50 protein-coding genes, 1 tRNA gene and 1 pseudogene (1 of these 52 running past the window's edge) are annotated in these 57,671 nt (G+C 63.0%); 24 read left to right on the top strand and 28 right to left on the bottom strand.

What is annotated here, in order from left to right; translation table 11 throughout:
- Window positions 1–751, top strand: partial view of a PVC-type heme-binding CxxCH protein gene (locus tag GE027_RS12990; RefSeq protein ID WP_162006715.1) — the end only. Its footprint begins 2,438 nt before the window's first position; the window shows 751 of its 3,189 coding nt (coding positions 2,439–3,189); its start codon lies off the left edge, out of view; it ends in the stop codon at window positions 749–751.
- 257 nt (window positions 752–1,008) lie between these two features.
- Here the strand turns inward: GE027_RS12990 and GE027_RS12985 are convergent, their stop codons facing one another.
- From GE027_RS12985 to GE027_RS12965, 5 genes are all read right to left on the bottom strand, one after another.
- Window positions 1,009–2,241 (bottom strand): M16 family metallopeptidase, encoded by a 1,233-nt coding sequence (locus GE027_RS12985; protein ID WP_153557628.1) that lies wholly within the window; start codon window positions 2,239–2,241, stop codon window positions 1,009–1,011.
- Window positions 2,242–2,389: 148 nt separating this feature from the next.
- Complete coding sequence (locus tag GE027_RS12980; RefSeq protein WP_153557627.1) at window positions 2,390–3,355, bottom strand: SMP-30/gluconolactonase/LRE family protein; 966 nt, start codon at window positions 3,353–3,355, stop codon at window positions 2,390–2,392.
- 200 nt (window positions 3,356–3,555) lie between these two features.
- Window positions 3,556–3,816: a hypothetical protein gene (locus GE027_RS12975; protein WP_153557626.1), complete on the bottom strand. Its 261-nt coding sequence runs from the start codon at window positions 3,814–3,816 to the stop codon at window positions 3,556–3,558.
- Window positions 3,817–3,894: 78 nt separating this feature from the next.
- Window positions 3,895–5,760 (bottom strand): GntP family permease, encoded by a 1,866-nt coding sequence (locus tag GE027_RS12970; protein ID WP_153557625.1) that lies wholly within the window; start codon window positions 5,758–5,760, stop codon window positions 3,895–3,897.
- 178 nt (window positions 5,761–5,938) lie between these two features.
- A complete protein-coding gene (locus GE027_RS12965) occupies window positions 5,939–6,769 on the bottom strand; it encodes a TerC family protein (protein ID WP_153557624.1) in 831 nt (276 codons plus the stop codon).
- Between the two features lie 281 nt (window positions 6,770–7,050).
- Here GE027_RS12965 and GE027_RS12960 point away from each other — a divergent pair, with 281 nt between their 5' ends.
- Window positions 7,051–8,355, top strand: coding sequence for a homoserine dehydrogenase (locus GE027_RS12960; protein WP_153557623.1), 1,305 nt, complete (start codon window positions 7,051–7,053; stop codon window positions 8,353–8,355).
- 6 nt (window positions 8,356–8,361) lie between these two features.
- Here the strand turns inward: GE027_RS12960 and GE027_RS12955 are convergent, their stop codons facing one another.
- From GE027_RS12955 to GE027_RS12940, 4 genes are all read right to left on the bottom strand, one after another.
- A complete protein-coding gene (locus GE027_RS12955; RefSeq protein ID WP_162006714.1) occupies window positions 8,362–8,835 on the bottom strand; it encodes a response regulator in 474 nt (157 codons plus the stop codon).
- Between the two features lie 110 nt (window positions 8,836–8,945).
- Window positions 8,946–9,995 (bottom strand): DUF3500 domain-containing protein, encoded by a 1,050-nt coding sequence (locus GE027_RS12950; protein ID WP_237607507.1) that lies wholly within the window; start codon window positions 9,993–9,995, stop codon window positions 8,946–8,948.
- A gap of 218 nt (window positions 9,996–10,213) precedes the next feature.
- Complete coding sequence (locus tag GE027_RS12945) at window positions 10,214–10,993, bottom strand: PIG-L deacetylase family protein (protein WP_153557621.1); 780 nt, start codon at window positions 10,991–10,993, stop codon at window positions 10,214–10,216.
- 71 nt (window positions 10,994–11,064) lie between these two features.
- Entirely contained in the window at window positions 11,065–11,997 is a 933-nt protein-coding gene (locus tag GE027_RS12940) for a GNAT family N-acetyltransferase (RefSeq protein WP_153557620.1), read from the bottom strand.
- Between the two features lie 109 nt (window positions 11,998–12,106).
- On the opposite strand from GE027_RS12940, the gene GE027_RS12935 reads away from it, so the two are divergent.
- Window positions 12,107–12,700 (top strand): cytochrome c oxidase subunit 3, encoded by a 594-nt coding sequence (locus GE027_RS12935; protein ID WP_153557619.1) that lies wholly within the window; start codon window positions 12,107–12,109, stop codon window positions 12,698–12,700.
- On the opposite strand, the gene GE027_RS12930 is transcribed toward GE027_RS12935, so the two are convergent.
- Window positions 12,675–13,859, bottom strand: a complete 1,185-nt coding sequence (locus GE027_RS12930) for a glycosyltransferase family 4 protein (RefSeq protein WP_153557618.1) — start codon at window positions 13,857–13,859, stop codon at window positions 12,675–12,677. The genes GE027_RS12935 and GE027_RS12930 overlap by 26 nt on opposite strands.
- A 126-nt stretch (window positions 13,860–13,985) precedes the next feature.
- Here GE027_RS12930 and GE027_RS23100 point away from each other — a divergent pair, with 126 nt between their 5' ends.
- From GE027_RS23100 to GE027_RS12915, 3 genes are all read left to right on the top strand, one after another.
- A complete protein-coding gene (locus GE027_RS23100) occupies window positions 13,986–14,429 on the top strand; it encodes a hypothetical protein (protein ID WP_153557617.1) in 444 nt (147 codons plus the stop codon).
- A gap of 263 nt (window positions 14,430–14,692) precedes the next feature.
- Window positions 14,693–14,777 (top strand) — tRNA-Leu (locus GE027_RS12920).
- Between the two features lie 137 nt (window positions 14,778–14,914).
- Complete coding sequence (locus tag GE027_RS12915; RefSeq protein ID WP_153557616.1) at window positions 14,915–15,217, top strand: MTH1187 family thiamine-binding protein; 303 nt, start codon at window positions 14,915–14,917, stop codon at window positions 15,215–15,217.
- Window positions 15,218–15,224: 7 nt separating this feature from the next.
- On the opposite strand, the gene GE027_RS12910 is transcribed toward GE027_RS12915, so the two are convergent.
- Window positions 15,225–15,566 carry a DUF3140 domain-containing protein gene (locus tag GE027_RS12910; RefSeq protein ID WP_153557615.1) on the bottom strand — a complete coding sequence of 114 codons (342 nt, stop codon included), beginning with the start codon at window positions 15,564–15,566 and terminating at the stop codon, window positions 15,225–15,227.
- A gap of 538 nt (window positions 15,567–16,104) precedes the next feature.
- On the opposite strand from GE027_RS12910, the gene GE027_RS12905 reads away from it, so the two are divergent.
- Window positions 16,105–17,256, top strand: coding sequence for a sialidase family protein (locus GE027_RS12905; protein WP_153557614.1), 1,152 nt, complete (start codon window positions 16,105–16,107; stop codon window positions 17,254–17,256).
- Between the two features lie 4 nt (window positions 17,257–17,260).
- On the opposite strand, the gene mutY is transcribed toward GE027_RS12905, so the two are convergent.
- Together mutY and GE027_RS12895 are read right to left on the bottom strand one after the other, a co-directional pair.
- A complete protein-coding gene (gene mutY / locus GE027_RS12900) occupies window positions 17,261–18,400 on the bottom strand; it encodes an A/G-specific adenine glycosylase (protein WP_237607505.1) in 1,140 nt (379 codons plus the stop codon).
- Window positions 18,387–19,646 carry a PDZ domain-containing protein gene (locus GE027_RS12895; protein ID WP_153557613.1) on the bottom strand — a complete coding sequence of 420 codons (1,260 nt, stop codon included), beginning with the start codon at window positions 19,644–19,646 and terminating at the stop codon, window positions 18,387–18,389. Before GE027_RS12895 ends, mutY begins: the two co-directional genes overlap by 14 nt.
- 194 nt (window positions 19,647–19,840) lie before the next feature.
- Between GE027_RS12895 and GE027_RS12890 the strand changes: the two genes are divergently transcribed.
- On the top strand, window positions 19,841–20,638 hold the full coding sequence (locus tag GE027_RS12890) for a SprT family zinc-dependent metalloprotease (RefSeq protein ID WP_153557612.1): 798 nt from the start codon (window positions 19,841–19,843) through the stop codon (window positions 20,636–20,638).
- A 648-nt stretch (window positions 20,639–21,286) separates the two neighbouring features.
- Here GE027_RS12890 and GE027_RS12885 read toward each other — a convergent pair.
- Window positions 21,287–23,329 carry a prolyl oligopeptidase family serine peptidase gene (locus GE027_RS12885; RefSeq protein ID WP_153557611.1) on the bottom strand — a complete coding sequence of 681 codons (2,043 nt, stop codon included), beginning with the start codon at window positions 23,327–23,329 and terminating at the stop codon, window positions 21,287–21,289.
- Between the two features lie 315 nt (window positions 23,330–23,644).
- Between GE027_RS12885 and GE027_RS12880 the strand changes: the two genes are divergently transcribed.
- The 5 genes and pseudogenes from GE027_RS12880 (at window position 23,645) to GE027_RS12865 (ending at window position 29,716) form a co-directional block, all read left to right on the top strand.
- Window positions 23,645–24,373: an NUDIX hydrolase gene (locus GE027_RS12880; RefSeq protein ID WP_162006713.1), complete on the top strand. Its 729-nt coding sequence runs from the start codon at window positions 23,645–23,647 to the stop codon at window positions 24,371–24,373.
- A 111-nt stretch (window positions 24,374–24,484) separates the two neighbouring features.
- A complete protein-coding gene (locus GE027_RS23415; protein WP_153557609.1) occupies window positions 24,485–26,107 on the top strand; it encodes a DUF1080 domain-containing protein in 1,623 nt (540 codons plus the stop codon).
- 8 nt (window positions 26,108–26,115) lie between these two features.
- Window positions 26,116–26,256: pseudogene (locus tag GE027_RS23655) on the top strand (hypothetical protein); the annotation flags it as partial.
- 60 nt (window positions 26,257–26,316) lie between these two features.
- Window positions 26,317–28,506, top strand: coding sequence for a PVC-type heme-binding CxxCH protein (locus tag GE027_RS12870; RefSeq protein WP_162006712.1), 2,190 nt, complete (start codon window positions 26,317–26,319; stop codon window positions 28,504–28,506).
- Window positions 28,507–28,570: 64 nt separating this feature from the next.
- The gene (locus tag GE027_RS12865; RefSeq protein ID WP_153557607.1) at window positions 28,571–29,716 is read left to right on the top strand and encodes a c-type cytochrome; all 1,146 of its coding nucleotides are present in this window, start codon (window positions 28,571–28,573) and stop codon (window positions 29,714–29,716) included.
- 401 nt (window positions 29,717–30,117) lie between these two features.
- Here GE027_RS12865 and GE027_RS12860 read toward each other — a convergent pair whose 3' ends face one another.
- Window positions 30,118–30,888, bottom strand: a complete 771-nt coding sequence (locus GE027_RS12860; protein ID WP_153557606.1) for a phytanoyl-CoA dioxygenase family protein — start codon at window positions 30,886–30,888, stop codon at window positions 30,118–30,120.
- 137 nt (window positions 30,889–31,025) lie between these two features.
- Between GE027_RS12860 and GE027_RS12855 the strand changes: the two genes are divergently transcribed.
- Complete coding sequence (locus tag GE027_RS12855; RefSeq protein ID WP_153557605.1) at window positions 31,026–31,922, top strand: putative RNA methyltransferase; 897 nt, start codon at window positions 31,026–31,028, stop codon at window positions 31,920–31,922.
- Here the strand turns inward: GE027_RS12855 and GE027_RS12850 are convergent.
- From GE027_RS12850 to GE027_RS12840, 3 genes are all read right to left on the bottom strand, one after another.
- Window positions 31,897–32,775: a universal stress protein gene (locus tag GE027_RS12850; protein ID WP_153557604.1), complete on the bottom strand. Its 879-nt coding sequence runs from the start codon at window positions 32,773–32,775 to the stop codon at window positions 31,897–31,899. The genes GE027_RS12855 and GE027_RS12850 overlap by 26 nt on opposite strands.
- A 128-nt stretch (window positions 32,776–32,903) precedes the next feature.
- On the bottom strand, window positions 32,904–33,470 hold the full coding sequence (locus tag GE027_RS12845; protein ID WP_153557603.1) for a hypothetical protein: 567 nt from the start codon (window positions 33,468–33,470) through the stop codon (window positions 32,904–32,906).
- Window positions 33,471–33,784: 314 nt separating this feature from the next.
- Window positions 33,785–35,248, bottom strand: a complete 1,464-nt coding sequence (locus tag GE027_RS12840; protein WP_237607503.1) for a YeiH family protein — start codon at window positions 35,246–35,248, stop codon at window positions 33,785–33,787.
- Window positions 35,249–35,647: 399 nt separating this feature from the next.
- Between GE027_RS12840 and GE027_RS12835 the strand changes: the two genes are divergently transcribed.
- The 7 genes from GE027_RS12835 (at window position 35,648) to GE027_RS12805 (ending at window position 46,175) form a co-directional block, all read left to right on the top strand.
- Window positions 35,648–36,658: an AAA family ATPase gene (locus tag GE027_RS12835; protein ID WP_153557602.1), complete on the top strand. Its 1,011-nt coding sequence runs from the start codon at window positions 35,648–35,650 to the stop codon at window positions 36,656–36,658.
- A gap of 20 nt (window positions 36,659–36,678) precedes the next feature.
- Window positions 36,679–37,554, top strand: coding sequence for a DUF58 domain-containing protein (locus GE027_RS12830; RefSeq protein ID WP_153557601.1), 876 nt, complete (start codon window positions 36,679–36,681; stop codon window positions 37,552–37,554).
- Window positions 37,551–38,588, top strand: a complete 1,038-nt coding sequence (locus GE027_RS12825) for a hypothetical protein (protein WP_153557600.1) — start codon at window positions 37,551–37,553, stop codon at window positions 38,586–38,588. The genes GE027_RS12830 and GE027_RS12825 overlap by 4 nt, the downstream gene beginning before the upstream one ends.
- On the top strand, window positions 38,588–39,691 hold the full coding sequence (locus GE027_RS12820) for a VWA domain-containing protein (protein WP_153557599.1): 1,104 nt from the start codon (window positions 38,588–38,590) through the stop codon (window positions 39,689–39,691). Before GE027_RS12825 ends, GE027_RS12820 begins: the two co-directional genes overlap by 1 nt.
- On the top strand, window positions 39,670–42,066 hold the full coding sequence (locus tag GE027_RS12815) for a VWA domain-containing protein (protein ID WP_162006711.1): 2,397 nt from the start codon (window positions 39,670–39,672) through the stop codon (window positions 42,064–42,066). The genes GE027_RS12820 and GE027_RS12815 overlap by 22 nt, the downstream gene beginning before the upstream one ends.
- A gap of 143 nt (window positions 42,067–42,209) precedes the next feature.
- Window positions 42,210–45,095, top strand: a complete 2,886-nt coding sequence (locus GE027_RS12810; RefSeq protein ID WP_162006710.1) for a BatD family protein — start codon at window positions 42,210–42,212, stop codon at window positions 45,093–45,095.
- Window positions 45,096–45,197: 102 nt separating this feature from the next.
- Window positions 45,198–46,175 (top strand): CvpA family protein, encoded by a 978-nt coding sequence (locus tag GE027_RS12805; protein WP_162006709.1) that lies wholly within the window; start codon window positions 45,198–45,200, stop codon window positions 46,173–46,175.
- Window positions 46,176–46,227: 52 nt separating this feature from the next.
- Here the strand turns inward: GE027_RS12805 and GE027_RS12800 are convergent, their stop codons facing one another.
- The 10 genes from GE027_RS12800 to GE027_RS12755 form a co-directional block, all read right to left on the bottom strand.
- Complete coding sequence (locus GE027_RS12800) at window positions 46,228–46,869, bottom strand: Maf family protein (RefSeq protein ID WP_153557595.1); 642 nt, start codon at window positions 46,867–46,869, stop codon at window positions 46,228–46,230.
- Window positions 46,866–47,708 carry a DUF3467 domain-containing protein gene (locus GE027_RS12795; RefSeq protein ID WP_153557594.1) on the bottom strand — a complete coding sequence of 281 codons (843 nt, stop codon included), beginning with the start codon at window positions 47,706–47,708 and terminating at the stop codon, window positions 46,866–46,868. The genes GE027_RS12800 and GE027_RS12795 overlap by 4 nt, the downstream gene beginning before the upstream one ends.
- Window positions 47,709–47,978: 270 nt before the next feature.
- The gene (locus GE027_RS12790; protein ID WP_153557593.1) at window positions 47,979–48,671 is read right to left on the bottom strand and encodes a bL17 family ribosomal protein; all 693 of its coding nucleotides are present in this window, start codon (window positions 48,669–48,671) and stop codon (window positions 47,979–47,981) included.
- 90 nt (window positions 48,672–48,761) lie between these two features.
- Window positions 48,762–49,757: a DNA-directed RNA polymerase subunit alpha gene (locus GE027_RS12785; protein ID WP_153557592.1), complete on the bottom strand. Its 996-nt coding sequence runs from the start codon at window positions 49,755–49,757 to the stop codon at window positions 48,762–48,764.
- Between the two features lie 80 nt (window positions 49,758–49,837).
- The gene (gene rpsK, locus GE027_RS12780; RefSeq protein WP_153557591.1) at window positions 49,838–50,221 is read right to left on the bottom strand and encodes a 30S ribosomal protein S11; all 384 of its coding nucleotides are present in this window, start codon (window positions 50,219–50,221) and stop codon (window positions 49,838–49,840) included.
- Window positions 50,222–50,267: 46 nt separating this feature from the next.
- Window positions 50,268–50,639: a 30S ribosomal protein S13 gene (gene rpsM / locus GE027_RS12775; protein WP_153557651.1), complete on the bottom strand. Its 372-nt coding sequence runs from the start codon at window positions 50,637–50,639 to the stop codon at window positions 50,268–50,270.
- Window positions 50,640–50,940: 301 nt separating this feature from the next.
- Window positions 50,941–51,426, bottom strand: coding sequence for a dihydrofolate reductase (locus GE027_RS12770; protein ID WP_153557590.1), 486 nt, complete (start codon window positions 51,424–51,426; stop codon window positions 50,941–50,943).
- Window positions 51,426–52,220 carry a thymidylate synthase gene (locus GE027_RS12765; protein WP_153557650.1) on the bottom strand — a complete coding sequence of 265 codons (795 nt, stop codon included), beginning with the start codon at window positions 52,218–52,220 and terminating at the stop codon, window positions 51,426–51,428. The genes GE027_RS12770 and GE027_RS12765 overlap by 1 nt, the downstream gene beginning before the upstream one ends.
- 239 nt (window positions 52,221–52,459) lie before the next feature.
- Window positions 52,460–53,122, bottom strand: a complete 663-nt coding sequence (locus GE027_RS12760; protein ID WP_162006708.1) for a class I SAM-dependent methyltransferase — start codon at window positions 53,120–53,122, stop codon at window positions 52,460–52,462.
- Window positions 53,123–53,261: 139 nt separating this feature from the next.
- Window positions 53,262–54,899 carry a permease gene (locus GE027_RS12755; protein WP_390621595.1) on the bottom strand — a complete coding sequence of 546 codons (1,638 nt, stop codon included), beginning with the start codon at window positions 54,897–54,899 and terminating at the stop codon, window positions 53,262–53,264.
- Between the two features lie 334 nt (window positions 54,900–55,233).
- Between GE027_RS12755 and GE027_RS12750 the strand changes: the two genes are divergently transcribed.
- From GE027_RS12750 to clpP, 3 genes are all read left to right on the top strand, one after another.
- Complete coding sequence (locus tag GE027_RS12750; RefSeq protein ID WP_153557588.1) at window positions 55,234–55,944, top strand: hypothetical protein; 711 nt, start codon at window positions 55,234–55,236, stop codon at window positions 55,942–55,944.
- A 319-nt stretch (window positions 55,945–56,263) separates the two neighbouring features.
- Window positions 56,264–56,884, top strand: coding sequence for a ClpP family protease (locus tag GE027_RS12745; protein ID WP_202617402.1), 621 nt, complete (start codon window positions 56,264–56,266; stop codon window positions 56,882–56,884).
- Between the two features lie 107 nt (window positions 56,885–56,991).
- The gene (gene clpP, locus GE027_RS12740) at window positions 56,992–57,585 is read left to right on the top strand and encodes an ATP-dependent Clp endopeptidase proteolytic subunit ClpP (protein ID WP_153557586.1); all 594 of its coding nucleotides are present in this window, start codon (window positions 56,992–56,994) and stop codon (window positions 57,583–57,585) included.
- The last annotated feature ends 86 nt before the right edge of the window (window positions 57,586–57,671 follow it).

The following is a 57,671-nucleotide window of genomic DNA, read 5'->3' as shown; positions in this document are numbered from 1 at the left end:
CCAGCTGTCGGCAACTCAGCTGCGTTTCCTCGCACGGTTGCTGCCCGAGGCGTCCCCGAGCGACCTGCGAACGTTGGCTGCCGGTTTTGCCCGGCCTGTCGACCAGCAGACCGCGCGTGCATTCTTCGAAGGGCTCCGCGCCGCCGACGCGCGGTTGCATTTGAGCGCGGCAGAGCTGGACGAGGTGACGGCGCAGTTTCCCGCGGTGGCGAAGCAAGCCGCCGCCGACCTGATCGAGCAACTCGAGGCGCACCGCGAAGCCAAAGTCCAACAACTGCAACGGCTCCGTGATCGCTTGCCCGAGGGCGACGTCCAGCGGGGCAAAGCGTTGTTTGCCAGCGAAGCGGCCAAGTGTGCGACCTGTCACCGAGTGGAGAATCGCGGGCAACGCGTCGGCCCCGACCTGACGACGATCGGTGCCAACCGGGCCGGCATCGACTTGCTGGAATCGATCGTGTTTCCGTCAGCCAGTATCGTACGGGACTACCAAGCGTTCAAAGTGCTGACCGTCGACGGGCAGGTTCTGACCGGTTTGTTGGTGTCCGAAAGCCAGGACCGACTGCGATTCCAGCAGGCCGACGGAACGATGATCGACCTATCGCGCGAAGCGATCGAAGAGGTTGTACCCAGCGAAGTCTCGTTGATGCCGAGCGGGCTGGACGAAACGTTGACGACCGAGCAGTTGGTTGACATCGTCAGTTACCTGAAGAGTCTAAAACCCGGCGGCAGCGCTGCGAAACCAGGTAGCTGAAGTCGCCAGACTTTGGAAAGGAGTTGATGGTTGATGGTTGATGGTTGATGGGAACTAACAACTAACAACTAAGCACGTCGCAACCTTTAATTCGGCATCACTCTCCCTTTGGGAGAGTCGGGCTCTTAGGCCCGGAGAGGGTTTTCGCAGGGCCCTCCCCGGGCCTAAGAGCCCGACCCTCCCGCTGCGCGGGAGGGTGTTGTCGCGGGGTTTCACCGAAAGATTCATGCCGACGTGCTTAACAACTAACAACCAATCTACTCGCCGGAGTGGACTTCGGTGATGGTTCGCAGATCGTATTTTTCGAGCAGTTTGGCGAGGGTCTGGACGTTGACCGCGCGGTAGCGGTCGAGCATTTCGTCGAGACCGACGTATTCGCTTTTGGTCAGCCAATTACTGCCGATCGAGAACAAGCGGTTGCCCGGCCGTTCGCTCTGCATGATCGCTGCGGCGGTGGTCTTGTTGATCGCCTGCTGCAGCTCCTGCTCGCCCACACCGTCCTCTCGGACGCGCTCGAACACTTGGTCGATCAGGCGCAGATTCGACTCCACGTCCTCGCGGGAACAGGACAGGTACAGGAACATTAATCCGCTGTCCAGAAATTCCTGCGTCCACGTGGCGGCCGCTTCGGCGCGTCCTGTATCGATCAATTCCCAGAACAAGCGACTGCCGCCGTCGTCGCCCAGGATCGTGGCCAACAGACGCATGGCGATCCGGTCGGCATCCAGGGCCGACGGTGCGTGGTAGTGGCGGATGACGTAGGCCAACGACGTTTCGGACTCGTCACGGTCCTCGCCGCAATCGTCCCCGGCCGGTTCGGACGGAGCGGGGTAGAGCAGCGATTGAGGCGCGTCGCTGGTAGGCCAAGCGGCCGTCAACTCCGTGGCCTGTTGGACGAGGGCTTCGAAGTCGACGTTGCCGGCGGCGGCCAGGACCATGTTGTTGGGGTGGTAGCGTTTGTCGAAGTAGGCCCGCATCGCCTCGGGCGTCATCGCTTCGATCGACTCCTTGGTCCCCAGCACGCGGCGTCCCAGGCCGCTGGGCCCATACCGCCGTTCCATCGAGCGTTCGAACGCGCCAAAGGGCGGCTGGTCTTCGTACTTGGCGATCTCTTCCAAAATCACCAGCCGTTCGGTTTCGAAGTCTTCATCGCCCAACGTCGGCCGCATCAGGTCGGTCAACAGTTCCAGCTTGCGCCGCTGGTACTTGGGCAGCACGGTGCCGTAGTAAACCGTCTGTTCCTCGCTGGTGTAGGCGTTGGACTGGCCGCCCAGTTCGTCCAGTTCCTGATTGACCTGCAGCGCCGAACGATTGGCCGTGCCCTTGAACACCATGTGCTCGAGAAAGTGACTGAGGCCGCTCTCCGGGTCCGTCTCGTCACGAGCCCCGGTGCGTACAAAATAACCGAACGCGGCGGTGTAGGCGTCGGGCATGACCTCGGCCGCGATCCGCAGTCCGTTGGCCAGCGTCGTCTGTCGGAATTGAACCATAGAAAAGAGCTCTAAAGCATCTCAGCGTGTGTATTTCGGCAAGACCCCAGGAGCCACTCTAGCGTCGTAAGGGGCGAGCTGCTAAGCCCGCGCAAAACCCTCTCCGGGCCTGAGAGCCCGACTCTCCCAGCGGGAGAGTGTCGTCTTCCTAGCCGTCGAGCGATGGGGTGGGAAAGGCGGGCGCGTGTCCGACGGAGTCGAAGTCGGTGCGAGCAAAGAACAAACTGCCGGCTTCACTGGCTCGCTCTTGTCGCTCGGCCGGCATGTGCTCGACCGCCGTGGTGATGACCAGGTACACGTGCCCCTGGTGACTGACCAGGTTGGGACAGGTGTTCTGCGGCGAGAAGGGCGTCTTCCAGGTGTGTTGGAGTGTTCCGGAGCCGACGTCGTACAGGCGGGTCTCGCCGGCTTCGGCTTCGCCCGGATTGTACATCGACACGATCACGCCGCGACCGTCGGGCGTCATGATCATGCCATCGGGAACCGCCGCATCGTCGCTCAGATCGATCAACACCTCCGGCTCCCCCAGCTTTCCGCCGGCGATGTCCAGCGGATAACGCACGATTTTCCCGGTGGGCGAATCGATGTCGACCAGGGACGTCTCGCCGTCCTGCTCCAGAACCGCCTTGCCGTTGCTGCAAATCTGGTCGTCACGCAGACGAATTAATTTTCGGTCCGAACCGCGGTACAGGTACAACCCGGCTTTCTTGGTTTGGAACTCCAGGTCCTTGGTGCCAAAGATCAGGTTGTCCTGATAGATCACACCATCGTTGATGATCGTCCCTTCGACGTCCTCATCGATCCCGCCGACCAACGGTATCCACTCCAGCTCGACCGGATCAAACAAACCGATCTGTCGCTCACATCCGACGATAAAGTGCCGACCATCGTCGCAGGGAAACGCAAACCCGGGGCGTCCGGGCAGCAGATGCGAACGATTATTCGAGGACGGGATGTCGAACACGTTCAGCGAACCGTGCTCGGCGTCCGGCCCGTGCTGGATGGCAACCCAGCTGAATTGTCCCTCCCCGAGCGGGTAGGGACCTTCGGGCAAGAAACGCAGCTGCTGGTCCGAGGAACGGTACAGGCGTTGTGCGATCGTGGTCGAAGACATGAGCAATCGAAAGAGGTAGGGAGAACCGAAACGGATAAAACGCCAGTTCGGCGAACACGGCTGCGAGCGGGCGAACGATCGCTGCCAGCCGCGTCCCTCCAGAGTATCCGATCCCGAGCGTTCGCCCCAGCCGGTGTGCCAGAGTCGCTCGGCTGTCCCAGCCGAGAACAAGCCGACCTGCGGCTGGGACAGCCGAGCTACTATCGGCGGCGCACGACGCGGAGCACCAAGTCGAAGACCATCCACTGCAGTACCAACAACAGCACAGGCATGGCGAACAACAGGAACTGGACCGCGCGCGGGTCGCGCAGCCACTGCGGCCCGGACTGTGACAAGGCCCGCAGCACGGCCAGGGACATCGCGCCGTTGACGTACAGCAACACACCGGTCACCGCAGCCAAGCCCAGGACATACAGGCAACCGGGAAAGCATCCCGAGCGATCGGACGTTTGCTCATCCACGGTCGTCTCACTTTTATTCATCCCGCCGGCGGCGTTGTACCGGCCCGCGGTCTCGTTTAACCGGCCCTGCGACCTCGTTTAACCGGCCAGCGGCATCAGTTGGCTGAGCAGTACGGTGGCCACCAAACCGGTCACCGACAGGACGGCCAACAACAGCGTCCAGCTCCGCAGCGCCTCGCTCTCGGTCAACCCGCCCATCTTAGCAAACACCCAGAAACCACTGTCGTTCATCCAGCTGCCCATCAACGAGCCCGACCCGACGGCGGTGGCCAGGTAGACCGGGTGAAACCCCAGACTCTGTCCCGATACGATGCCGGCAATCATCCCCGAAGCGACGATCATCGACACGGTACTGCTGCCCTGGGCGACCTTCAGCACGGCGGCGATCGCAAAGGACAGTAGCAGCAGGGTCAAGCCACCGCCGCGGCTGCCGGCGAACAGCCGCTGGATGGTCCCACCCACATCGGCGTCTTGCAACATCGCGCCGAACGCTCCGCCGGCCGCGGTGATCAGGATGATCATCCCGCCGCTCATCAACGCTTCCTCGATCTCGACGCCCAGATCCTTCAGCGTCAGCGAACGCACGACTTTCAGGGTTGCGATCGAAGCCAGGGCGGCCAACAACAGCGCAAAGTTCGCATTGCTCCACAGCGACAGCTGATTGGCCAAGCGACGCCGGGGCGTGTCCCAGACGTGAGGGCGAATGTGTTGGCCGAATGCGTCCTCCATCAGCACGCGGTTCATCCGCCGCCGCAGGACGGGCTTCAGCCGCACCTGGTCCCTATCCAGCAGCCGTTTGGCGACCGGCGATATCGGCACGCCCAGGAACGCCGTTTCGTCGTAAAAATCCTTGGCCAACAACGCCTCGTTCAACACCGCCACGATCCGCTGGCGCTCTGCCGCGTCGACCGGCCCTTCGGCAGTCAAGAGCTCGCGGCCGGCCGCATCGAGCGTGTCGCTGGCCAACAATCGCCCCGCCGGCGATGCCTCCGGCGCCTGCTGGGCGGCTCGCAGCTCGGTTCGCCAGGCGGCCGGATCGACCAGATCTTCCGCCACGAATCGAGCTCGATCTTCTTTGTCGGCCACGGTATCGGCCAACGTCCCCATCCCGATCAGGACGACCGGCAGGATGATCGGCAGTAGCGCCAACCACAGCCCGGGCAGTTGGTCGTCTTCCAGCCGAGCGTGTTTCTCCTCACCGGGCCCCAAGGGACGCATCGGCACCGGCATGATCCGGTCGACCACGATGGAAAACAGCAACCCCATGATCGCCGCGGGAATGGCCACCAGCGTGCCCACCCACATCATGGTGCCGATTTCCACGCCCAAATTCGCACTGACCAACAACGGTCCCGGCGTGGGCGGAACCAACGTATGCGTGATCGCGCCACCGGTCGCAATCGCCATCAAGTACCGCAAGTAATTGCGGCTGGTCTGCCGGAACAGGCTGCGGGCCAGCGGGACCAGCAGGTAGAACACGGTATCGAAGAACACCGGCACGGCCAGAATAAATCCGCTGGCCATCAGCCCGATCGAGGCCTTGCTGACGCCCGTGATCCCGATCGCCGTACGCACGATCCGGTCGGCCGCCCCGCTGTCCAGCATGCACTTGCCGATGATCGCGGCCATGGCGATCACGATGCCGATGCCGCCGGCGGAATTGCCAAACGCGGTCACCACCGCGCCCATGCGAGTGCCGGCTTCCTCCATCTGAAAGCCTTCCTCGCCGACGACCATCAGACTGACCAGAATCGCGGAGATGATCAGCGCTAGAAAGGCATTCAACCGCAGGCCGATGATCAATCCCAACACGGCCACGATGCCCACGGCCAGCACGTACAGCGGATAGCGATCCACGTCGGCCGTTGCAGTGGATGCGTCCTGCGCCAACGCCGTGACCGCACCCGGAATCAAACACAACAGAATCGCAAACGGCAATCGCATACGTCGACCAGGTCTTCTTGGTTTTGGAAAAGGCGGCGAGCCCGGCACTCTAGCGGCCGGGGGCCAAGGGGCCGGGAGGGGACGCTATCAAAGCGGGAAGGTGCCTCAGAATCGCACAGTCCCGGGCCGCAATCAAGTCACGGCCCGCCGTTTTGCTGTCGCCGCCACCGCGCGGACGTTAGACCTCGCCGGTCTTGGCGATCCGCTGGCGCTGTGCCATCAGCTTTTTCTGAAAGCGACCTTGGGCGATGTCGACGACGACCAGCACCGCGATCACAAAGTAAAACGTGCTCTTGGACATCGCTTCGACCGGGTGCCCCCAGAAAGCCAGGTGGGCCAAGTGACCGCCTTCGGTCACCAACATCACGCCCACGATCAACAGGATGAACAGGCCCAGGATCTCGTACAGCCGGTTGCGTTTCAAGAATTCCGCCACCCGGTCGGCCAACAGAATCATCAACGCTCCGCTGGCGACGATCGCCAGACTCATCACCACCATCGCCGCCAAACCGATCACCGGAGCATTGGTTTCCGGATCCGTGCTGCCGGCCAGGGCGATGGCGCTGAGGATCGAATCAAAGGAGAACACCAGGTTCATCGTCACGATCCAGAACATTGCCTTGCCGACCGAACTTTTTTCCTCCTCGCCGTGTTCCAATTCATCGATGGCCACCAAATGATAGATCTCCTTGATGGCCGTGTAGATGATGAAAGCCCCACCGAGCAAGACGATAAAGCTGTGGATGTTGAAGGAGCCTTCGACGATGCCTTCGAAGGGCAGCGAGAACAGGGGATCCTGGAATTTTTCGATCGCGCCGACGACCAAGAACAGCAACACGATTCGCAGCGCGATCGCCAAACCGATGCCCCACTTGCGGACGAACGACTGCTTGTCCTTCTCGACCCGCTTGGACTCAATGGAGATGTACAGCAGATTGTCGAACCCGAGCACCGCTTGCAGCAGCGTCAGCATCAACAACGTGAACAGATGATGCAGCAAGTCGTCCATTGGAATGCCTTTCGCAAAACCTGCTGCAGCAGCAGGGGGCGGTCGTAGCAGGGGGATTAGAGGAAACCAGCCATGGGGCCGGCGGGCCCCGGGCAAGAATGTAACGGACCGTCGCGTCCAGGCAAACAAGAGACCGCCCACTTCGGGCGTGAGCGCCGCGCAGTGGCGGTAGCGGCGCTCGCTGGAATCGTTAGGATTGCGGTCTTTCCGTGCCGCCAGGTCGCCGGCAAGGCGCTCGCACCCGCACTTGTTCCTTACCTTCCAATTTCGCTTCGCTTGTTATGCAAAAAACGAAAGTTGCCATCGTCGGGATGGGTACCGTCGGCAGCGGTGTCGCTCGCCTTCTGCTCGATCACGGGGACCGTACCGCCCGTCATGCCGGCCGCGTGCTGTGGCTGGAAAAGGCGGTGGTGCGGGACCTGAACAAGGCGCGCGCCGCGGCGCTACCCGAGGGCGTACTGACCGACGACCTCAGCGAAGTCCTGAACGATCCCGAGATCAAGGTCGTCGCTCAGTTGGTCGGCGGCTTGGAACCGGCCCGGACGATCATGCTGCAGCTGCTCGAAGCCGGCAAGGACATCGTCACGGCCAACAAAGCGCTGCTGGCCGAACACGGTCCGGAGCTGTTCGAGCGGGCGCGGGACCTGGGCCGCAGCATCGCCTTCGAAGCGTCGGTGGCCGGTGGGATCCCGATCATTACGAACATCAGTCAGTGCCTGTCGGCCAATCAGACACAGTCGCTCGAAGGCATCCTCAACGGCACCAGCAACTTCATCGTCACCCAGATGGACGTGCAGGGCATGGCCTATGAACAGGCCGTCAAACTGGCTCAGGAAAAAGGCTACGCCGAAGCCGACCCGACGATGGATGTCGACGGCACGGACGCGGCTCAGAAACTGGCCATCCTGGCACACCTGGCCTTCGGAGCCCACGCCAACTGGGCCGACATCCCACGCGTGGGCATCGACCAATTGGACCCGGCCGACCTGCGGTTTGCTCGCGAACTGGGCTACCGCATCAAACTGCTGGCGACCGCTCATCTGGACGAGGCCGGCCTGGAACTGCACGTCGCGCCGACGCTGGTCCGTGCCGGCACGCCGCTGGCCGAGGTGCAGGACGCATTCAATGCCGTGCGAGTCGTCGGCGATGCCGTGGGACCGGTGTTCTACCACGGTCTGGGTGCCGGCCAGATGCCCACGGCGTCGGCCGTGGTGGCCGACATCATCGATACGGCGGTGGGCCGCACCCGCCTGACCTTCCAGACGCTGGAACTGTTCTCGCCGGTGGGTCCGCCACGGGTTCGCCTGCGATCCTTCGACGAATTGCCCGGACGTTTCTACCTGCGTCTGCACGTCGATGATTCGCCCGGCGTGCTGGGCCAAATCACTTCGGCTCTGGGACAGAACAACGTCTCGATCGCGTCGGTGATCCAGCACGAACCGGAGTCGAGCGCCGACCGCAATACGGTGCCCCTGGTGGTGATGACGCACGAGGCCCCCGAGGGCGCGGCCCGACGAGCCGCCGACGAGATCGAATCGTTGGCCGGCGTCCGCGGCAAAGTGGTCCGCTTGCGCGTCAAAGCGTAAACCGGCCTACAGCGTCAGCCAGCCGTTGTGCGACGGTCGGCTGCCGCGACGGCGATGGGTGCCGATCAGATGCGGCATCCACAAGGCCTGTTCGACCACGGCTCGCAGCGACGCCGGGTCGATGGGTTTGAACAGGCAGTGGACCGCGGTTCGTCCCTGGGCCTTCTGTTCCAGCCCCGCCCAGCGGGCTTCGGCGATCAGCACCGAAGGCAGGTCTTTGCCGGCGGCTTGACCATGGATGTCGTCGATCAATTTCAGGGCGGCCTCGGGATCGTCGCCCACGTCGCAGACCACCAGATCCTGGCTCTGACTTTCGATCGCTTTCAGGGCCGCCGGGTGGCTCCGCGCACAGATACATTCAAAGCCCTCGGCATCCAGGACCCCGGCCAGGGCGATCAGCGACAGCGGGTTGGCGTCGACCACCAGGATCCGTCCGCCGCGTCGCCGCGGTGCATTCGGTCCGTCGATATGCAGTTCCATACGACCCTCACGTTGCCGGGGTTTGTGCATGCGTCTGCACAGACCCCCAATAGGTAGCAGTAATCCATCCTGCCACAGGGCCTAGCAAACCTCCCGCCTCGGCCGCAAGTTCAGTCCTCGATGGGCAGATGAAAATCGCCCGTCAGGTCGCGCCACACACAGTGGATATGATTGGCCGGATTGCCGGCCGCATCGGGCTGGGTGTTGACGAATTCAATCAGGAATGTGGGGCCCTGGATGCGATAGTAATGCCCCACACCGGGCTTGGACGCTCCGGCCCAAGCGAAGTGAATTTTGTCCCATCCCTGTTGTTCGATCAACTCGCGGCGGGCGGCGGCGACCTCTTCGGGCATCGCACCGTTGTAGACCTCGATCAACTGCTTCAGCCGTTCCTGTTGGCCGGCATTCAGCTCGCTCCAGGCGATCCCTTCGGGCTCGGTCACCTCAGGCTGAGCTTCTCCGGCGAAGCGGATTTCGGCGGGAGCTTCTTCGGCAATCCGCACCTGGGGCTGTTGCGAATCGGACATCGAATGCAACAGCTCGAAGGCCAGTGCTTCCTCTTTGCCCAGCACACGCGTGCCGACTTTCAGCGGCCCTTCGACTTCGGTCTTCAGTTCCGCGGGATTGGCGGCAAAGAACTGGGGCGTGCTGTCGACCACCTCGTCCCCCTGGCAGACGAAGTTCAGCGACAGGTGATGCCCCTCGAAGCTCAACCCCCAGGGCGCCAGAGCATCGTCGTTGGCGGGATCGCCGAAGATGGTCACGTAGTACTTCAGGGGATCACGACGAGCTTCGCTGCCCGGGCCTTCCAATTCCCGCAAGACGGCTTCCAGCGACATGATCTGGCTGGTCTTGTGGTAACCGACCTCACTGAGGGCCGCGCGCACCAAGCGCAACGCGGCGGTGCGCTCGGCATCGTTCATGTCCCGCAGCGGCAGACCTTTGCGCTGCGGTTTGGGAATGAAATGCCACTGGACGCGTTTCGGCGAATCGTAGGGCAGCCGAGCTTGTTCGACTTGCTGATCCGATAGGGTTTCCAGCCAAGCGATGGCAAAGGAGCGCATGTTCTCGGCCGGCCGGTCAGCGGGTTTCAGCGCCAGTGCAAAACACGCGATCAGGACAGCCGAACAACCGGTCAGCAAAGCGGATCGTTTCATCATGGGTTCTTCTAGGCGGGGAAGGAGAGGTGGGAATGCACGGACAGCGCAGCCTGAGCATAACGTCCCGCAGCAGCCAACGCAAAAACCCGCCGCCAGCAATAGCAGCCAACCATAGCAGCCAACCATAGCAGCTCGGCTGTCCCCAGCCGAGGCGCAATAGTAGCTCGGCTGTCCCCAGCCGAGACGAGCGCGCCACGCCTCCGAGCGCCCTGCCTCTTTTAGGGATCGCGGGGCGTATCCTCGACCAGGATGTCGGAGAGGGCTTCGCGAAGCGGATCGTCGTCGGCGTTACAGAATCCCCAGTGCTCGCGACGCCGCCAGCCTTCGGCCATCTGGAACTTGCCGGACATCTGTCCACAGTCGGCGGACATGTCGATCATGGTCTGGATGTAGGAATCCATTCCCTGACTGGCATCGAGCCATTCGCGTTGGCTCTCATGCGCTTCCAAGGCTTCGCGTTTGCCGTCCATGACCGCTTCGATGTCGACCCAGAAGTGCGGGCGGACACGCTGGCCCAGCGGCAGGCGATTGCCCACTGGCTGGGCGTGGTACACCGTCACCGGCTCGTAATAGGGCTCGACCGGTGGGATGGTTTCAAAGTTCGGCATGCCGTGGGCGAATGCGGCGGAAACGGCCAGGCGGCACACGAATTCGTGGTCTTCCATGTAGTCCTGGGGCGAATGCGTCAACACGATCGATGCGCGGCTTTGGCGGACCACGGCGGCGACTTTCTGGAACAATTCGGTCGTGTAGGCCATTTCCATATCGCGTCCGACCGGCGGGTAGAAGGTGGCCCCCATCCGCGAGGCCGCTTCGCGACCTTCTTCCAATCGCTTCGCAGCACACTCTTTCGGCGACAGCTTGGTGGATCCCCGGCTGCCGTCGGCGACGTTCATGTAGTGGAGGTCCCAGCCGCGCTGCTTCAGCTGCAGCATCGTCCCACACATACCGAATTCAATATCATCAGGGTGAGCGGCGATAGCGAGTACTGAGGGCATTGGCGGAGCAACTCCAGGTCAACAAGAAATGAAAGGAAAGCAGCGAGGATTGTGAAACAACTCGGCGTCGCCTACAACCGCTTGGAAAAAACCGTGCCTTCACCATCCAGGTTGAACCTCAGCGACCGCAGCATCACCGCTCGATCGGGCTGACCGTCGGAGGCCACCGCTTCGACGCGGCGGACGCCCAACTGCTGCAGCTGCTGCAGGGCACCGCCGATGGTAAACCGCGTGGCCGCCGCCTGCGGGTCGTCCTCGACGTCGCATCCCCAATCGGCCAGGATCGCCTGGCTGGTCGGAAACACCTGGGCTTCCGGCGTACTGAGGTGGAACGTCGCCCATGCCAGTCGCTGGCCACCACGGCTCTGCGCAGTAAATCGCTCGAGGTCGGCGTGAGCCAGTGCGGCGGCGGTGCGGGGGTCGGTCGGCAACATCGTCTCGTGGCTGACCGCCGCGGTGCGTCGCAGTTGCATTTGGCTGCGATCCAGCGGCGGACGGAACTGAGCCAGCGCAAGGCTGTAGCGTCCGATCCGGTGGGCCGGCGAATAGGCGTGCTGCATGAACCAGGCGGTGGCCACCCGATCGGCATCGGCGATGCCCTCGCCAGGGCCCAGCGGCGACAAGCCCGCATAGCCGGTCAGGAAGCGCGGGTCGTTGCCGCCCAGGATGACCGAACATCCGGCGGCCGAAGCGGCCGCTTCACAGGCGGCAATCAATTGCTCGCCGACCGCCGCCGCGTCCTCACCGGGCCGCACACAAACCGCCGCAATCACCGCTCGTTCGGTCTGCTCCGGCAACACCATCCAGTGCGCAAACCCCACCAAACGTGCTTCCTTCGACGCCACCAGCAAGCGGCGTGGGTCAAAGAACAAGCGGTCGACGATGGCTTGCTCAAACGCCGCCAAGGTCAGTTCGACAGCCATCCCGGCAGCTTCGAAATGAGCCTTCCAAGTCTGCCACAACTGCGGGACGTCCGCGTTTTGAAATGGGCGTAGCGTCGTCACGTAACCTTCAGGGTTGAAAAGAACTGGAACCGCCGTGTGCTATAATGCCACATGTCGCACCCCTTGCCACCCCCTGGGCCTGGCGAGGAAAGTTTTGGAAAATGCGGCCATGCCTCAACGCCTCGAATCGCAACCGCTGGACCGTCGTCAGTGGCAGGGAGCCGCCCTGTTTCTGGTTTCGCTGTTCGTGTTCTTTGTTTCCAGCATCATCCTGTATTTCCTGTACGCCTACTGGCGCCGGGATGTTGTGGGGCCGGGAACCACCCTGCCGACGATTTTTCTGTTCAGTACGCTCGGCCTGCTGGGCATCAGCGGCCTGGTGCACAGGGCCACGGTCCTGGTCCGCAAGGATCGACGCATGGGCAGTTCGCTGGCGATTGGCGGGGCGACCTTGTTGGCCTTTGGGTTCCTGGTCGCCCAGGGCTATGCCATGTGGCAACTGCTGGAATCCGACGAGATGCGGAGCAGTTTTTCGCAGGGCGTCGGAGCCATGGTCGTGGTCCTGGCCGTCCTGCACGCGTTGCACGTGGTGGGTGGAATCATCGCTTTGGGCGTGGTGGGCGCACGCTGTCTGATCGGTCGCTACGATCACGAACGCCACGGCGCGGTCGACTTTGCCGCGGCCTATTGGCACTTTCTGGATGTCGTCTGGTTGTTGATGCTGGGCGCGTTCTGGATCACGACGGCCGGCTTCGATCTGTAGCCGCCTCCCGCAGGACTCGCTCGTACCGGCGAACCATTGCCGGCCAACCAAAGCGGTCGACCACCTCGACGGCCCGGCTGGCCAGCCGCAAACGAAGCGACCGATCGCCCATCATCTGCCGCAGCCGCTCCTCGAGCTGTTCGGCGGAACACAACACCCCGTCGACGCCATCGCGAACGATCTGCCGTGGACCGCTGTCGCAATCCACGGCGACCGAGGCGACTCCCCACGCCATCGCTTCGAGCAGTGCCGCGGGAAACCCCTCGTAGCGACTGGGCAGTACGAACAGGTCGGCCCGGGCGTACAAGGATGCCACGTCCTGCCGCCACCCCACAAGTTCGATGCGATCGGCCAAACCGCTGGCCGTAATCTGCTGTTGGAGAGCCGCCCGCAGGGGACCGTCACCGGCGATCTCTAGCCGCCACCCCGGATGCTCCGCCGCGACCGACGCGAACGCGGCAATCAAACGGTCAAAGCCTTTTTCGTGTGACAAGCGGCCCACGCCCAGCATGATCGGCGCCGCGGCCGGGTCCGCAGGTGCGGAGTTTGCGGACGCAGGGTGCGGGGGCGGGTCGACGGCCGAGGGGATGACGGCCACGGGGCGGCGGTTCCAGGGGGCCAGCGTCACGGCGGCGGCATCGCTCAGCGCGACCAGCCGTGCAGCACGCCGATAGGCCCAGGGCCGTAACCGCGCCCAGCAGCGGCCCATCGGGTGCTTTGCCGGATCGCTGCGTTCGGAAACCACGACCGGAACGGCCATCCCGGCCGTGGCCAACAGGACCAGGACGTTGGTCGCATCGCAGAAACTGAGTACGACGTCGGGGCGATACCGGCGGACCGTTCGGCGGACCGCTCGCAAGCGCCGCAGGTTGTTTCGCAGCGCGGCCAACACGCCGCGGCTGTCCTGCATCACGTCCAGCTCGATTCGCTGGACGTTCTGGGCCACCGCATAGCGGTCGTCTCGCGCGTCGCCCAGGGTGACCAATTGGACGTCGTGCCCGCGGCTGGCAAGTCGGCTGGCCAAGCTGGCCAGGACCCGTTCGGCCCCCCCGCCGGCCAGGGAATGGATCACGCACTGAATTCGCAGCGCGGCGTTATAATCGTTACCACCCCGCGACCGCGGAGCCGAATTGTTCGGCGGCAACGATTGATCGGGCATGGTGGGGCGACTAGGGTGAAAATGTGACGCGATTTTTTGACTTCACTCAGTTTGTCAGATTCACCGAGCTTCCTGCGTTCCGTGCCATTGTATTCGGCCGTTTCACCTTCCACCGAGAGCCACACCATGAAGTCGCTTTGCTTTTCCGTATGTCTGGCCCTGGCGGCTAGCTTTCTGACCGGAGCCACCGCCGAGGCGCAGAGCCCGGCCGCCTACGGGCCTGGGTATCTGGGGTTTTATAACCCGTACAGCTTCCCGCCGAGCACCTCGGTCCGCACGCCTCCGTACTTTTCGGTCCATCCACCGGTGTACTACAGCACTCGGCACGCCCGGCCCTACGGGATGAGCCCCTTTGCGGCCCCGCCGATGGTCCAGCCCGCCAGCGCCTATCGAGGCCGGCAGGCGGCGGATTTCGATCCCAAGCCACTGGCCAATCCCTACTGCCACTCCTCGACGGTCCTGGGCGAAGAAGCCGAGATGCCGACCAGCCCGCTGGACAACGCGGATTTTGCGATCGGAGAAGTCCAGCAGAACCCCTTCGCCGAACCGGAGCGAGTCGCGGTACGCTAGGCGATGCGCGGCATAGGCTTCCAGCCTGGCGGCTCGCGCTCAATGCCATCTACTTTCACCATCGCTTGCGATTGAAGCGTTAGCGGAGCGGCGCAAGCCGCCCGGTGTGTGAAGGTTCGCACCGCAAAACCGGACGGCTCGCGCCGTTCCGCTACAAAGGAAGTGGCATTGGGCTCGCGCTCTCCGCCGAGCGTCTTCAAAGAGCGTCCGAAAAGGGGCGTTGACGTGAGCGGAAAAATGGGCGATTCTCACCGTCCGTTCACGCGGCCGTGGCGGAACTGGCAGACGCGCTAGGTTGAGGGCCTAGTGGGAGATAATCCCGTGGAGGTTCGAGTCCTCTCGGCCGCACTCGACGCAAACGGAGGCTTCGCAGATCGCGAAGCCTCCGTTTTTTTGTGGCGTGAGAATTTTTGTGGCGTGAGAATACGCTTTGAGGCATGCTGCTGGGCCCTGTTCCTACCCGCAAACGCAAGGAAATCCATGCGATGAAAGTCATTGTCGATTTATGTGTCGTGCCGATGGGCGTCGGCGTATCGGTCAGCAAGTACGTTGCCGAGTGCCAGAAGGTGCTCGAGGAGGCCGGTTTGTCGCACCAACTGCACGCCTACGGGACGAATATCGAAGGCGAATGGGACGAAGTGTTTGCCGCGGTCAAACGTTGCCACCAGCGCGTCCACGCGTTGGGCGCGCCGCGAATCACCACCAGCATCAAAGTTGGCACGCGCACCGACCGCGAACAATCGATGCAAGAGAAAATCGACAGCGTCGATGCGCCGAGCGGCGGTTGACGGTGGCTCAATCCTTTTGGGGATCGTGCCCCCAATTCTTCAAGCTGTACGCCCAGTTGGTTTCCGAGACATCGCCGTCGGGACGCTGGGCCAGGTGACGTTTGACGTAGCCGCAGACTTTTCGCATGTGCGCCCACTGCTCGTCGCTCAGCTCGTCCTTGTTGGTGCGTTTGATGTCGACGATTTGCCGGCCGGACTTGTGGCCCGTCGACTCGCCACCATCGTCGCTGTCACCGACCGATTGGGATTCGTCGGTCTCCAGCCACTGCTCCAGCTCCTTGGGCTGCATGTTCACCAAGTCGTAGAACTGCTCGTAGGTCTCTTGTCGGTCTTCGCTGGTTTCACTCATCACACCCTCGCTGCGGTAGGTCGCTTGGTTCTGCCTTCGTCTCGTGACGGGTGTATGGTAGCCGCCAGTCAAACACGGCGGGCGATCCGGTTATAGTAGGTCCCGCACGCGGTCGCCGGTTTCGCGCCCGTCCCAATCCTCAAATCTCCTGACTCCGGCGGAATCGATGTATGAGAAGAATCGTTTTCTCCCCTATCCCCCGAAGCCTGGCGAGCCTAAGCGAGTCAGGCTTCGGGGGAGAGGGGTTGGGGGTGAGGGGGAACAGCAGAGCGGCACCACCAGTGCGGTGTCTCGATACGGTACGGGAATCGGAAAGGCGTACGCAAACAGGCATTCCGTTGCACTCGAGCCCCCTCACCCCCGGCCCCTCTCCCACCACTGCTTCACTCGCTGATGCTCGCGGCGCAGCGGGGGAGAGGGGAGAAAACATTGCCTTCTACCGCTCCGAGCCCTACATAGATTCCGCCGGAGTCAGCAAATCTCAAATCTCAAATCTCAAATCTCAAACCTCAAATCTCAAACCCTGGAGTCCCCGCCCATGCGTACGCTTGTCCTGTTGCTGTTGCTCGCCACCTCCACCTGCTTTGCTGCCGATCCGCCGAGCGACTACCCCACCACGATTGACTTGGACGCGGACAGCCAGCGTCAGGTGGTCGTGGACCGCGAAGCCGGCCAGTACCTCGGCCATCCGACGACGTGCTTGTTGGAAGACGGCAAGACGATGCTGTGCGTGTATCCCAAGGGACACGGCCGCGGCGGGATCGTGTACAAACGCAGCACCGATGGCGGGCGCACGTGGAGCGAGCGGCTGCCGACGCCGGCCAGCTGGGCCACGTCCAAGGAAGTGCCCACGCTGCACCGAGTGGTCGACGCCGAAGGCAACAAGCGCGTGATCATGTGGTCGGGGTTGTATCCGGCGCGCTTGGCGGTCAGCGAAGACGACGGGCAGAGCTGGAGCGAGCTGAAGCCGGTGGGCGATTGGGGTGGCATCGTGGTGATGGGCTTCGTCGAGGCCCTCCGCACCGGCCCGGGACACTACCTGGCGATGTTCCACGACGACGGCCGGTTCATCTCCGCCGAGCCCGCCAAAGACGACGTCCGCACCTTCACGCTCTATCAAACCCGCTCGACCGACGGCGGGTTGAACTGGTCCGATCCCGAGGCGATCTTTCAGTCGTCCGACGTGCATTTGTGCGAACCGGGTTGCATCCGTTCGCCCGACGGCAAGACGCTGGCCGTCCTGCTGCGTGAAAACGCTCGCCGCAAGAATTCCCACGTGATCTTCTCAACCGACGAAGGCAAAACCTGGTCCGAGCCGCGGGAGTTGCCTTTGGCGCTGACCGGCGATCGGCATACCGGCAAGTACGATTCCGAAGGCCGATTGTTGATCAGTTTCCGCTGCATCTCCCCCAAGCATTCCGCCGCCCAGCGTCCCTTCGAAGGCGACTGGGTGGGTTGGGTCGGCACCTGGGAAGACATCGTGCAAGGCCAGCCGGGACAGTACGTCGTCCGCTTCAAGGACAATAAGAAGGGCTACGACACCGCCTATCCCGGCGTCGAAATCCTGCCCGACGACTCGTTCGTCGTTACCACCTACGGCCACTGGGACCGAGACGAAGCCCCGTACATCCTGAGCACCCGAGTGAAAATCGACGAGCTGGATGCGATGGCCGAAGCGCCAGCGCCGTAGCAGCTCAGGTTTTCCGTTTGGTCTTGAGATAGTCCGCTAGCTTGCGGCCGGTCACACTCAGCGGCAGCGTTTTTAGTTGGCGTGCCGAGAGCCAGCGTTGATCTTCGGTGTCGGCGAAGGCTTGCTCGGCCTCGGCGTGAAACGCTTCCAGCGTGATTCGGTATCGCGTGACACCATGACGGATGGTTTTCGCCTTCGCTCCGATCGCGACCGAGACGTCGAACTGACGCTCGGTCGAGGCGGCCGCTCCTTCCACGGACTCCACCTCCGGCGGACCAAAGCGTGGGAAGTCCCACAATCCCGCCCAGCGTTGCCCGGCCGGTACGCGGTGCACGAGGTAGGCTTCGGTTTCCGGGTGCCGCACCAACAACGCGAACTCGGTGCGTTGCTCGTACTGAATCTTTTTGACTCTGCCGGGGATCGTCGTCTCCAGCCCCAGCTGGACCGCCGCGCAGTTCGGGCGGAGCGGACAGGTCAGGCAGGCCGGGGTTTTGGGCGTGCACACCAGGGCCCCCAGCTCCATTGCCGCTTGATTGAACGTCCCGGCATCGCTGGGCGGCAGGATGGCTTCGGCGAACTGCCACAGCAACGCGTTGGCAGCGCGTTCTTGAGGCGGCGAGGTCGAAGCGATCAGGCGGCTGTACAATCGCTGGGTGTTGGCTTCGACGATCGGCAGACGCTGGCCATCGGCGATCGATAGAATCGCGCCGGCCGTGTACCGTCCCACGCCCGGCAAGGCCAAGACCTCGGCGTAGGAACGGGGAAAGACGCCGTCGTGGCGGTCGACGACTTGCTTGGCGGCGGCATGCAGCTGCCGGGCTCGGCGATAGTAGCCCAGTCCTTCCCACAGCTGCATCACGGTTTGCTCGTCCGCCGCGGCGAGGTCCGCCACGGTGGGGAAGCGTTCGAGAAACCGTTCGAAGTAGGGGATGACCGTCACGACCTGCGTCTGCTGCAGCATGATCTCGCTGAGCCACACGCGGTAGCGGTCCCGAGTGCCGCGCCAGGGCAGCCGGCGCGCATTGTCCGCAAACCAGCCCATCGCCGCGCGCTGGACTTGGCGCCGCCACGACGGGCGTTGCCAACGGTCGTCATGGGGGGCTGTCATGGCTCGGGCGGCGTCGTGCCGATCAATCGTCTTCACTGTCCATCATTCCCAGTTCGGCAACCACCTCGATCTTCTGACCGCCGCGATCGAGCGCAATCGGAATCGCTTCGCCCGGCGCGTATTCGCCGATGGCATCCTGCAAATCGGCAAACCGTCCGATCGGTCGCTCTCCCACGCGCGTCACGATGTCGCCGGCTCGCATCCCGGCAACCTCCGCCGCACTGCCATTCATGACGACCGTGATCTGACAACGCGGCGAGAACGGATCGCAGCGCACGCCCAAAAATCCGCCGCGTTGATACACGATGGGCAACTCGGGCAAGTCGCGACGCAGCGACTCCACAGCCTCCGGTGTGACCTTGGTGCCTTTTAGGATCAACTTCTGACGCAGCGGCAATCGCTTGATCAGCTCGATTGCCGAATCGTCGATCGGCGTGTAGCGAATCTCCAGCTGGTCCAAGCGGTCGAGCGTGGTCAGGGGTTGTAATTCGGCGGAGCTTAAATCCGTATCGGTAATGATCACGTTCTTCAGGTCCGGCATTTGCGTGACCTGCTCGAGCACCTCGCGATTGATCGAAACGCCTTCGACCGCGGCGTAGGAGACGTGATGCAGCCAAGCCAACCAGCGGAGGTCTTTCGCTTCACCGCTCCAGGTCGGCGGCACGTAGACGACTTCTTCATTAATCGCCGACGCTTCCATGATAACGTTGCTCAAGCCCACGGTGATGCCCTCGGCGGCCAGATGTTCGCGAGCCATGCTCTGGCGGTGCAGCGAGACAGCCCGCAGCGCCGATTTGGCTCGCGAGGCAGCCGTCCCATTCCCGCTTGAGGCCAACGTCGAGATCGCCTCCCAGGCGATGGGCGGATCGGTGGGCTGTTCCGACAGCGCCAGTCGCTCGAGCAACTGCATCGCGCGCTCGGTCGTTTCCAGATCCGCCCCGGTCACCCCACGGACGAGCACCGGGACCGCTGCGTGGCCAAAGCCGGCTAATTTCAGCGTCGCCGTCTCGCGTTGGATGTACTGATTGCTGGAGAGTTTCGCCAACAACCGCTCCATCTGCTCGGCCGACTCCTCCGCCCCGGTTGCCGCGGCGGAGGCAGCGTCCGAGTCAGCGGGTTTCTCGGCCGCGGGTTTCTTGGCAGCGGGTTTCTCGGCAGCGGAGGGCGGCTGCGCAGAGGCCGCTTGTCCGCTCATGGCAGCACAGAGCACCGCGCTGCAGAGGGCCGCGTCGAAGAGCCAGACCGCCGCCGGGCGTGCCAGTCGTTGCTTGGAGCTGTTCACTGTCTTCGTACCCCAATTCCTAGAACCCGCGTTTTCCTAGCATCCGCGTTCGCTGCCAGTCTACCAGATCTGGCAGGAATGAAGCGACGGGGAACTCGCCCCCCCCCCTCGCTTTCCGAAAACAGGTGACCGACCACTTCGAGCTTTAGTATGATAACGCAACCCAACCCGAATGGAATAAAGGAGCGGTTCGGATGAGTCAAACGAGACGATCGGATCTGGCAGACTATGTCGTACGCCAGAGCGTGCCCAGGAAGACGGCACGCGAGCGACAACTGCAAATCTATAACGACTCGTTGAAGCTGAGTCGTGCGATGACCAGCCCCAACTTCACACGCGTCGGCCGAGACGATCTGCAGCGGATGGCTCGCATGTACGACGACCTATTCTTCGACGGCAGGCTGCTGCCGCTGGCGCAAAAGGAAGGGCTGTCCTTCGGCTGGTCGTCACGCATGACCAAGAACGCCGGCAAGACGGTGACCCATTATCCGGCTGGCTACCGCCGAGGCGATCGACGCCGCTTTGAAATCATTCTCTCCTCGTCCTTGCTGTTTCAAACCTTCAGCGACGTGAACCGGCCCGTCGAAGTTACCGGCATCATGTGCCGCAACCGCTTGCAAGCGATGCAGCGGGTCCTGGAACACGAACTGGTGCACCTGGTCGAGATGCTGGTCTGGGACGATAGCTCTTGCAGCAAGACACCGTTTCAACAGATCGCCAACCGCTTCTTCGGACACACCCAACACCAACACGATCTGATCACCCAGCGCGAGCGAGCGGCCCGGAAGTTCAAGATCGGCGTGGGCACCCACGTCCGGTTTGATTTCGAAGGCCAAGCTCTCCAGGGGGTGGTCAACCGGATCACGCGGCGAGCCACCGTGCTGGTGCCCGACCGCCGCGGCGCGATGTTCGACGACGGCCGGCGCTATCGCAAGTACTACGTGCCCCTGGAACACCTCCGCCGGGCGGCTCGCGAAGCCGAAGGAACCTGAGGGATTGCGAATCTCACTCTCCTGGCTCTAACAGAATCTATGTATGGCGTGCGAAGCTCGGGGTGCAGCAGCCACGCCAGTGGCGATCGCGATGTAGCCATGGGCGTCAGCCCATGGTATGGGTGCCCCCTCGGCGGTTAGTCCCGCAGGGACGACAGGAATGCATCTCCTGTCGTCCCTGCGGGACTAGCGCAATCGTGTCGTTTTCGTACCACGGGCTCACGCCCAATGCCATCTACTTTCACCATCGCTTGCGATTGAAGCGTTAGCGGAGCGGCGCAAGCCGCCCGGTGTGTGAAGGTTCGCACCGCAAAACCGGACGGCTCGCGCCGTTCCGCTACAAAGGAAGTGGCATTGGGCTCGCGCCCGTGGCTACATCCTGCCGTCCCTACGGGACTAAAACACCAGCCACGAATGAAAATTCGCGTACATAGATTCCGTTAAGCACGTCGGCATAAATCTTTGGGTGAAACCCCGCGACAACACCCTCCCGCGCAGCGGGAGGGTCGGGCTCTCAGGCCCGGGGAGGGCACTCACGAAAACCCTCTCCGGGCCTGAGAGCCCGACTCTCCCAGAGGGAGAGTAATGCCTAAGTTAATGTTGCGACGTGCTTAGAGTTAGCAAATCTCCAATCTCTCCCTTCACCCTTCACTCTTCCCCCTTCACTTCCCAGCGTTCATCGAAAAAACCTTCGGCTGCAACGTTGCCGGGCAGCAGGGCGTTGCTGCCTTCGGTGATGTCCAGGATCGCCCAGTCGGGAAGCATCGGGATCTGCCGCGAGTTGCTGACGTTGGAGAACTCGCGGAACGTCAGCCCGCTGTTGAGGACGATGTAGCGATCGGGGTTCAACGGATTGGGATAGACCATCACGGCCGCATGATCCGCCGCGTCGAAGCGTTCTCCGGCAATCTGCAGGGAGTCCCGGTCCCAGTGCAGCGGCAAGCGATCGACCAGCCCCGCCAGCACGGCGTTGGCGTGCGGGTCGCCGAACAGGATCAGGTTGCTGTCGGCAATCGTGGCCTCGTCCAGCTCCCGGTCGCTCACCTCGCGAATCTCACCGCGCATGATGCTTCGCCAACGCTGCTTGGCGTACCGGTATTCGTCCTGCACCCACCGCTCGACGCGTCCGTGCCAGCAGGGGCGACTGGGGCGGACGAAGACAAACCGCCCGGTCAAGGCATCGTCGATCGGTCCTTGCAAACCAGGCCGCTTGCGGAGGCTTCGGTCGGGCTCAGACGCGATCGCCCAGCCTTCGTCCAGGCGAATTAAATCGCAGTGATAGGGTTGGCCGGCAACCGCGTCGGGCGCGACCAGAGCTTCGCCATCGATCTCGATGGTGATCGCGTCCGGGGTTGCAGACAGCACGTCGGCCGGCAAGTCGATCGCCAGGTGAGTACACGCATCGGTTTTCAAAACGATCCGGTTCGGTTGGACTCGACCCTGGATCCGCGCCCGGTGCCAATGCCGCTCGATGCCCTCGATCGTCAACCAGTCACACCGCGGGTAGCGCAGCGTGTAGGTCGTAAAGTCGACCTCGGGCACCGCCGGTGCCGGTTCGGCAGCCCACTGTTGCAATTGCTGCTGCATGATTTCCGCCGACGGCTCGTCGATCTTATGCCCCATGTCTTTGCCAATCACATGCGTCCACTGGAGGCCGTGTGCCCGACTGGCTTCGGCCATCGTGTCGGCGGCCAATTTCTGTTTGTCGCGTTCGCCGCTGTAGGCGATCACCCGGGTGTTCTGCAAGTTGCCGGCCCAGGGCGGGCAGTCGTACCAGGCGAGCAGCAGTCGCTGGGCGCCGCTGAGCGTGTAGGCGGGCTGCCGGTTCCAGCCCTGATAGCGGACGGTATCGGCAAATCCGGCACCGGGATTCGCGGCAAACCAGCGACCGGGATCGTGCACCGCGAACTGCCAACACCCCGCTCCGCCCATCGAAAACCCGCGAATGCTGATCGAATCGGGGTCGACCGCGAACCGCTCGGCCACGTGTTCGATCGCTTCGTACACGTCCACTTCGCCGGCGAACTTGAACGCGTTGCAGTGCCGACCAAAAGGATGCAGCACGATTGTCTCGGGCGGCGTGATCGGCGAGGTGGATTGCAAACGTGCATGAATGAATTGCAGTTCGACTTTACTGTCACCGCGGCCGTGCAGCCATACATCCAATCTTCGCGGCTTGCCGTCGCCCGCTTTCCAACCGGCGGGCAGGACCAGACCGTAGGGCTGGACCGAATCATCGATTTGTGAAACGAATCCACCGACCAGCGGCACCGGCTCGTCGGCCGGAGAATCGGGAACTTCCAACAGCGCGATGCCGCGTCGCCCGGCTCGCAGTTTTTCCAGTCGCCGGGCCGCCCGGTCGAGCAGTTTTTCGGCCGCAGCGATATCTCTGTCGTTGTAGAACAAGTTTTGCTCGAGCGCCAGATCCACCGCGCGCACCAACACCTCGACGTCCGCCGTATCACTCGCCGCGAGCCCGGCGTGTTGGTAGGCTTGACGCAGCCCCGCGATCCGCTCGCGCAAACGTTCCGCCTGCTCTGGCGGCGGAGCTTTGCCGGCAGCGGGCAACGCTTTGTAGTCGGCTGTGCGAACGTCCTGACAAAACGCTTTCAGCGGAGTGAGCGCGAAGCACAGCAGCAAAGTGGCCAGAAGCCAGAGCGGCGAACATCGCCGAGGGTCGGTGGGTTGCATATTGATTTGAGATTTGAGAATTGAGATTTGCTGACTCTAACGAATTCAATGTACGGACAAAAAAATGTTTCCTCCCCTCTCCCCCCCAATCCTGGCGAGCCTAAGCGAGCCAGGATTGGGGGGAGAGGGGTCGGGGGTGAGGGGGGAATTGCAGTGTAGGTTCGTCAGTGCCGCGCCTCGATGCGATACGCGGTAGGCAGGTCCGACGCGATGAGTCAGCCATTTGCACCCGAGCCCCCTCACCCCCGGCCCCTCTCCCCCACGGCTTCACTCGCTGACGCTCGCGGCGCCGTGGTGGAGAGGGGAGAAAACGTTTTGTCCGTACAAAATCGCCTGTCGACCGACAGGAAACCTTTCCAGCCACAGACATTGGACGACGCCGCAGTGGAACAGTTTATCTCGCAATTGCAGCAACGGCTAACGCACGATCTGCCCGGCCGGCGGGCGCTGCGCTACCGGTCGCCGCAGCTGTCCTACGGTCGGCACTGTGGCCCGGCCCCTCGGACGGCTCGGCAAGCCGCCGTGGTGGTGATGCTGCTCTGGAGTGACGGCGGCTGGACCGTTCCGCTGACCAAGCGGCCCCTTTCGATCAAGCATCACGGCGGTCAAATCTGCTTGCCCGGCGGCCGGATCGAACCCAACGAGAGCACGATCGAAGCGGCTTTGAGAGAGTTCGAGGAGGAGCTGGGAATCTGTCCGCTCCAACCCGAACTCTGTGGCGAACTGTCGCCGCTGTACGTCTACGCCAGCGACAACCTGGTCCATCCGGTCGTGATGGCTTGCCGGCGACCGGAGTCGCCTTGGGTGCCCGATCGAATCGAAGTGGACGAAGTGGTCGAGGTGCCGCTGGAACACTTGCGCGAGCCCGGGCACTGGCAGGACCGTTTGCTGCAGCGTCCCATCCGCCGCGTCTCGGGTAATCCGGAGATTCCGCCACCGCTGCGATTCGTCGCCTCGGGGCTGCGCTACCAGCAGCACTGGGTCTGGGGCGCGACCGGCATGATCCTGGCCGAACTGGCCGAATGCCTGCCCCCGCAAAGTTGACCGGCGTACGGGGATCGACTAGCCTTTGCAGATGGCCGAAGGGGCACCAAATGCACTTCGCCGCCCCCCTCCTTGGACCTCTTGCCAGCCATTTTAATGAAGACGAAAACCATGCGTACCTGTGCTCTGCTGTGTTTCCTGTTGGCATTGCCCTGGGCGGCCAAGCCTGTTCATGGGGAGGCCCCCGCCGCTACTGAGGACGGATTCGTTTCGATCTTCGATGGCAAAACCCTGGACGGCTGGGACGGAAACCCGGCATTCTGGAGCGTCCAGGACGGAGCGATCACCGGAATCACCACGCCGGACAATCCCACCAAAGGCAATACGTTCCTGATCTGGCGAGGCGGCGAGACCAAGGACTTTGAACTGCGGCTGGAATACAAAATCATCGGCGGCAATTCGGGCATCCAGTATCGCTCGTTCGAAGTGAATCCCGACAAGCAGAAGTGGGTCGTGGGCGGGTACCAGGGCGACTTCGAAGCCGGCAAAACGTACTCGGGCATCCTGTACGGGGAAAAGTTCCGCGGCATTCTGGCCAACCGCGGCCAAAAGACCGAACTGGTCCGCGACGACGGCAAGTTCCAAGTCAAGGTGATCGGTTCGGTCGGCAAATCCGACGAGATCCAGTCGAAAATCAACGACGAGGACTGGAACCAGTACACGATCACCGCCAAAGACTTTCACTTTGTGCACAAGATCAATGGCGTGGTCACGGCCGAATGCATCGACAACGACAAACAACAACGCCGCGACTCGGGGCTGCTGGCGTTGCAGCTGCACGCCGGCCCGCCGATGAAAGTCCAGTTCCGCAATATCCGCATCAAACATCTCGGTGACGACGCGCACAGCGAACCGAACACCAGCCAGTCCGACAAGGCTTCCGCGGCGAAGAAAAAGATCGCCTTCCTGGCCGGACGCCCCAGCCATGGCTACGGGGCTCACGAACACTACGCCGGCTCGATGCTGCTGGCCCAATCGATCAAGTCGGCGATGCCGGGCTATGAGGTGGAAGTGTTCCGCGAAGGTTGGCCCGCCGATGGTGTCGAAGCATTGGCCGACGCCGATAGCGTCGTCGTTTATTGCGACGGCGGTCGTCGTCACCTGCTGAACGATCACCTCAAGGAGTTCGGTCAGTTGATGGACCAGGGCGTGGGCCTGGTCTGCATCCACTACGCCGTAGAAACGGTCAAGGGCGAACCCGGCGACAAGTTCTTGGACTGGATGGGCGGTTACTTTGAACCCCACTGGTCGGTCAATCCGCACTGGGTGGCTCGTTTCGAAAACTTTCCCGATCACCCGATCACCCGCGGCGTCAAACCGTTTGCGATTAACGACGAGTGGTACTACCACATGCGGTTTCGCGATTCCATGCAGGGCGTCACCCCGATCCTTTCGGATGTGCCGCCGGAGGACACGCTGCGACGCCCCGACGGTCCTCACAGCGGTAACCCGGCGGTTCGCAAGGCCGTCGCCCAACGGCAGCCCCAACACGTTGCCTGGGCGGCAACGCGCGAAGACGGTGGCCGTGGATTCGGCTTCACCGGTGGCCACTTCCACTGGAACTGGGGCGACGAGAACTTTCGCAAGGTCGTCTTGAACGCGATCGTCTGGACCGCCCACGGCGAAGTTCCTGAAGGGGGCGTTCGCACGTCCGAACTGACGCAGGAAGAACTGGAAGCCAACCAGGACGAACCCAAACCGGATTCCGCCAAGAAGGGCGCAAAAAAAAAGTAGGTAGGAAGCTGCGGCGGCCACAGGTCACGCGTCCCGAGCAGGCCGCCGCCCGGCCGCTGTTTGCCAGCGAGATCATCAACGAGGACACGCCCGGCCACGCCGTCGAAATCGACGTCCCGCTGGGCGACGCCAAACAGCTGTTCCTGGTCGTCAGCGACGGCGGCGACGGGTTCAGCTATGACTGGGCGGATTGGGCGGAGCCGCGTCTGGTGGGTCCGGCCGGCGAGAAGCCGCTGACCGAACTGGAGTGGAAGTCCGCTTCCACGCAGTGGGGCCAGGTCCGAATCAACAAGAACGCCGGCGGTCACCCGCTGCGAATCGCTGGCAAAGACGTGCCCTACGGGATCGGCACCCACGCCAACAGCCTCATCGCGTTTGACCTGCCCGAGGGCTACCAGCGCTTTCGCGCCCGCGGCGGCATCGATAACGGCGGCTCGGATCAAGCCGGCTCGTCATCGGTGCAGTTTTTCGTCTACGACCAGCAGCCACCAGCCGCCGTCGGTGGCGGTTCGCGCGAGGCTTCCGCGGCACTGGATGGCCTGGAGGTCGGTCCCGAACTGGCCGCGTCGCTGTTTGCCGCCGAACCCCAACTGCTCAGCCCCGCCAATATCGACATCGATCATCGGGGCCGCGTCTGGGTTTGCGAAATCGTCAACTATCGCGGTCACAAAGGACGCCGTCCCGAAGGTGACCGCATCCTGATCCTTTCCGATACCGATGGCGACGGGGCCGTGGACCAGGAGAAAGTGTTCTACCAGGGCCGCGATATCGATTCACCGCACGGCGTGTGCGTGCTGGGCGACAAGGTGTTGGTTTCCGCCGGCGACAAAGTCTTGCTGTTCACCGACTCCGACGGCGACGACCGGCCGGACAGCAAAGAAGTGCTGTTCAGCGGCATCTCGGGAACTCAGCACGACCACGGGATCCACGCCGTCACCTTCGGTCCCGACGGCAAACTGTACTTCAACTTCGGCAACAACGGCCGGCAGATCAAAGACAAACACGGCCGGCCCATCGTCGACATGGCCGGCAACGAGGTCGCGGCGAATCGCCAACCTTATCAGGAAGGCATGGTCTTTCGCTGCAACCTGGACGGCAGCCAGTTCGAAACGTTGGGTTGGAACTTCCGCAACAACTGGATGGTCACCGTCGACTCGTACGGAGCCATCTGGCAATCGGATAACGACGACGACGGCAACAAGGGCGTGCGTATCAATTACGTAATGGAATTCGGTAATTACGGCTACAAGGATGAATTGACCGGAGCCGGCTGGCGAGCCCAGCGCACCGGGATGAGCCCCAACGTTCCCGAACGTCACTGGCACATCAACGACCCCGGCGTCGTTCCCAACCTGCTGCTGACCGGCGCGGGTTCGCCCACCGGGATCACGGTGTACGAAGGCAGCCTGCTGCCGATGTTTCGCGGCCACCTGCTGCACTGCGACGCCGGACCAAACGTCTGTCGCGCGTACCTGTTGGAAGACGATGGTGCGGGATACAAGGCCACGATCCGAAACATTCTGACCGGCACCGAGGATCGCTGGTTCCGCCCCTCGGATGTGAAGGTCGCACCCGACGGATCCTTAATCGTCGCCGATTGGTACGACCCCGGCGTCGGCGGCCACGGCATGGGCGACCTCGAACGCGGTCGTTTGTTCCGCATCATGCCCTACGATGCCGACGGCAAATATCGCGTTCCCGAGTTCGATTTCAGCACCATCGAAGGTTCGATCGAGGCGCTAAAGAATCCGAACTACGCCGTCCGCTACATGGCCTGGACCAGCTTACACGACGAAGGAGAAAAGGCTCTGCCCGCTCTGAAAAAAATGGCGGCTTCAAAGGATCCGATCTATCGCGCTCGCGCCCTGTGGCTGTGGGGCAAGATCGATGGCCAGGGACGGCGAGCCGTTCAGCAAGCGATCGAAGACAAGGCCCCCAACATCCGCATGACGGGCGTCCGGCTGGCTCGCCAGTTGGAACTGGACCTGGACCAGTACGTGACGCCGCTGCTCGAGGATCCTTCGCCACAGGTGCGACGCGAACTGGCCGTGGCGCTGCGTCACCATCCCTCGCCCAAAGTGCCCCAGCTGTGGGCCGCCCTGGCCGTTCAGCACGACGGGGACGACCGCTGGTATCTGGAAGCTCTGGGCATCGCCGCGGAGGGTCGCTGGGACGAATGTTTTGCGGCTTGGAAGAAACGCGTCGGCGACGATTGGAACACGCCGGCCGGCCGTGACATCGTGTGGCGCAGCCGCGCCGAAGCCGCCCTGCCGTTGCTCGTAAAAATCCTGCAGGATCCGGCCACCGATGCCGCGATGACCGACCGTTACATGCGAGCGTTCGACTTCCACCAGGGCGAAGCCAAACAGCAAGCCCTGCGAGCGTTGCTGGGGCTGTAGCCTTCGGCGGCTCGCCGATTTCTTTTCCTGTCCATCACCATCCGCTTACGACAAGAATTCGTCGATGAAAGTGTTATCGAATCTCTTCCTGACGGCCGCCGTAGCCGCGTTGCTTTCGTTCGGCGTTTGCCGCCACGCGTCCGCTCAGGAATCGGCCGCCAACGCGGTATCGGCGAAGGACAAGATGGTGGTCGAGACCGTATTGCGGCTGAAGGATTTTGATATCGAATCCTCGCCGCCCGCCAAGGCCGCCTTGCTGCGTTACCTGCGAGCCAACTCGGGGACCGATCAATACTTCGAATTGGTCCAGCGATTTCGTTTGACGGATCTGACCGACGACCTGGTCGCCCTGGCCCTGGAACACGTCGGTCAGACCGAAGGCGTCCGGGCCGCAGAGACTTTGGCCGAACTGGAATGCTTGGCACCGTTGGAAGAGGCACTGCGCAGCGACGAGGAAGCACGAGCCATTGCGGCGGCGACCGCGCTGGGCTACGTGCCGCACAAACAGACCGTCCAGGCGCTGCGGCCGATCGTCACCGACTCGCAAGCCCCCCTGGCCGTCCGCACGGCCGCCGTCAGTGCGCTCGGCCGGCGCACCGGTGGGCAGCGGTTACTGCTGCGAATGGCTGCCGACGGCCGGTTGGACGACGCCCTTCGTTTTACCGCTGCCAATCGACTGTTCGGTTCGAGCGACGAGGAGATTCGCCAAGCCGCCGACGAATACTTCCAGCGTCCCTCGACCGCGGACAACCAACCGCTGCCGCCACTGGCCGAGCTGGTCAAACGTCGAGGCGACGTGCTTCGAGGCAAAGCCGTGTTCGCGGGCAAAGCCACCTGCAGCAATTGCCACCGCGTGGCCGGGCAGGGCAAGGAAGTGGGCCCGGACCTGACCGAGATCGGCAGCAAACTGTCGCGAGAAGCGATGTATGTCGCGATCCTCGACCCCAGTGCGGCGGTCAGCCACAACTTCGAAACCTACACGCTGCTCACGCTCGACGGCGAAACGGTCACGGGGCTGATGGTCAGCGAGACCGACCAGGCGATCACTCTGAGGACGGCCGAAGGCATCGATCGCACGGTCCCAGCCGAAGACGTCGAACTGCTGAAGAAGCAACCGCAGTCGCTGATGCCGCAAGACCTGCAACAATTGATGACCACCGAGCAACTGGTAGACCTGGTCGAATACCTAATGACCCTCAAAAAATCCTGACACGTTTCTTCGCACCAACGGGGCAACCCTATGTCAGCCCAGGGCAACGCCCTGGGTTTGGAGAGCGGACGACGCCCAAGCCCCAACGGGGCGGCCCTACGCTTTCGCCCGAACAAACACCGCCGACCGGGCTTGGCATCGGCTAGGGCCGCCCCCTTGGGGCTCGGCGCGGAGCGGCGATGATTCCCCCAGGGCGTTGCCCTGGGCTGACCTAGCACCGACCCGTTGGGCCTGCTTAGGGGCGAGCGTCGGCACACCGCGGGAAACTCAGGGGTCGGGACTCTTTTCCGCCGAGACGTCGCTCGGTTTTTTACCGCCGCCGAGTACGAGGACCACTTCGCTGAGTACGAGGACGAGCGCGATGACTGGAAGGGCACACTGGCCGATCCCGGTTGTGGCGGTTAGGTCCTGGCGAAATGGGTGACGGCTTGGTCGTCGACGACGTGCAGGGGGGTGTAGGCGTTGTGCCTCAAGGTCTCGTAGGGGGAATTGCTGCGGGCGTTGAAGCAGGCGATCAGCGACCAACGCGGATCCTCGCTGGTGTTCTGGTCCGAGCGATGCAGGACGTTGGCGTGGAAGAACAACGCGTCTCCGGGTTCCATCTCGACGTATTCCAGCGGCATCCGCTGCAAGACCGCTTCGACCCGCTCGGGATCCGCTCCGGTCTGGCCGCCGACTTTGCCGTGTTCCAAGCGTCCCAAATGATGTGAACCCGGGATGACTTGCAGACACCCGTTGGCGCGAACCGCACAGTCGATGGCGATGTAGCAGCTGATCATGTTCGGAAACAAACAGCCGTAGTTGTACCAGTAGCCGTAATCCTGATGCCATTCCCACGCGCCACCCACGCGCGGCTCTTTCAGCATCAGTTTGTGGTGGTAGTGATACACCTCCTCGCCGAGCAGATAGGCGGCCGTGCCGGCGACGCGGCGACAGCGCACGAGCGTGCTGAACAGGTCGTCGCCCAGCGAATCGCGCACGGCCAACACGGTGCGTCCTCCGGCGGCGTCGTCGCGAGCTGTGGCGGCCTGCTCCATTTCGCGGTCTTCACGAGCGACTCGGTTCAAATGTGCCGCTTCATCGGCATCGAGCAAGGATCGCACCAAAACACAACCTCGCTCGAGGAACGTGTCTCGGTCCGCGGTGGCGGGTTGAAAGTAAGTCTCAGGCATTGTTCGTACAACACGTTGGCAGGGGGAAATTACGACGTGCTTAGCCGCGATGACGACGCGCTTAGCCGCGATGACGACGTGCTTAGCCGCGATGTCAGGCCACTATGGCTGCGTCGCGAGCCCTCTAGAATAACCGGATGTTTCCACTGCGTTGTACCGTTCGAAAATGCCTCCGTCCACTCAGCCAAACCGAGCGAGGGCTGACCTGTCCGGCGGGCCATCATTTTGACCGAGCTCGGCAGGGCTACTGGAGCTTGCTGCAGCCGCAGGACCGCCGCTCGGCCACCCCCGGTGACGCCGAGCAAGCCGTTTTAGCCCGCCACCGCTGGTTGGCCGCGGGACACATGTCGACGCTGGTTGCGGCGCTGCGGCCCTGGTGCCAAGCGTCGCACGCGGCGGCCCAGCAGGACGTCTTTCGCGTGCTGGATCTGGGCTGCGGCGAGGGCACGTTTGGCCGCGAACTGTTTGCCGCCCCAAACGCCGACTCGCAGAAGCCCGCGGAAACGGTGGGGTCCCCGTCGCCGGCCCCCACCCAGTATGCCGGAGTGGACCTATCGAAACGCGCCTTGCGTTTGGCCGCTCGGTCGTGGCCGGCGGCAACCTGGGTGCTGGCTAACGCTGACCGCGTGTTGCCGGTCGAGGACAACACGGTCGGTTTGGTGCTGAGTCTGTTCGGGCGGCGACCGCTGAGCGAGATCGCTCGCGTGTTACACCCCAGTGGGCGCTGCGTGATCGCCGTGCCGGGCGAAGACGACCTGATCGAGATGCGCGAACAGGCGCAGCAACAAGGGCATCGCCGCAACCGCTGGGAAGCGATCATCGCACAAATGAAAGAGGTCGGTCTGGAGTGCCTGGAGCACACTCGGTGGCGAGATCAAGCCACGCTGGACGCGGCCGCCCTGGCCGACGCCGCGGCGATGACGTACCGCGCGGTGCGGCGCTCGCAGCAGGCCCGGCTGGCGGACCTCGAGAGCCTGCAGGTCACCCTGTCTGCGGAGCTGCTGTTGTTCAGTCCTCTTCCGGATGACGGCTGACCCAGACGCTGCACTCGGCGTGCCGGATCACGTACCGCGAGACGCTGCCGAGCAGCAGGCGAGTCAACTGGGAATGCTGGGTTTCGCCGACGACCAACACGTCCACGCCCAGTTCATCGGCCGCATTGACCAGGCCATCGCCGACATGCGGTTTCTCCAGCAGTTGGCCCTGGGTCGAATCGTTGATGCCTTGCAGCTCGCCGAGTGCTTCCTGCAGCGACTCGGCCGCTTCGGCGCGAATCAGCTGGGGGTCCGGAGCCATTTCGTCGTAGAACCCAAGGACGTAACTGGCCACCGACAGCACGAACACCTCGGTGTCCTTGCCGCGACAGATATCGCGGACATCCCGCAGAGCCCCCTTGGATGCGTGCGAACCGTTGTATCCCAGCGCGATCCGCAACGGCCGCGGATTGTCCATCAAGCCCGTCGGGCGCACCACGAAAACGCTGCACGGAGCCCGCGTCGCCACGTAGTCGCTGGTACTGCCCAACAACAACCGGCTGATCGTCGTATGCCCTTTGGCGCCGACGACCACCAGGTCCGCTTCACAACGTTCGGCTTCTTCGACGATTTTGTAGGCCGGATGGCCCTCGCAGATCCGGTGCTCGAGTTCCACATTGGCACCGTCGAACATCCGTTCCACGGTGGCGAATTTTTCTCGGGCCAGTTGATGCTCGCGATCGGCACTGCCGGCCACCCAGTTTGCCGTCGCGTAAGCACGCGTCACCCGCGGCACCTCCAAGACCGTGACGACCGTCAGACGAATCCGTTCGCGATGTGGCAGATGGGCAAACAGCTTGGCGGCTTCTTCGGCGTACTTCGAACCATCGTAGGCCAACAGGATATTCTTCATCGCAACCACCTTTACGCGACCGAGGAGTTCAGGCAGTCGCACCGCAGGGCGGAGCCCGAGGAGTCATGCCTGAAAGGAAACCAATCAATCAAACCGCGGCTGCCGGGCCGGGTGCCCGGATGTCGCGGCTACTGGAGCGTTCGCTGGGCTTTGTTCAACACCGCTTGCTCCTTGGCCGACACGCTGCCGAATCCCAGCGTCCCGCCGGAAGCCTTGGCGACCACGGTCGCCTGACGGATGACTTCGTCGGTCAACGTCTTCTTGGTGCTCTCGGACATGTCCGCGGTCAACGCTTCGGCGTACTCTTCCCACAATTGCCACAGCGAAGGCGAGGGTTCCTGTTGCAACCAGGATTCGACCAAATGAAAGGCCACCGAATCCTTTTTCAGCCCATCCGCACCGGCGGCTTGCAGCACCGCACGACGCTCATCCGGCGTCACCTTGCCATCGGCCCAGGCCACCGACACGGCCGGGACCAAAGCCAAGGCGGCCAACTTCTCGACATTGATGCCCGCGTCGAGCAACTGGTCCAGCAGCTCGTCGTCTTGAAACCCGGTCGCCTCTCGCAGCATCGCTTTGGGTTGTTCTCGCTGGACGGCCAAGCGGATTTTTTCCTGCAGTTCTTCATCCACGCGATGGAAAAACTCATCCTCTAACGCGCGGCCGCGCTTGTGGATTGCATCGGGTTCACTCATGACGGATTCCTCTCAGAACGGCGACTCGAAAACGCGGCTTAGCATCGCGCGGTCAATAACTGACACGCTTTCCGACGAGCCGTGTTGCGATAGCCTCGGTTGGTTAGGTGGTGTGGACAGGAACCGGGGGCTAGCGCCCTGCGGCTGGTTGCTTCGCAACCGGGGGCTAGCGCCCTGCGGCTGGTTGCTTCGCAACCGGGGGCTAGCGCCCTGCGGCTGGTTGCTTCGCAACCGAGCAAACGCTCGAACGGCTCAATTCTGCATTCTACCAAATTGGCGCCGCGCGAAAGCCCCGGGAAAGGTCCGCCGTAGACTTAAGGAATCATTTCTTCGATCAAATCCGCAAAGATCACGCGGAACATCAACCAGGCCATGAACAGCGTCAGGCACAGGTTCAGCGTTTGCCCGCACACGTACAGGATCAGCGGTCGCCCGCCACGGAAATAGGGGGCGAGGGCGCGGAAGTTTGTTTCCAGCCCAATACTGACAAACGCCAAACAGAAGAACCAGCCGCGAAACGTCTTGGTCGATCCTTTGATCATCGCGTCGATCACCTCGGGACCGCCTTGCAGGGTTACGAACAGCACCGAGAAGACGACCGAAGCCAGGACAAAGCCGAGGACGAATTTGGGAAACCGGTACCAGATTTCCATCGCCCCAGGACGCGGTGCCGAAGCATCGCGTTCGACGTAAGTGACCCAGTAGATGGCTACGAAGAACGCGGTCACACCGATCAGGATGTTCTGGATCATTTTGACCGTCGCGGCCACCTCCAACGCGCGGTCGCCCAGCACGGCCCCGGCCACCGCTACGGCGCCGGTCGAATCGATCGTTCCGCCCAACCAGGCACCGCCCAAAATCTCGCTCATCCCCGTGGCTTTGATGATCGCCGGCAACACGATCATCATGACCACGGTAAAGGACAACGACATCCCGATGGCCAGCGACAGTTCTTCCTTCTTGGCTTTGCACGCGGCGGCCGTGGCGATGGCTGCCGAGACGCCGCACACCGACATGTCGGCCGAGATCACCATGTTCAGCGATCGCGAGGGGATGCGGAGGACTTTCTGACCAAAGATATACGTGCAGACCAGCACGATCGGGGTCACGACCCAAGCCACAAAAATCCCCGGCACCCCCAGCGCCAACAGGCGGCTCATCAGCACTTCGGCGCCCAACAGCACCAGCCCGGTCTTGATAAAAAACTCCGTCAGCGCGGCGTTCTTGAGAAAATCCGGCGTGCCCACGGTGTTGCTGATGATCAATCCCACCAACAGCGCCCAAAGTGCGTACTCCAGGTTGTACGCCTTGACCTGCACATGGGCCGCCATCACATAGGCCAGCGTGGCCAACAGAAAAACGATCGGGAACCCTTTTAAGAATCCGATCGCCGACCGGCCCCGTACGGCCATGGCCACGGTAAACAATACGGCGATCACGACGAACACGCCCAGCACGCCCAGCCAGGTGTGGGTGGCCGCCGCACCGGTACCCGCTTCGGCGGCAACGTAGAACGCGTCCAGCGGATTGTCCTGCCAGGAGCCCGGTTTGGCCAACCACCCCTTCAGCGGACTGGTGACCTGGACCGTTTCGCCCTGCTCGACGCGCTGGCCCAGATCGGCGGGGCGCGAAAACCATACGGCCGCAAAACAGACCACCAACAACAATCCCGCACACCAGATGGCCCACCAGTCCTCCGTCGTCCGCATCTCGCGCCATGTACTCGCCGGCCCGGGCGGCTGAATCGGTTCGTCCACGGCGGGTTCACTGGGCGACATGTTCGGGTTCCTTTCGAGGCAAAGACAAACGCATCAAGCGGTTCAGCGGACAAAACTCCGTCAAAACACCCGGCGGGGCAAAATGCCCCAGGGAGCACAAGCGCCGGGACGTAACGCCCCGGTTTCAAGCGGCAGGAGCCGTTACCGCCGAAGATAAAAATCTTTCCGGCGATCGGCTTTTGGGCGGGAGGAAAGGCGGGTTCTCTATAAAGTTTACCAAAGCCGATGGGGCTTCCACCAGACCGGCAGGCCGGTTGCCATGGCCGGTTCCTGGCACAATGACTGCCTAGCCTTTGGCGGAGCCCCGCGTTTGTACCTGAGAACCCTTCCCGGCGGTTGCAAACGGGCCGCCCCGCCGATTCTTCCACCGTCCATGACGTTTTGAGTTTGAGAGCGAATATGTCACCGGATGAAACCAACGTCCAGGATCAGGTCGCCCGCCTGACAGCCGAGATCCAGCAGCACAGCGAACCGTTCCGGCAGATCGTCCAGCAGGTCAACCAGGTGCTGGTCGGCCAGCAGAAACTGGTGCACCGCATGTTGCTGGGACTGTTGGCCAACGGGCATCTGTTGATCGAAGGCGTCCCGGGCCTGGCCAAAACGACGGCCGTCTCCAGCCTCGCGCAAGCCATTCGCACCGATTTCCAGCGGTTGCAGTTCACCCCCGACCTGTTGCCGGCCGACCTGATCGGAACGCTGGTCTACCGGCCCCAAGACCAAAGCTTCGTGGTCCAGAAAGGCCCGATCTTTTCCAACTTGATCCTCGCCGACGAAATCAACCGGGCGCCGGCCAAAGTGCAAAGCGCCCTGCTGGAAGCGATGCAGGAACGACAGGTGACGATCGGTTCGGAAACCTTCGCCCTCGAGCAACCCTTTCTGGTGATGGCCACGCAGAACCCGATCGAACAAGAGGGCACGTACCAGTTGCCCGAAGCCCAGACCGACCGCTTCATGCTGAAGGTCATCGTCGGCTATCCCAGCCGCGACGAGGAACTGCAGATCCTGCAGCGGATGAGCAAGACGTCGGCGGTGTTCGACATCCAACCGGTGACGTCGCCCGAAGAAATCCTCGCCGCCCGGCGGCTGGTCGATCAGGTACACGTCGACGAAAAAGTCCAGCACTACATCGTCGACATTGTCATGGCCACCCGCACGCCGGAAGCCTACGGATTGCCGCTGGGCGAATTGATTCAGTTCGGCGGTTCACCGCGAGCCACGATCAACCTGACGCTGGCCGCCAAAGCCAGCGCGTTTCTGGACGGGCGCGGCTACGTCACCCCGCAAGACGTCCGCGAGATCGCGCTGGACGTGCTCCGGCACCGCGTGATGGTGACCTACGAAGCGGAAGCCGAAGACCGCGACAGCGAGTCGGTGGTGCGTGAGATCCTGCAGAACATCTACATGCCCTGAACGACACAGAGGAACGGTTCATGATCCCTCGCGAGATGCTTCGCAAGATTCGTCGGATTCAGATCCGCACCTCGCACAAGGTCGACGAGTTGCTGGCCGGCAACTGGCACTCGGCGTTCAAGGGTCGGGGCATCGAATTCGAAGAGGTGCGTCCCTATCAAGTGGGCGACGATGTGCGAGCGATCGACTGGAACGTGACGGCTCGCAGCGACCAGCCGTTCGTGAAACTGTTCCGCGAGGAACGCGAGCTGTCGGTCCATCTGTTGGTCGACCTGAGCGGCTCGCAGCAACTGGGCACGACGACGCAAACCAAACGCGACCTGGTCGCGGAGCTCGGCGCGATCCTGGCGATGTCGGCGATCAAGAACAACGACAAAGTCGGCTTGACGCTGTTTACCGACCGTGTGGAAAAACACCTGCCGGCGGGCAAGGGCTCCCGCCACGTCCTGCGTTTGATTCGTGAATTGTTGTACTGCCAACCGATCGGCAGCGGAACGGATCTGACGCATGCCCTGGACGCGTTTCAGCGTACCGCGGGCCGCCGCAGCGTGGCGTTTCTGATCAGCGACTTTCAGGACGCCGGGTACGACAAATCGCTGCGCGTCGCCGCCCGCAAACACGACATCATCCCCGTCGTGATTACCGACCCCCGCGAATACGAAATGCCCAACGTCGGCTTGATCCGCTTGGAAGATGCCGAAACGGGCGAGCGGATCACGGTCGATCTGGCCAGCCGGGCGAACCGCCGGCGGTTTGCCGAATTGGTCGCACAGCAATCCCAGCGACGCGATCACCTGTTCCGCAGTCTGCGCTTGATGCCCCTTCGTTTGGAAACCGGCCAAGACCTCGTGGATCCGCTGCGACGCTACTTCCACACTCGGGAGACGCGACGTTGAATACCCCGCGACCCGCCGATCGACAATGCCACCGGTTCAGTGCTCCCCTGTCGGGCGGGCGCCTGCCGGTCTGGCTCTGTCTGGCAAGCCTGCTGCCGCTCTGGCTGGCCTCGTCGCCGGCGGCGAGCGCCGAGGTGGACCTGCAGGTCACCGACCAACCGATCCAGGTGGCTCAGCCGATCTGGCTGGAGTTGACCGTAACGGCGGCGGCGGGCGCCAAAATCAACTTCCCCGAACCCGGCGAAGCTCTGGGCGATTTCGAAGTGCTGCAAGTACGCGACATCGACGACATCCCGTTGGCCGAAGACCCCCAACGCCGCCGCTGGACCCGTCGCTTTCAGATCGAAAGCTTGTTGGCCGGACCGCGGCGAGTGCCGCCGCTGGAGGTCACGGTTGTCGCGACCGGCGGCGGTGATAAGACGACCCTGCGCACCGACCCGGTGACCATCACGGTGACCAGCGTGCTGGAGGAACGCACCGACCCGACGCAGTTCCGTGACATCGACACCGTAGTGGATCCGCCGCCGACACCGCCGGAGGCGAATTTGCGCTGGCTGTGGTGGGCCGGCGGTCTGGCCGCCGGTGTCGCCGTCATGGCCGCCGCCGCGGTGGTGTGGATGCGGCGAACGCGCCGGCGCTGGCCGACCGAGTGGGCCGTCGAGCAATTGTCCGAACTGGAATCCGCCACCGAACGGGCCGAATGGGAACCCGACGCGGCTCTGGCGCGAATGTCCGAGATCCTGGAGACGCTGGCCCAGCGGCGGGCGGTGCAGGATGATGCCAGCGACACTTCGGACGCAACGCAACCAGCTACCGGGCCGGCTAAAACGACCGAGGTGACCAGCTTTGCGGAGTGGATCCAACACGCGGCGTCGGCAGGACAAGTGGACGCCGCCCGCACCGAACGCGTTCGCGAGGCGCTCCGCACCAGCGACCAGGCCCGGTTTGCGGGACGAAACCTGTCCCGCGAGCAGACCGCGGCGATCCTGCGGTCGGTGCGCGAGTGGATCGTCGCACAGAGGGAGGCGACCTGATGTTTCATTCGCCTTGGTACCTGTTGTTATTGTTGCTGTTGCCCTGGGTGGCATGGCGATTGTTCGCGACTCGCCGGCGGCCGGCCGTTCGGTTCAGCGGTATCGATATCGCTGGCCAGTTGCGCCGGACGCTGCGGCAGCGAATGCTGTGGCTGCCGCCGGTGCTGACCATCGTGGCGATCGCCCTGATCATCATCGCTCTCGCGCGACCTCGCCTGGGCCAGGAGCGAACGATCGCTGAGAACGAAGGGATCGCGATCCAATTGATCGTGGACCGCAGCGGCAGCATGCGAGCGATGGATTTCCAAATCGATGGCGAATCGGTGGATCGATTGGCCGCAGTGAAAAACGTCGCCGGCGCGTTCGTGACCGGCGAACAAGAAGATGCGTCGGAGGAAGCGCTACAGGGTCGGTTCAGCGATCTGGTGGGCCTGATCACCTTTGCTGGCTTCGCCGATGGACAGACGCCACCGACGCTGGACCACGGTTTCGTCGTCTCGCGACTGAACGCGACCACCATCGCCCCGCGGGGAAACGAAGACGGCACGGCGATCGGTGATGCGATCGCGCTGGCGGTGGAGAAACTGACCGCCCTCGATGAACGACAAAGTGAGAAGATCAAAAGCAAGGTCATCATCCTGCTGACCGACGGCGAAAACAATGCCGGCGACATCGAACCCCAGCAAGCGGCCGAACTGGCCAAGACGCTGGGCATTAAAATTTACACCATTGGCGTCGGCACCAAGGGACGAGCTCCGATTCCCGTGGTCGACCTGTTCGGCCGCGAACGGCTACGCTGGATGGAGGTGAATATCGACGAGGAAACCTTGCAGAGGGTGGCCGAAACCACGGGCGGCAAGTACTTTCGCGCCACCGACACCGATTCGCTGAAGCAGATCTATGCCGCGATCGACGCACTGGAAAAAACCAAAGTCGAAACCCACCACTTCGTCGACTACCGCGAATTGGCCGTCCAGCCGACGAAACTGCCCGCGGGCGCCCTGCCGCCGCTGGATGCCCTGCCGCCCCTGCTGGGGCTGGCCCTGGTGCTGCTGCTCGTGCGTTGGCTGCTGGAACACACGTGGCTGCGAGAATTGACATGATGGACGTGCAATACGGCAATCCGAATCAGCTGGTCTGGCTGGCGGCTGTGGCTGCGGGCCTGATCCTGGCGATCTGGTCCTGGCTGGCGCGCCGCCGGGCGGCCCGACGTTTCGCCCAGGATGCGATGCGCACGCGGCTGTTCCCGGCCCGCCGCGGAATCCGCTACGCCGCCCGCACGCTGTTGTTGGCTGGATCGCTGGCACTGTTGGTGGTCGCCCTGACCGATATCCGCTGGGGCAAAACCTGGCGCGAGGTCCCGCAGCGCGGCATCGAAATCATGTTCGTGCTGGATGTCTCGCGGAGCATGCTGGCCCAGGATGTGGCCCCCAGTCGGCTGGACCGAGCCAAGCAACAGATCATGGACATCGTCGACGAATTGGCCGGTGACCGCATCGGGTTGGTGACCTTTGCCGGCGCAACCCGGCAATCGGTTCCGCTGACCAGCCACTACCACGACTTCAAACAAACCCTCGATGCCGCCGGGCCGCACTCCGTCCGCCGCGGCGGTTCACGCCTGGGCGACGCGCTCGAAGCGGCGGCTGATGGTTTTCTGGACAAAACGCATCAACATCGCGTGATCGTCGTGTTCACCGACGGTGAAGACCAGGAGAGCCAACCGGTCGAGGTGGCCACGCGTTTGCATCAGGAACAGGGGATCCGTGTGTTTACCGTCGGACTGGGCGACCCGGAAACCGGGGCGAGGATCCCCGACCAGGACACGGCCCGCGGGGGCCCGCCCAGCCGCTACGTGACCTATAACGGCGAACAGGTCTGGTCCAAGATGGATGGCCGGGTGTTGCAGGCGGTTGCCGAAGCCACCGCCGGCGCCTACATCCCCGCGGGCACGCGACGAGTCGACATGGCGGGCGTCTACCGCCGCTACATCGCCAACGTTCCGCAGACCGAATTCGAAACGGCGCGAATCAATGCCTACGTGGCTCGTTACCAATGGTTCGCGGCACCGGCACTGTTGTTGCTGTTGATCGAAGTCTGGTTATCCACGGCGGCGGGCCGGCGCCCCGCCGAAGGCTCCGACGCCACTTCGGCTTTGTCCGCTCGTTCGATGTGGCAGAGCCTTCCAGCCTGTGTTCTTGCGCTCTCCACTTGGGAAACCTTTGCACGCTTCGCGTCCAAGATGCTCACCATATCCTGCCTCCTGGCTGTGACTGTCTCGACCGCCGCCGCCGCCGCGCAGAGCTCCCCGCCGGCACAGCAACCAGACGGTGCGGCCGCGATGCGAGAGGCCAACGACCTGGTCCGCAACGGTCAGTACGAAGCCGCTGTCGAACGCTATCGGCAAATGGACGTTGCCGACCAGCATCGTGCCCAATTCCATTACAACCTGGGCGTCGCCCTGTATCGCAGTGGCCACATCGCCGAAGCCCAAGAACATTTCCGGCAGGCGGCCGCCAGCGGCGATGGCCAGCTGGCTGCTCGCAGCCGATACAACCTGGGCAACAGTTTCTATGCCCAGGCCGTCTCGATGGTCGAGCAAGATCGCCAGCAGACGCTCGCCGCTCTTGAGCATGCCATCGAGCACTACCGGGCGACGCTGCGGATCGCACCCGGACACACGGCGGCCCGCGCGAACCTCGAACTGGCCGCGCGGTGGTGTCAAGAATTGCGAGACCAACCCAACGAACCGCAGCCGCGAGACTCCTCCCCCGACAGCCAGGCGTCTGAAGAGCAGGACGAACCACAGGAGCAACCGGAGGATCCGCAGGAGCAACCGGAGGATTCGCAGGGGGAAGACCAATCAGACCCGTCGGCTGAATCGAACGACTCCAGGGAGCAAGACCGGTCGAGTGAGTCGGGCCCGCAGGACGCGTCCGAGGACGAGCCCGATCAGGGGCAAGACTCGCCCCCTAACGAGAACACTCCATCACCGGATGACGAAAAACCGTCACCAGATGACAGCAATCAATCACCAGATGACAGCAATCAATCACCAAATGACAGTAATTCGTCAACCGGTGACGAGAACCCGTCAGCGGACGATGAAACGGCTGGCGGCACGGATGGCCCTCCGAACGACCCCGAGGCGGACCAAAATCCCTCGTCTCAAGATCCGATGCAATCGCTCGACCAGCACGGACAGCAACCAGAGAATGCACCGGAGCCGGCGGCGGACACCGGGGACGAGCAGGGGGACGCCGCCGATCCCCGCGGCCAATTGGCGGCGGCCGGAGATGGCGACGGCCAGGAAACGGAGTCCGGCGGCGGTGCCGTCAACATGGGGCAGGGGACCGAGATGATGAGCCGCGAGGAGGCGATGAAGCTGCTGCAAGCGGTACGCGACCGCGAGATGCTGCGCCGCGTACGCAAAGAAATGGCCGAGCGTCGTCGCCACCGCCCCGTCGAACGCGACTGGTAAACCGCTGTGGCATAGGGTTCCAGCCTGTGATGACTCTCACAGGCTGGAAGCCTATGCCACAGATAGTAGCTCGGCTGTCCCAGCCGAGACAGAACAGATGCGACGGCTCGGAGAGCCGTGCTACTCTCACAGGCTGGAAGCCTATGCCACTTGATGCAACGGAGGACGAACCAAGAACCATGTGGTTGAACAAGTCGAAGCTACCGCTGCACAACTCCCGTCCCTGGCGGGTACTCCTACCGTTGGCGTTGGTGCTGGGTCTCGCTGGCCTGCGTTCGGCGCCGGCCGCCGATGTGCGTGCTTCGCTGTCCGATACTGAGGCCTACGTCGGCTCGCCGCTGGTGCTGCGGATTGTGATCCAGGACGCTCAGGACTACGAGGCGCCGGAGTTGCCGGAGATGGAAGACTGCACGATTCGCTCGGCCGGACCTCCCTCGCAGAGTCGTCGGGTGATGGTGATCAACGGCCGCCGCAGCGAAGACATTCAGGTGACGCTGAACTACCTGGTCACGCCACATCGCGAAGGTACGTTTCGCATCCCGCCGCTTGAGGTGGAGGTGGCCGGACGCACGGTTTCCACTCAGGCGTTGGAGTTTACGGCGTCGGAATCAGATTTGTTGTTCGTGGAAATTCAAGGCCGCAAGGATCGTGTGTACGTCGGCCAGCCGCTGGACCTGACGCTGCAGATCTGGCTGAAACCGTATCGCGATGACGAGCACCGTGTCGTGTTGTCCGAAGCCGACATGTGGCAGCGGATTTCGCGTCAATCTTCCTGGGGTGGCTTTTCCGACCGGCTCCGCGAGATGGCTCAGCGCAACGCCCGGCCGGGCGGTCGAATGGTTCGCCGCACCAACGCGCAAGGGCAAAGCGAAGAGTACTACCTGTACGAGATCGACGGCACCATCTATCCGACTCACCCCGGTCAGATCGATGTGGACGACGTCGAGATCGTGGTGCAGTATCCCACACAGCTCCGCCGCAGTCGTTCACCGTTCTCGGACATCTTCGACGATCCTTTTTTCTCCGGCAGCTCTCGGGGCACGCCGTTTGGAGACCGACTGGCGATTGCCGAAACGCGGTTGTTGGTCGGCAAGGCTACGGTCGACGCGACGCGCGTGCTGCCGGTCCCCAGCGAGGGGCGTCCGGAGCACTATCGCGGTGCGGTCGGCCGGTACCAAATCGCGGTGAAAGCCAGTCCCAAAGACGTCGCGGCGGGCGAACCGATCACGCTGGACATCGGGATCAGCGGCACCGGGCCGATGGACCGCATCCAGGCTCCGCCGCTGGGACAGTTGCGGGATTTGACCGCCGACTTTAAGGTCGCCGACGAATCCTTGGCGGGATTTGTGCAGGACGAAACCAAATTGTTCAGCACGACGATCCGTCCGCGTCGGGCCGGCATCACCAGGATTCCGCCGATCCCGTTCAGCTACTTCGATCCCGATGACGAACAGTTTCACACCGTTCACAGTTCGCCGATCTCGATCATCGTCAGCGAAGCCGAATCGTTGGCTCTGGACGCCATCGTGGGCACGCCCGCGGCTCCGAGCGGCGAGAGTCAAGCCGACGAGGCGACGGCGCCGGCCACGCCGTGGGCCGGCATCCACGACCCGGCGTTATTGCTGCGAAGCGATTCGCCTTATCGATTGAGTACGCTGTGGTGGTGGCTGGCGATCCTGCCGCCGCTGGCCTGGCTGGTCGTCTGGACGCTCTCGCGCCGCGAACACGTCGGTCGTTGGCTGCCACGGCTGCGCAGCGAAAAACAACGCTGCGTGGCGAACCTGCGGCGAGCGGACCGGCCCTCGGAACTGGCCGCGGCGCTTCGTCAGAGCATCGCCACGCGGACGCGAACCGCCTGCCCCGACGATGCCCACGCCGTCGGGGCATTGCGAGCGGCCGGACTGTACCCGGTCGCCGCGGAGGTGGAATCGTTTCTTCAGCGTCTGCAGCGGCGTCAGCCGGCAAGCGCCTTCCGGATTGCCGAGGATCGCAGCAGCGACGCGTCGCCGCCTGCGCCGGCAATCCAAGACGACGACGTCCGCCGAGCCGCGGAGCTCGCGGAGACGCTGGACCAGGCCTTTGCCCAGCGACGGCGTTTCCGCCGAGGGCTGGCCGAGGGTCGTTCCGCCGCCCAGTCGTCCATCTGGCGGCCTTGGCGGCGTTCGCTGGGCGTCGTCCTGATCGCGGTGGCCGGGCTGACCAGCGGAACCGGTCAGGCAGCGCAGACAAAGGCCGTAGCTCCGGCCGCCCAACTGCAAAAAACACAGCAGCAAACGATCCTCGATGAAGCGACCGCGGCGTATCAGCGAGGCCAGCAGACCCGGGAGGCCTCGCCGGCGGAAGCACAGCAAGCGTTCGAAACGGCCGCCCGCAAGTATCAGCTATTGGTCGACAGCGGTCTCCAAAACGCCCCGCTGTACGGCAACCTGGGCAATGCCTACCTGCAATCCGGCCAGCTGGGTCGAGCGATCGCCAGTTACCATCGAGCCCTGCGATTTGCACCGGACGACCGTAGCCTGCTGGAGCGGCTGCGACACGCCGAGTCGCGCGTGAACGCCGGCCCGGATACCAGCGGCCAGGCCGACTCGGGCGCCTGGTCGTGGAATTCGCTCGCCGCGACCTCGCGAACGTTCAACCGCACCGTGCTCAGCTGGATTGGCATCGGCACAATGGTCACGGTTCTGGCTACCGCCTCTTTTCTGTTCTGGGGACTGATGATCTGGCGAGCGCTGAACTCACAGGTCCCCATTTGGCCGTGGGCGTTCGCGCCGGCGATCGTACTGGCCGCATCGCTGCTGAGCCTGAGCTTGCTGGCGAGTGACCTGGAACGTTCCGCCCGCGGCGTGTTTGTTGTGGACGCCGCGACGTTGCACAGCGGCGACGGCGAATCGTTTCAAGCGGTACAAACCGTCCCGCGAGCCGATGGAAGACCGCTGCGAATCCTGGGACAGCGGGGCGACTGGCAACACGTCCGGCTGCCCGGCGGCACCGAAGGCTGGGTTCCTGCCGCAAATATCGAACACTGGTAAGCCGACGACCGCGATGCTTCGCCCCCGTTCCCGAAGCGCCGCCTCCATTTTCGAGCTATGTTTGCGGTGTGGCCGGCATTTCGTTTTGCCGCCGTTGGAAACATGGTTCGACTGGTGTTGGGTATCGCGATGTACGGCAACCACGACGAGTATCACGTCCCCGATCCGGCTCGGTTTCCTATCACCGTGCTGTCCCTGGGCCTGTTTCTGCCGCCGATCGGCTACTTCGCCTACCAGGGCGATTACGTCTTGAGCGTCGCGCTAGGTGTGGTGGCCGTGCTGGCGATCAGCGGATTCCGTTTGGGTTTGCTGCGGATCGTAGGCTCGCTGGCGGGCATGACCCTCGCAGTCCTGTACGCCCCGCAGTTGGGTCAGACCTACGCGCCGCACTTTCACACGTGGCTGGGCACGACGGGCCTGACCAATCGGTTTATCGCCATCGCTGCGATCGGATTGCTGATCACCTCGGTCACCGCGCTGCTGTTCGTCGTGCTCTCTCGCCGCCTGTTCGAGCTGCGTCCCCGGGCCGATGCACTGAACCGCTGGACCGGTTACGTGGTGGGTGCGGGCCAAGGCGTGCTGGCGATGTGGCTGCTGATAGGCGGCGTACTGTTGCTCGACCGGCCCCACGCGCCGCAATCGGCGGACAGACAACCTCCTGCGTCCAAGGACGCTCCGGTGCATCGCGTTGATCAGTGGGTCGATGCAGCGAAACAACAGATCGAAACCAGCCAGTTGGGCAATCTGGTGGCTGACAACAATCCTTTTGAACGCGTGCCCGCCCTGTCCCAATTTCAAACCTGGCAACGCACCGCGCTGACGCTGAAAGACCCAGCCGCGATCGACGGGTTGTTAAGACATCCGGACGTCGTTCGGTTGCAGCAGAACACAGCCGTGCGGGCCGCGATCGCGGAGCTTCAACAGGACGAACAGATCCGCGAGATTTTGGACAGCGACCGACCGCTGGACCCTCACCGCGCGATCCAGCTGCTGAATCACCAAAAGGTCATGCAGTTGGTCGATCAGCCGGAGTTTCTCGAAACCGTGCAGCGGGTGATCCGGTCCGAGGGCCTTGAGTAGCTCGGCTGTCTCAACCGAGATGCAGCACGGTTCGGAGCGTCCTGCCGCGTCGTTACACGGAAATGGACCTGGCTGGAAAATCTTCCAGCAACTCGCTCAGACGCTCCATCGGCAACCCCACGACGTTGGTCTCGCTGCCTTCGGCGACGTGCAACCAATCGACCCCGTCCTGATAGCCGAACGCGCCGGCCTTGCCTTCCCATAGCTGCGTGTCGAGATACTCCTGCAGCTGGTCGTCGCTGACGGGGTCCATGGTCAATTGGGTATGGCTGACGTCGACCAGCGAGCGGTTGCGGGCGGTATCCCAAAGGCAGATGCCGGTATAGACGCTGTGCAGTCGTCCGCGCAGCAGCCGCAGCATCTCTTCGGCATGCGCTCGGTCTTCGGGTTTTCCCAGGATGCGTCCGTGACAGGCGGCCACGGTATCGGCGGCAAGAATCATCGTGTTTTCACAGCGGGGCGCGACGTCGAGCGCTTTGCGGTAGGCCAGCCGCGCAACCATCTCCGGCGGCGTTTCCCGGCTGCAGATCCCGCACTCCACCTCCGCGGCGGCCGGACGAACCGTGAACTCGTAACCGGCACAGCGCAGCAACAGAGCGCGTCGCGGCGAACCGCTGGCCAACACCAACGGCAACCCGCCGGGAATCTCGGTCCGCGGCAGGTTATCGAACAGGGGCGACAGCTCGTGGTTCAAACCCAGATCCCTCCTCCACCGCCGGTCGTCGGTCCCGGTGGCGGCGGATCACCAGGCGGCGGATCACCGGGCGGCGGATCACCGGGCGGCGGATCATTCGGCCCGTCTTCGCCATGACTCCCCGGCGACTCGTCCGGACCTTCGTCGCGGTCCTGCCCGCCGGCACCACCTGCGTTGCCGGCACCCGATTCGTTACCGCCGGGGCCCTCGGGCGACGCGTCACCAGGCGGGTTTGCCGGCGTCTCGGGCGCGGGCAACGTGCCGGCGTCCGGTGCCGCTGCGGCTCCGCCACCCTGTTGCCGCTGCTGTAGCTGCATGGCCGCATTCTGCAGCGAATCCAGCAGGCGGGGCACCTGTCCGGCCGCCAGATAGATACGTGCCGAGACGGCGGATTGGGGGAAGAAGCTGGTCAGGAAATCCAGGCTGAATTCGTTGGCCCCGTGACCGATCATGACGCCGTTGGAGTACACGCCGCTGAGAATCTCGTCGGGCAGTTTCAGGTCGTCGTAAATCTCTTGTGGCGAAGGACGACGTCCCTCGGCCGGGGGCGTCTGGGGCGTGGGAGCGGGACCGAAACGTTCTTGGTACAGGTTCAGATTGGTTCGCAGGGCGGTGATGAACTGCGGCAAAACATTATGCGGCAGCACGACTCGCGCGGCGACGCGATGGGGCCGTCCGATGGTCTGCAGAAAATCCAACACGAACTCGCTGGGCCCAGTCATCACGATCGCACCGGTGCTGAACGTGCCCTCGGCCACGTGCTCCGGTATGCGAGCTCGCAGAGCTTGTGACTGGGGTTGTCCCTGCGGCGCCGGATGGGGACTGTCTGGCTCGCTCATGGTCTTCCTGGAAACGACGGTGCGAAGGTTTTAAAGTTTGAAGGCTTGAAGGCTTGAAGGCTTTAGCGTTCTGAGGTTTGGCGGTCGAATTGTAGAGTCTAACGCGCGAGCCGCTGGCCATGCAGGCGTGACCGGCCATGCAGGCGTGACCGGCAATCCAGGCGTGACCGGACGGTCGCGTTCCGGAGGCCGAGACGAAAAAAAACCTCTTCGATCCCAAGGGGAACCGAAGAGGCTGGATGTTTGCTCTGCCGAAGCATCAGCTGCGGATCAGGACTCTTTTTCGTCCTTGGCTGCTTCGTCGCCGTCGTCCGCTTCAGCGGTGGCGGTGGCCGTTTCGGTTTCCGCTTCGCTGGCGGTTTCCGAGCCGTCGTCGGCGGCCGGCGAATCGTCGCTGCTGTCGTCATCGAAAGCCGGTCGTTGGCTGGTCGATGAAGCGTTGTAGTCGGCGGCGACCAGTTCCAACATGGCTCGCTGTCCGGCGTCGCCCAGACGCGGTTTGGCCAAGCGGATCACGCGGGTGTAGCCACCGGGACGATCGACGTAGCGCTCTGCCACGGTATCGAACAGGACGTTGACCGCTTCCTTGTCGCCCAGCAGCTGCAGGCAACGGCGGCGCGCGTTAACGACCGGTGCCCGAGCGGCGGCCCATTTGCGCCAGTCGTCGCTTTTTCGCCACTGCTTGTATTCGTCCGAACCGCGTTCGGCATCCGTCGCGTACTGCTCGGCTTCTTCGGCCGCAGCCAGCGATTTTTTGGCGATCGTAATGCACTTTTCGACCAACGGACGCACTTCCTTGGCCTTGGGCAAGGTCGTGATGATCCGCCCCTTGACGGCCGGAGCATTGTCGTCGAACTCGGCATCCCGTTCGGTCAAGAACAGGGCGCTGGCCATGTTTTTAAACAATGCCTTGCGGTGGCTCGGGCTACGGCCCAGCACTCGACCTCGTCGTCGGTGACGCATGTCAGGAACTCTTTATCGGTAATGGATCGAATTGAACGGTGAATGGTCCACAACTGGCAGGACCATGGGAAGGGGTCAGGCGCCCGCGGCTTAGGGCATCGAGCCGCTGCTGTTGGGAACCCGCATGCCCAGGTGCAAACCGTATTGAGCCAGTTTCTCGCGAACTTCGTTCAGCGTGGTTTCGCCGAAGTTGCGGACTTCTAACAGTTGATCTTCGTTGCGTTGGACCAGATCGCGAACCGTCTGGACGTCCTCGGACTCCAAGCAGTTGTTGGCGCGGACCGACAGTTTCAGGTCGGCCAGCGTCATGTTCAACTTGGCTTCCAACTGGGCTTCCGCCGAACCGGCACCGCCACGGCTGGCCGAGAACACGCTCGGGCCGACTTCGCGGTACTGGACGAAGGGGTTGAGGTGTTTGCGAAGGATCTTGGCTCCTTCGACCAACGCCATCTCGGGATTGATCGAGCCGTCGGTGAACAGCTCCAGGGTCAATTTGTCGTAGTTGGTCTTCTGACCAACACGCGTTTCTTCGACCTCGTAGCGAACCCGCGTGATGGGGCTGTAGACGGCATCGATCGGGATGATCCCGATTTCGTGGTCGCCCGTGCTGTGCTCGGTGGCCGGCACGTAGCCGCGGCCATTCTCGACGACCATTTCCATCATGAACGGAACGTCGTCGGTCAGGGTCGCCAGGACGTGGTTCTTGTTGATGACTTCGACATCGGCATCGACCTGCACGTCGGCTCCGGTGATCACGCCCGCCTTGTCGGCTTCGACCGTGATCACGCGAGTCGCTTCGCTGTTGTTCTTGACGACCAGACTCTTGACGTTCAGCACGATGTCGGTGACATCTTCGAGGACGCCCGGAATGGTCGTGAACTCGTGCTGGGCGCCGCGGATCTTGATCTGCGTCACGGCGCTGCCCATCAAACTGGACAGCAGCACCCGACGCAGGCTGTTGCCGACGCTGGTACCAAAGCCGCGTTCAAACGGTTCGGCGACGAACTTGCCGTAGGTTTCGGTCAGCGAATCGACGTCGACTTCGACCGTACTGGGCAACTCCATGCCACGCCATCGGATATGCATGGTCGTTCAAACCTGTTGTATTGAGATTGGTAGAGGGTCGCAGCGAAACCGTTGACGCCACGAAGGACACAGAACGAACCTTAGACGCGCCGTTTCTTGCGCGGTCGGCAGCCGTTGTGTGGGATCGGGGTGACTTCCTCGATCAATTTGACGTTCAACCCAGCGGCCTGCAGCGAGGTGATCGCACTCTCGCGGCCCGAACCGGGTCCTTTGACGCGAACGTCGACGTCCTTCATGCCAAACTTCAGCGCTTTCTCGGCGGCTTGCTGGGCGGCGCACTGACCGGCAAAGGGCGTGCTCTTGCGACTGCCCTTGAAGCCGCACGTCCCCGCACTGGCCCAGCACAACGTATCGCCCTTGGGGTCGGTGATCGTCACCGAGGTGTTGTTGAACGTCGCGTGAATGTGGGCCACGCCGGCGACCACGTTGCGGCGCACGCGCTTCTTTTTGTTTGTCTTTGCCACCTAACAGGCTCTCCGATACATATTCTGGTATGAGGTAATCTGCGGTTTAACGCAAATCCTTGACGCCCTTCTTCCCGGCAACCGTCTTGCGGGGACCCTTGCGGGTGCGGGCATTGGTTTTCGTGCGTTGACCTCGAACGGGCAGCCCCAAACGGTGCCGCACGCCGCGGTAAGATTTGATTTCCCGCAGCCGAGAGATGTTCTGCGTCGTCTGACGTCGCAGCGGTCCTTCCACGGTATAGTCGCGTTCCAACAAGGCCGCCAAACGACTGACCTCGTCCTCGCCCAAATCACGAGCCGGACGCTTGGGATCAATGCCCAGTTTCTCGCAAGCTTCGCGAGCCGTATGCAGGCCGACGCCGTACAGGTAGGTCAGCGAGTACTGGATTTGCTTGTCGTTGGGAATATCGACGCCCATCAAACGGGGCATATCGCAGGCTCCAAAAGGGTTCCTTCGTTCCGACCATAGCCACGTGCTGTTTGAAAACAGGGGGGTGCCCCCGCGTCGCGATGCCCGCGAATCGATTGCGATTGCGGAGAAATCAACGAGGAACCGCAACGCGGTCGCACCCACTTTCTCAGACAGCGGCTAGAACGGTAGCACCTGCCACCGCGTGGTCGCCTGATCAAGAGCGAAGAATATAGTGGTCGGTCCCCAAATTGCTCAATGGGGACGCTCCCAAAAAAACGTAAAATTTTTTTCTTTTTGGTCCCAAACGTCATTTTCGCCGCCAAATCTGGAATTCGGTGGGCACGCTGTCCCGGGCAGAGGGCGGAAACGACTGTACAAACGTCTTGCGGAACGACTCGAGAAACCGCTCGAGGTCCAAAACCGTGTCGCCGCCGACCTCCGACCAGACGCGGGTCAGATAAATCGTCTCGCAGGCCGGCAACATCAGCCGGTAGATCTCCGCGCCACCGACGACGAACGATTCGGGCTGGGCCCGGCAATGTTCCAGCGCCTGCTGCGGCGACGCGGTGACCACCCCGTCGGCCCGCCAGCTTGGATTCCGCGTGACGACAATCGTCTCCCGTCCGGGCAGGGGGCGACCGATCGAATCGTAGGTCTTGCGGCCCATCACGATCGGACACCCCATCGTCAGCTGTTTGAAGCGCCGCAGGTCGCTGGACAGTCGCCAGGGCATGTCGCCGTCGCGACCGATCACACCGGTGGCCGTCGCCGCCACGATCGCCGCGATGCCCATCAGACAGCCACCGGGGCTTTGATGTGCGGATGGGGGTCGTAACCGGTCAAGCGAAAGTCTTCGTACTGGAAATCGAAGACGCTGCTGCGATCGTTCTCCAGCACCATCTCAGGCAGCGGCCGCGGCTCCCGCTCCAGCTGCAACCGGGCCTGCTCGATGTGGTTGCTGTAAAGATGGACATCCCCAAAGGTGTGCACGAATTCCCCCGGTGCCAACCCGGTCGCCTGAGCCATCATCATCGTCAGCAGGGCATAGCTGGCGATATTAAAGGGGACCCCCAAAAAGACGTCCGCACTGCGCTGATACAGTTGACAGCTCAGCCGGCCATCGGCCACGTAGAACTGGAACAAACAGTGACACGGCGGCAATGCCATGCGGTCGATCTCGGCGACGTTCCAGGCGGAAACGATCAATCGCCGCGAATCGGGATTGGTGCGGATCGCGTGCTGAACCGCTGTGATCTGGTCGATCGTTTCGCCGCCGGGGGCCGGCCAGGACCGCCACTGCTTGCCGTACACCGGCCCCAGCTCGCCGTCGGCATCGGCCCATTCGTCCCAGATCCGCACGCCCTTTTCATTCAGCCAGGCGATGTTTGTTTCCCCACGCAGGAACCACAGCAGTTCGTAGATGATCGAACGCAGATGCAATTTCTTGGTCGTCAGCAGCGGAAAACCGCGGCTGAGGTCGAAACGCATCTGCCGCCCAAACAGACTTCGCGTCCCGGTGCCCGTGCGGTCGCTACGCACGCTGCCCTCTTCGAGTATCTCACGCAACAGGCTCAGATAATTCTGCATCGAACGGTCTGGGGGGTTTTCGAACATCTGTGACATAGGCTTCTAGCCTGTGAAGCCTGATGCCGTCGGGAGGGACAGCCGGGGTACTGTTTTTACAGGCTGGAAGCCTATGCCACTGGGTTCACAGGCTGGAAGCCTATGCCACTGTTTTCACAGGCTGGAAGCCTATGCCACTGTTTTCACAGGCTGGAAGCCTATGCCACTGTTTTCACAGGCTGGAAGCCTATGCCACTGGAAGCCTATGCCACTGTTGCGTCCAGCGTCCAGTGGCGGTCGCTGGTCACGGTGATCGCGGCGGTGTCGACCCCCAGCCGGCCGGCCATCTCCCGCACCTCCTCCAGCGAGAGGGCGGCATGCAGCGACTGCCGCAGCAGCTGCTGGGCCGACTCCGGTTCGCCGGCCGCGTGCTGCTGGACCAACTGCTCGACCTGTTCGGCCGACTCCGGCCGCAGCAGATCTCGGTGAAAAATCCTGCCGCCCGGACGCACCAGTCGCAACGACAGCTCCAGCACCACCCGAGGCTCGGGCAAGTGATGCAGAATCGAATTGCTGATCACCGTGTCGAACATTTGGTCGGCAAACTCGTCCATCTGCTTGGCGTCGGCGTGCTCCAGTTGCACCCGGTCCAGCACCCCGGCGACATCGATATTAACCTTGGCACGCTCGAGCATGCTGATCGCCGCGTCGGTGGCCATCACGCGCACGTCCGGCAACCGCTTGCACAACTCGATCGGGATCCGGGCCGTGCCGGCGCCGATGTCGAGGATATCGGGTCCCACCTCGCCGCCGGCGATCAGATCGTCGACAAAGCGACGGTTCACCTCGGCGTGATCCATCGCGTCGTACAGCGCGGTGTCCTGGTCGTCGTCGGTATATTCAGGTTCGAGAGTCCGTGTCAGCATGCTCGCCGGCCAATCCGCGGGGAACGATCGAAAGGGAAACGCGATACCGCGCTTGCCGCCCATGATTTATTTGCCGCCCATGATTTAAACGCCCGTCGCCGCTGGCCGAAACCCCCGAGGCAACGCGTCCCGACGGTTTTCATCCGTCATGCAGCGGCGGATCGGTCGCGCGTGAGGCTCCTGGCACTTTGGCCCACAGCAACAGCAGGATCGTCACGGCCAGGTAGCCTGCCGCATATTCATAGACCAATCCGCGATGCTCGGCCGGCAGGACCATGCCGGCCCAGGCCTGGGGACCAAAGGGCAGGGCGACGCTGTTGGTGGTTGCCGGCGAGTGGATCACGCCAAACAGGGTGAACACACCGGTTACGGCGAACACGGCGGCGGCCAGCAGCAACCGCCGGTCGATCACCGCGACCAACGCCCACGCCCATAGCAGGCTGGTCAGAATAAAGCTGTTCGACAACATCCGCATCGTCAGCAGATCTCGCTGGACATCGGCAGCCACCTGGTCGGCCGCCACGGCGGGCATCATCCGGCCGGGCATGTGCAGGGCCAAAAAGGCCAGGGCCGGCAGGCAGGCCAGGGCGACGGCCGGATAGTGCCGGCGGGGCGTGGCGAGAAAACTTTGCGACGAGATCTCCAGCCCGATGAACACCAGAATCGGATACACCGCCGGCGCCGGAATCCAGCGGTACAGCACACCGAAGTAACCCACCAACCCGGCCGAACCGATCACCAAGGCGGTTGCCAGTGTATAGGCCGCCCGCCCGCCCATGGCTTTATAGGCCGGGTGTCCGATGTAGGGCGTCGTCTGGATCACACCTCCGCTCAACCCAGCCAACAGCGTCGCCACAGCTTCGACGCCGATGACCGTACGCGTGTCATACTGATCGCCCCCCGCCGCAGCGCTCTCGGTACAGTCGATCCCGCCGACGACGGTCACCAACGCAAAGGGCAGGGCGACCGGCAAGTAGGGCAGGGCATCGCCGATCCGGGCCGTCCAGGCGAACGTCCACGCGTCCAGCCATCCAGAGGGCATCCACGTGGTTTCCACCGCCTCGTGCGGGGCATAGCCCGGCATCTGCAGCGTCACCATCACGTAGTACATCGTTCCGGCCACGACCAGGGCGCCGACCGTGCCGGGCAGTCGCAACGGCAAACGGATCCGACCGATCAGCGACGTCAACACGATCGCCAACGCGATCAATCCGGGAACGGGAAACCGAAAGATCTCCATCAACGGCATGAAACTGATCAACACCAGAGCGATCGCGGCCAACGACCCCAGCAAGGCCGCGCGCGGAACCCAGCGCCGCACGCGTTCGCTCAGCGGAGCACAGATCAATTTGAACAGGCCGCACGCCACCACACAGACGATCCCGATATGCCAGGTGTACACGGCCGCCTCGGCAACCGGCATCTGCAACCGCCCCGTGGCGTCCTGAAACGCCGGCGCGAGCACAAAGTAAACCATCCCGAAGGTGCTGGGCGTATCGAGTCCCAGAGGCATGGCCGTGACGTCGTCGCGGCCGGTGCGGCGAGCCAACCGCAGGGCGACATAGAAGAACGCCAAATCCCCCAGCAGCACGCCCAACGCCGTGCCCGGCACCATCGTTTCGACCACGAACGCCGCGGGCATACCAAAGGCGGCCAGCAGGCTGACCATCAAAATCAATCCGGCCACGTTGTCCAGCATCAAGCCAAAGAATGCGTTGATATCGCCGGAACGCGCCCACCGGTACCGGGGCGCGGTGGTCACAGGTGAATCGTTCACGAGAGCCTTTGTATTTGTATCGGTGGCGGTGGCGGGGGCGGGGGCGGGGGCGGGGGCGGGAGCGAACACCGCTGGGGCAGCATGCCCTCCGGACAACATGGACAAGCGCCGCGGTCGACGCCGACGATTCTAACGCAGCCGATGCGGCGAAAGTAGCTCGGCTGTCCCAGCCGAGGCGGAGCCGGAACACGACTCGGAGTGTCGTGCTACGCTTCAGAAAAATCCCGAGAATGCTCGCAATTGTCCAATCCTGACCTAGTCTTGAGGAACGTTGCTAGGAAGAGGAACGTTGCAAGGAAACAGCTCGAACCATTCTGGACTGGGAGGAATGCAGATGAAGAAGTTGATGAACCTGAGTTTGACGACAGACAAGAACGTGTTGGGGCGCCGCGCGGTGGTCGCCCTGGCCGCCACGATGCTCTTCGCCGGTTCGGTCTTGGCGATCGAGGAACTGGCCCCGCCGACAAACGCCGTGGCCGATGCCGCCGCCCTCGGCGAGGCCGCCCTCGACGACGTCGTTCTCGACGACGTCGTTCTCGCTCCGGGCGAGAGGATCGTCGACGGCCCCCACGCCCCGGCGGCTCCCCCGGTTTCGCCCTACGACGTGGTGCCCTACGAGGCGGATCCGGCCGTCAGAGCCTACTCCGGCGGGGCGCCCTCGGCCGATGTTTCGGCGTACGCCCCGGCCTTTGCCCAGCCGTACTCCAGCGGCGCACCGCACCCGCACCACGCTCACGCGCCTGCCGCCCCGGCCTGCTGCGAGCCGCCCAAGATCCGCTACTGGAACCATCCGCTGTTGGCCGCCGCGGTGTGCCCCTGCGACTGCACCGAGACGATCGAAACGTATCTGAGCGTGCCCTGTCAGTGTTGCCCGGTGATGGTCAAGGTGTGCGTACCGGCGTGCTGTGTGGCAGCGCCGCAGTGCGAGACGGGCCGCGACCTGCTGGGCCGCAAGACGTACGAGTACTGCTGGCCCTGTGGTTACCGAGTGAAAGTGGTCGACCGTCACACCGGCACGTTGGTCGTGCACACGTTCAACCCCTGATTGCGATCGCGTACGCTCTCGATCGCGTACGCTCTCGATCGAACACGCTCCTGATTTTACCGCTGCCCGGGTTGCGAGTCCGCTCGCAACCCGGGCTGTGTGTTTGGGCGGCGGTCGAACTGGGCGTTTTATCGCTGCGGAGTTATCGCTGCCGAGGCGGCGGGATCGCCCCGAGCGACAAAAGGGTGGCCATGCCCGGTAGCAGGCGGGGTTGATGGCGGGATAAGATTTCGTATCTCCCCGGCTTGTCAGTCGGCCGAGGATGGCGAACACTTACGCTTGAAACCACTTAATTGATGACCCGCCCGAGGAATGTCTGATGAACGACGGGGTGCTGCGGAACAGCCATTCATACCAGTCTTATCAACGCCAACGTCAAATGACGCTGGGCGATTTGCTGCTGGAAAACCGAATCGTCTTTTTGCAAGGCGAGATCCACGTAGGCAACGCCAATGAATTGGTGATGAAGCTGTTGTATTTGCAGAGCGAGAACCGCCGCAAAGACATCCACTTCTACATCAATTCGCCCGGCGGCAGTGTGACTGCAACGCTGGCGATCTACGACACGATGAAGATGCTGTCCTGTCCGGTCGCGACCTACTGCGTCGGCGAGGCGGCCAGCGGTGCGGCGGTTCTGTTGGCCGGCGGCACCAAGGGCAAACGTTACTGCTTGCCGCACAGCCGCGTGATGGTCCATCAACCGATGGGCGGCGTGGGCGGTCAGGTCAGCGACATCGAGATCCAAGCTGCCGAGATCTTCCGCTACCGCGATGTGCTCAACGGGATCCTTTCCGAAGCCACCGGCCAGCCGGTCGAGCGGATCGCCAAGGACACCGAGCGAGACTTTTTCCTGCCGGCCGAGAAAGCCAAGGAGTACGGTTTGGTCGACGACATCCTGCATCGACCGCCGGGACAAACCGACGACGATGCGGACATCTAGACCCGATCCATTTTCGGTTCTTCCCGTTTGTCGGCTCTCGGCGCTCTCACCGGCGGGTCGGCTGAAGTCTCTAGCAATACAAAATCGCACCACAAGGGTTCCTGAATATGGCTCCGATTCCCTACGTTATCGAGAAGAGCGGTCGCGAAGAGCGGACCTACGATATCTACAGCCGCTTGCTGAAGGATCGCATCATCTTCCTCGGCCAACAGGTCAACGACGATATCGCCAATGCGCTGGTCGCCCAGATGCTGTTCCTGCAGTCGGATGACCCCAAGAGCGACATCCACCTGTACATCAACAGCCCCGGCGGCAGCATCAGCGCGGGCCTGGCGATCTACGACACCATGCAGTTCGTCTCCTGCGACGTGGCCACCTACTGCATCGGGCAAGCCGCTTCGATGGGCGCGGTCCTGTTGACCGCTGGCACCAAAGGCAAACGCTACTCCCTGCCCAACGCCCGGATCATGATCCACCAACCCCTGGCCGGCATGCAGGGTACCGCCCACGAGATCCAGATCCATGTCGAGGAGCTGCGGCGCGTGAAGCGCAAGATGAACGACATCATGATCAAGCACACGGGCCATTCCTTGGAGAAGATCGAAGAGGATACCGATCGCGACCGCTTCATGTCCGCCGAAGAATCCCGCGAGTACGGCCTGATCGACAAAGTCGTCAGCTCGATCAACGAACAGGCGTAAGCGCCTAGGCCACTGGTAGCTGAAGTCGCCAGACTTTGGGAGAAGTGGCGTTTGTGGCATAGGCTTCCAGCCTGTGGTGTCCGCCG

Source organism: Roseimaritima sediminicola (assembly GCF_009618275.1).
In the GTDB taxonomy this organism is placed as follows: domain Bacteria; phylum Planctomycetota; class Planctomycetia; order Pirellulales; family Pirellulaceae; genus Roseimaritima; species Roseimaritima sediminicola.
The sequence above is the reverse complement of the archived record's forward strand: the minus strand, read 5'-3'. Positions and strand labels throughout refer to the sequence as shown.

Bases quoted from the DNA above. Each gene is read 5' to 3' on its own strand.
- clpP (WP_153557586.1), top strand. From the start codon at position 56,992: ATGGCTCCGATTCCCTACGTTATCGAGAAGAGCGGTCGCGAAGAGCGG.
- GE027_RS12950 (WP_237607507.1), bottom strand. From the start codon at position 9,995: ATGATGAAACGATCCGCTTTGCTGACCGGTTGTTCGGCTGTCCTGATC.
- GE027_RS12955 (WP_162006714.1), bottom strand. From the start codon at position 8,835: ATGGAACTGCATATCGACGGACCGAATGCACCGCGGCGACGCGGCGGA.
- GE027_RS12915 (WP_153557616.1), top strand. From the start codon at position 14,915: ATGAAAGTCATTGTCGATTTATGTGTCGTGCCGATGGGCGTCGGCGTA.
- GE027_RS12810 (WP_162006710.1), top strand. From the start codon at position 42,210: ATGCCACTTGATGCAACGGAGGACGAACCAAGAACCATGTGGTTGAAC.
- GE027_RS23100 (WP_153557617.1), top strand. From the start codon at position 13,986: ATGAAGTCGCTTTGCTTTTCCGTATGTCTGGCCCTGGCGGCTAGCTTT.
- GE027_RS12770 (WP_153557590.1), bottom strand. From the start codon at position 51,426: ATGGGCATCGCGGCGATCGTGGCGGCGACGGCCACCGGTGTGATCGGT.
- GE027_RS12905 (WP_153557614.1), top strand. From the start codon at position 16,105: ATGCGTACGCTTGTCCTGTTGCTGTTGCTCGCCACCTCCACCTGCTTT.
- rpsM (WP_153557651.1), bottom strand. From the start codon at position 50,639: ATGGGCGTCGATATTCCCAACGACAAGCAAATCCAGTACTCGCTGACC.
- GE027_RS12910 (WP_153557615.1), bottom strand. From the start codon at position 15,566: ATGAGTGAAACCAGCGAAGACCGACAAGAGACCTACGAGCAGTTCTAC.
- GE027_RS12930 (WP_153557618.1), bottom strand. From the start codon at position 13,859: ATGCCCGATCAATCGTTGCCGCCGAACAATTCGGCTCCGCGGTCGCGG.
- GE027_RS12985 (WP_153557628.1), bottom strand. From the start codon at position 2,241: ATGGTTCAATTCCGACAGACGACGCTGGCCAACGGACTGCGGATCGCG.
- GE027_RS12860 (WP_153557606.1), bottom strand. From the start codon at position 30,888: ATGCCTGAGACTTACTTTCAACCCGCCACCGCGGACCGAGACACGTTC.
- GE027_RS12965 (WP_153557624.1), bottom strand. From the start codon at position 6,769: ATGGACGACTTGCTGCATCATCTGTTCACGTTGTTGATGCTGACGCTG.
- GE027_RS12850 (WP_153557604.1), bottom strand. From the start codon at position 32,775: ATGAAGAATATCCTGTTGGCCTACGATGGTTCGAAGTACGCCGAAGAA.
- GE027_RS12945 (WP_153557621.1), bottom strand. From the start codon at position 10,993: ATGCCCTCAGTACTCGCTATCGCCGCTCACCCTGATGATATTGAATTC.
- GE027_RS12885 (WP_153557611.1), bottom strand. From the start codon at position 23,329: ATGCAACCCACCGACCCTCGGCGATGTTCGCCGCTCTGGCTTCTGGCC.
- GE027_RS12785 (WP_153557592.1), bottom strand. From the start codon at position 49,757: ATGCATATCCGATGGCGTGGCATGGAGTTGCCCAGTACGGTCGAAGTC.
- GE027_RS12835 (WP_153557602.1), top strand. From the start codon at position 35,648: ATGTCACCGGATGAAACCAACGTCCAGGATCAGGTCGCCCGCCTGACA.
- GE027_RS23415 (WP_153557609.1), top strand. From the start codon at position 24,485: ATGCGTACCTGTGCTCTGCTGTGTTTCCTGTTGGCATTGCCCTGGGCG.
- GE027_RS12980 (WP_153557627.1), bottom strand. From the start codon at position 3,355: ATGTCTTCGACCACGATCGCACAACGCCTGTACCGTTCCTCGGACCAG.
- GE027_RS12855 (WP_153557605.1), top strand. From the start codon at position 31,026: ATGTTTCCACTGCGTTGTACCGTTCGAAAATGCCTCCGTCCACTCAGC.
- GE027_RS12890 (WP_153557612.1), top strand. From the start codon at position 19,841: ATGAGTCAAACGAGACGATCGGATCTGGCAGACTATGTCGTACGCCAG.
- GE027_RS12960 (WP_153557623.1), top strand. From the start codon at position 7,051: ATGCAAAAAACGAAAGTTGCCATCGTCGGGATGGGTACCGTCGGCAGC.
- GE027_RS12840 (WP_237607503.1), bottom strand. From the start codon at position 35,248: ATGTCGCCCAGTGAACCCGCCGTGGACGAACCGATTCAGCCGCCCGGG.
- GE027_RS12745 (WP_202617402.1), top strand. From the start codon at position 56,264: ATGAACGACGGGGTGCTGCGGAACAGCCATTCATACCAGTCTTATCAA.
- GE027_RS12935 (WP_153557619.1), top strand. From the start codon at position 12,107: ATGCCTCAACGCCTCGAATCGCAACCGCTGGACCGTCGTCAGTGGCAG.
- GE027_RS12820 (WP_153557599.1), top strand. From the start codon at position 38,588: ATGTTTCATTCGCCTTGGTACCTGTTGTTATTGTTGCTGTTGCCCTGG.
- GE027_RS12790 (WP_153557593.1), bottom strand. From the start codon at position 48,671: ATGCGTCACCGACGACGAGGTCGAGTGCTGGGCCGTAGCCCGAGCCAC.
- GE027_RS12760 (WP_162006708.1), bottom strand. From the start codon at position 53,122: ATGCTGACACGGACTCTCGAACCTGAATATACCGACGACGACCAGGAC.
- GE027_RS12795 (WP_153557594.1), bottom strand. From the start codon at position 47,708: ATGAGCGAGCCAGACAGTCCCCATCCGGCGCCGCAGGGACAACCCCAG.
- GE027_RS12750 (WP_153557588.1), top strand. From the start codon at position 55,234: ATGAAGAAGTTGATGAACCTGAGTTTGACGACAGACAAGAACGTGTTG.
- GE027_RS12830 (WP_153557601.1), top strand. From the start codon at position 36,679: ATGATCCCTCGCGAGATGCTTCGCAAGATTCGTCGGATTCAGATCCGC.
- GE027_RS12970 (WP_153557625.1), bottom strand. From the start codon at position 5,760: ATGCGATTGCCGTTTGCGATTCTGTTGTGTTTGATTCCGGGTGCGGTC.
- GE027_RS12765 (WP_153557650.1), bottom strand. From the start codon at position 52,220: ATGCAGAATTATCTGAGCCTGTTGCGTGAGATACTCGAAGAGGGCAGC.
- GE027_RS12845 (WP_153557603.1), bottom strand. From the start codon at position 33,470: ATGAGTGAACCCGATGCAATCCACAAGCGCGGCCGCGCGTTAGAGGAT.
- GE027_RS12805 (WP_162006709.1), top strand. From the start codon at position 45,198: ATGGTTCGACTGGTGTTGGGTATCGCGATGTACGGCAACCACGACGAG.
- GE027_RS12865 (WP_153557607.1), top strand. From the start codon at position 28,571: ATGAAAGTGTTATCGAATCTCTTCCTGACGGCCGCCGTAGCCGCGTTG.